The organism is Ruegeria sp. CDSB117 (genome assembly GCF_059611005.1).
On sequence record NZ_JBXWOS010000016.1, the window covers coordinates 57672 to 115342 of the forward strand.

Sequence of the window (57671 nt, forward strand, 5' to 3'; positions counted from 1 at the left end):
TGAATTCCTCGACGGACATGGCAACGGTTTGGAACTTCTGTTTGGTGAACCCGCGCCCATTATACTGGGTGTTTTCGCCCTGCATTGTTGCAGCCACATCCGACACAACATGCAATTCCGTAGTCATACCGGGCATTGCATAAATCTGGCCTGCCAAAGCAGGGATCATGAAGGACTGCATCACAGTATCGGTCGTCAGTGTCATTGCGACCTGCTGTTTGACGGGGATGCCAAGCTCTCCGACGCTGGCGATGCCAAGATCGGGGTAGATGAACAGCCATTTCCAATCCAATCCGACGACCTGAACGTTCAGCGCGGGCATTTCGCCAAAGCGATCCGAATATGGGTCCAATCGGTGGGTCGCCTTCCACAGATAGAAAGATAGCAGCACGACAATCAGAACCGGCACGCCCCACATAACGAACTCCAACGGACCGGAGAAATCCCACTTGGGCCGGTATATGGCTCCGCCTTCTTTGCGCCGCCGATACCGAAAGGCAATCAGCGGCACCAGAACAAGAACCGGAACAACCGCCAACAGGATCAGGACAGTTGCGCGGAAAAGATGCACTTTTTGGACAGCGGCAATCGGACCTTGTGGGTCCATGAAACTGTCACTTGCACCGGCAGCTTGCGCCGTAGCAGAGAGAGCCGCAGCGACAATCACAACCTGCATCGCCTTTGGTGACATTCGGAATAGGGCCACGCCTGATTGTCCTCCTAAAGCAATCTCTCGCGCCAACTATCGGCAGACAAATGAAATTTCTCAAGGCTTTTTCCCAAATAGGTCGGCGCTCGGCCGCCGACCCTGATCAACGGTGGGAATAGGCGCAGACAAAACCACGGGAAAACCGCTGTTGACTTGCGGCTTTGACCAAGCCAGACCTTAAGCGATGCGATGGATCATGTTCGTCCTGGGTCTTTGGTGCCTGTCCACAAGTGCAACCGCGCAAGATCGTGCTGCGGTTGAAAGACAATTCCAGTCTTGGCTGCAAGACACCATCTGGCCAAAGGCCAGAGCCAAGGGTGTTTCCAGGCGCACGATGCAACAGGCCTTTGACGGTGTGACGCTGAACTGGAAATTGCCGGATCTGGTGCCTCCGGGGCAACCGAACAAAACCCCGAAACGGCAAAAACAGGCTGAATTTGGCTCCCCGGGTCGATACTTCAACGCGGGCTCCGTTCAGGGCGCGACATCCGTCGGGCGGCAGATGGCCCGGCGACACGCCGCAACCTTGGCGCGCGTCGAGGCCGAAACAGGCGTGCCCGCCCGCATCATTCTGGCCATCTGGGGTCGTGAGAGCGGCTATGGGCAAGTTCCCATTCGACACAACACCTTCCAGGTGCTGGGCACCAAAGGGTTCATGAGTACCCGCGCTGACTATTTTACCAAAGAGCTGATCGCGGCGCTGCAAATCGCCGAAGCGGGCGATGCACCGCCGGGCACAATGAAAAGCAGCTGGGCGGGCGCTTTGGGCCAACCGCAATTCATGCCCTCCAATTTCCTGACCTATGCGGCCGACGGGAACGCGGACGGGAAAGCTGACATTTGGACCTCAGCCGAAGATACAATTGCCTCTATCGGGAACTATCTGGCGCAGCATAGCTGGAGGGCCGGGCTCGATTGGGGGTTCGAAGTCGTTGTTCCTGACACCATATCCTGCGCGCTGGAAGGTCCTGACCAAGGCAGACCCATTCGGGACTGGGCCGCAATGGGAATTGCGCGCGTGTCAGGCAAGCCGTTTCCAAAACATGAACTGGCCGGAGATGGGTATTTGATGATGCCCGCCGGGCGGAACGGCCCTGCCTTTGTCGTCACGCCGAACTTCTATGTCCTCAAGGAATACAACAAAAGCGATCTGTATGCCTTGTTCGTTGGACACGTCGGAGACCGCATTCAATATGGCGTTGGCAATTTTTCTGGTCGCTGGGGCAAGATCGACGCCATGTACCGATCCGATATCGCTGCCATGCAGCGCAAACTGGAACAACAAGGGCACGACGTCGGAGGGGCGGATGGCCTACCCGGGTTCAAAACCCGTCGTTCGATCGGACGCTGGCAAGAATCGATCGGCCAAGCTCCTACCTGCTTTCCTGATGCGGGAATGAAGGCCAGCCTGAAACAGTAGCGATTCGCCCTGATCCAGATACCCCTCAGCTGTTTGACCCGACGGAAACAACCAAACGAAAATCGGCACCCTTCACGAAAATGTCACGAAGCCTCCGAGTTTCAACATAAAATTTCCACTGCACCCCCGTTTCCATTCACATTCCACCTCTGGTTGCCCAATTTTAAGGCAAAGGCTTTAACCTTTTTTGAAATAATGCCACGTTCGACATCAGTGAAAGGCGACTTTTGCAAACACGTTCCCGACTGCAAACCGAAAGACTGCGACGCGGTGTTCATTGCGATCTGAAAAAGCAAAATTCGAACCAGTCCCGGTCTCTTTCTGGGTCGGACAAACATGGTGGCCCTCAGCCATCCTGAAGGGATGCGCGTGGGTTGCTTAATAAAAAACGGGAGTTGAAAAACATGAACAAGTATATTCGTACATCTCTTGCGGGGCTATTGACCTCGACCATGATAACCGGTGCTGCATTTGCCGCCGGAACCCATCCGACTACCGGCGAAGCGTTGGCGGATGACCAGACCTTTACCTATCGTATTCTGGACGAACACAGCTCGGTCGATCCTCAAGTTGTTGAGGATGTTTCCGGCGCCGAGATCGTGCGTGACCTGTTCGAAGGCCTGATGAACCAGGACGAAGACGGCAATCTGGTCCCCGGTGTTGCCACCGGTTACACCACCAACGACTCCAAAGACGTTTACACCTTTACCCTGCGCGACGATGCGAAGTGGTCGAATGGTGATCCGGTAACCGCCAGCGATTTTGTTTTTGCCTGGAAACGTGCCGTCGATCCCGCCCTGTCCTCGCCCTATGCATGGTTCATGGAACTGATGTCGATCGAGAACGCATCTGAAATCATCGCAGGTGACAAGTCGGTTGACGACTTGGGCGTTAAAGCCATCGACGACCACACGCTTGAAGTGACGCTCAGCGCACCGCTGCCGTACTTCCCGCAAATGACCACGCATTCGACCACTTTCCCTGCCCCGCAGAAAGTTATCGAAGAGTTTGGCGACGCCTGGACCAAGCCTGAAAACATCGTATCGAACGGTGCATACGTCCTGACCGAGCATCTGCCGCAGGAACGTTCGGTTCGTGAGCGGAACGAAAACTACTGGGATAACGACAACACGATCATCGAAAAAGTCGTGGCACTGGTCATCAACGACGAAAACGTCGCGCTGACCCGTTACCTGGCAGGTGAGCTGGACCGCACAGAAGTTCCCGCAGGTCAGTTCCCACGCTTGCAAAAAGAGCACCCGGAAGAAGCAATCAGCTTCCCGCGCCTGTGTAACTATTATTACACGTTCAACCTGTCCGATGGTGGCCCCGAAGCCTTCAAGGACCCGAACGTCCGTCAGGCGCTGTCCCTGGCAGTTGATCGTAAGATCATCACCGAGAACATCATGGCAGGTGGGCAGCCGCAGGCTTATACCTTTGCCCCGGCAGCAACCGCAGGCTTTGACGTTCCGGACGTAGAAATGGCGTCGATGTCTCAGGCAGAGCGTGACGAACTGGCCAAGGAACTGCTGGCCGCGGCTGGTTATGGTCCTGACAACCCGCTGAGCTTTGAGATGGTGTACAACACCTCTGAAGCACACAAGAAGGTCGCCGTGGCGCTGAGCCAAATGTGGAAGCAAAAGCTGGGCGTCAACGCAGAGTTGGCTAACATGGAATGGAAGATCTTCCTGGAAGAACGCGGAAATCAGAACTTCGATCTGGCCCGTGGCGCATGGTGTGGCGACTATAACGAAGCATCGACCTTCCTCGACCTGCTGCAGTCGGATTCTGGTTATAACGACGGTAAGTACAACAACGCCCGCGTTGATGAACTGCTGTCCGAAGCCAAAACCTCTGACGATGCGGCACCTCTGTACACCGAGGTCGAGCGCATTATCGCGCAAGAGACCCCCGTTATCCCGATCTATCACTATGCTGGCGTCTACATGATGGACAGCGATGTCGGTAACTGGCCGGTCAACAACGTAGAGCAGAACTGGTATTCCAAGAACCTCTACAAAACCGCCGAATAATCATCCTTAGACCACGCATTGCCCCGGAGTTTTCTTCGGGGCAATGCCAATAATTGGGGGCATGAAATGCTTGCCTATATCGTCCGGCGGTTGTTAATGGCCGTCCCAACGATCCTATTGCTGATCGTTGCAAGTTTCTTTTTGATGCACTTCGCGCCAGGTGGGCCCTTCACCTCGGAACGGCCTCTGCCGCCCGCGGTCCTGGCCAATATCGAGGCGCGGTACGGATTGGACCAGCCGCTGTGGAAACAGCTTTGGGACTATCTCTACAACATCGTCGTGCATTTTGATTTCGGCCCGTCCTTCAAATTCAAGGACAGGGACGTGAACGACATCATCGCGCAGGGTTTCCCGATCTCGCTGACCTACGGTTCGCTGTCCTTCCTGGTCGCAACAACCGTCGGAGTCGCGCTTGGGATTGCCGCTGCGATCAAGCACAACAGCTGGATCGACTACTTCGCTGTTGGTCTGGGCATCGCGGCGCAGGCGCTGCCGAACTTCATCATGGGCCCGATCCTGATCCTGACCTTCACTCTGTGGCTCGGATGGCTGCCGGGCGGCGGCTGGAATGGCGGCCAGTGGCCGTATCTGATCATGCCGGTTATCGCGCTTGCCACCTCGTATATGGGATCCATTGCGCGGATCACGCGATCATCGATGCTGGAAGTTCTGAACTCGAACTTCATCCGCACGGCCCGCGCCAAGGGTTTGCCAACCAGAACCGTGATCTGGCGCCATGCGCTGAAACCAACATTGCTGCCAGTGGTGTCCTATCTGGGCCCGGTTTTCGTCTACGTACTGACCGGTTCTGTCTTTGTAGACATCTATTTCTCTACCGGCGGATTGGGGCAAGCCTATGTGGGGTCCGCGCTGTCGCGTGACTACGCGGTGCTGTTGGGGGTCACGATCCTTTATGGCGTCCTGACCGTTCTGGTGAACCTGCTGACCGACCTGGCCTATGCCTGGTTCGATCCGAAAATCCGTTACTGAGGGGCTGGCAATGCTTGGTAAATCACAAAAAGCCGCCCACTTGGCCGAAGACATCACAGATTACACGGTCATTCAGGGGCGATCACTTTGGCAGGACGCACGGATGCGTTTTGTTCGCAACAAGGCGGCCATGGCTAGCCTGTTCATTCTGGTAATGATCGTGTTGTTCACAATCATTGGTCCTTACTTTGCCGTATGGAGCAACGAGGAAATCGACTGGAATGTCATGGGCGATGTTCGCGGCATGGGAATGCCGTCCGCAGAGACCGGACATTTCTTCGGTGTCGACGATCTGGGTCGTGATCTGTACAGCCGTGTCATTCAGGCGACGACAACGTCATTGCTTGTGGGTCTGATCGGTGCCGCGACGGCCCTGATCGTTGGGACCTGCTACGGTATTGCCGCGGGCTATATCGGAGGCCGCACCGATGGTGTGATGATGCGCTTCGTCGATATCCTGCTGGCCATTCCGGCAACTCTGGTCATCATCCTGTTGCTGGTTGTCGCGGGTCGATCATTCGTCATGCTGTTCATCGCACTTGGTGCGGTTGGTTGGCTGACGATGGCACGAATTGTCCGGGGGCAAACCCTGACCCTGAAGAACCGAGAGTTTATCGAGGCCGCACGTGCGGCTGGGGTCAGCGAATTCACCATCATGTATCGCCATATCCTGCCCAACCTTCTTGGCGTGGTGATTGTGTATGCTTCGCTTCTGGTGCCAGAAATGATCCTGACCGAAAGTTTCATCTCGTTCCTCGGCCTTGGGATTTCCGAACCCTATACCTCACTGGGTCGATTGATCGCCGAAGGGGCCGGGACGATGGGCTATGGCACGCTGTGGCAGTTGTTGTTCCCACTGACATTCTACGTCGCAATCATCATCACCATGTTCTTCATAGGTGATGGCTTGCGCGACGCTCTGGACCCGAAGGATCGCTGATATGAGCCTGTTTTCCGTAAAAGACCTGAGCGTCCAGTTCAACACCGCCGACGGCGTTGTTGAGGCCGTCAAAGGCATCAGTTTTGACATCAATCCCGGTGAATGCCTGGGTATCGTGGGTGAAAGCGGGTCCGGCAAAAGCCAGACATTCATGGCCGCGATGGGCCTGCTGCCCCCTGCCGGGCAGGCAACCGGTTCCGCCTTGCTGAACGGTCAGGAAATTCTGAACCTGCCGGTGAACAAGCTGAACCAGATCCGTGGCGACGATGTCGGCATGATCTTCCAGGATCCCCTGACCGCCCTGACCCCACACCTGCGGATTGGCCAACAAATGCGCGAAGTTCTGCAGGTTCACGAAGGGCTGCAAGGTTCGGCTGCTCGGGCGCGATGCCTGGAATGGCTGGACCGTGTACGCATCCCCGAGGCCAAACGGCGCCTGGACCAGTATCCCCACGAACTGTCAGGCGGTATGCGCCAGCGCGTGATGATCGCAATGTCCATGCTGTGTAACCCGAAGCTGTTGATTGCGGATGAACCCACAACCGCGCTGGATGTGACCGTTCAGGCAGACATTTTGGACCTGATGGTACGCCTGCAAAAGGACGAAGGCACGGCGATTGCCCTGATCACACATGACATGGGCGTCGTCGCGCGTATGTGCGACCGCGTTCAGGTCATGCGTCTGGGTCAATTCGTCGAAGCCGGTGAGACGCGCGAAATCTTCCGTGCACCCAAGCATGAGTACACACGAACATTGCTGGAAGCGATGCCCCGTATTGATGCCGGCGACGCGCCCAAGGCTCTTGATAAAGTTGATGACCCTTTGCTGAAAGTCGACGATGTCAAAGTGCACTTTCCAATCCATGTCTCGGGCGGATTGTTCGGGCACAAAGTCCCGCTGAAAGCCGTTGATGGAGTTAGTTTTGACATCCGCAAGGGTGAAACATTGGGCGTTGTAGGCGAATCGGGTTGCGGCAAGTCAACGCTGGCGCGGGCTGTTCTGCAGTTGATCGAACCCAGCGCGGGTAATGTCAGCTGGCTGGGCCATCCTATTGTCGGGTTGAAACGGCGCGAACTGAACAAGTACCGCAAGGACTTGCAGATCGTGTTTCAGGACCCTCTGGCCAGCCTCGATCCGCGGATGACCATCTCGGCCTCAATTGCGGAACCGCTGAAGACCTATCGCCCTGACCTGACCGAGCGGGAACGCAAGAAGCTGGTCGCCGAAATGATGGAGCGGGTTGGCCTGAAAGCCAACATGATCAACCGCTATCCGCACGAGCTTTCGGGCGGTCAGAACCAGCGCGTCGGCATTGCGCGGGCGATGATCAACAAACCCAAGCTGATCATCTGTGACGAAGCCGTGTCGGCATTGGACGTGTCAATTCAGGCGCAGATCGTGGAACTATTGCGCGAGTTGCAGCAGGAATTTGGTCTGTCGATGATCTTCATCAGTCATGACCTTTCCGTGGTACGCGCTGTGTCGAACCGGATCATGGTCTTATATCTGGGCCGGATCGTGGAGTTGGGTGACGGAGAAGTGATCTGCTCCGATCCGATCCACCCATACACGAAATCGCTGATCTCGGCCGTGCCAATTCCGGACCCGGACGTAGAGCGCAGTCGCACACGCCTGAAATTGCCCGGCGAACTGCCCTCACCGATGGATCCGAAAGCCGCGTTGCGTTTCCTGCCCAGTCGTTTGGCGGCTGGTGAGAATGACTATGTTCCGCAACTTAGCGAAGTAAAGCCCAATCATTTTGTGGCCGAGCACGACTCGCTCGAAGCGATCATGGCAAAGGCATAACTTTCCTGCCCCGAAGCAAGTCCTTGCATTCGGGGCAGGTTCTTCCTGGCAATATCAAGGACGCCACATTGTTTCCTTTTTGAAGCCAATACATGCCGATAAGCGCGCTTTATACTAATTTAGCGCCGCAACCGAGGCTATGATTTGGCCGCCTTGAACAAGGCATTTTGACTTCCCAATTCAACGGTGGCACGATTTCTCCAACTTGGCTGGCATTGCCTATTTGCGTTGATTGTTCTAGCCGCGCGCACTATGAGGTGGCGTCAACAAAACGCATTCATTCGGACAAAACTATTTGCTGAGAGGTAGCATGGCACGTAAGGTCACAAAGGCGATTTTTCCGGTTGCGGGTCTTGGTACTCGCTTTCTGCCCGCGACAAAATCGGTACCTAAGGAAATCATGACCCTGGTCGATCGCCCGCTGGTTCAATACGCAATCGACGAAGCCCGTGCGGCCGGGATTACCGAATTCATTTTTGTAACGTCCCGCGGAAAGTCGGCGCTAGAGGACTATTTTGACCACAACCAAATCCTTGAACAAACGCTTAAGGAAAAGGGCAAAGACGACCTGTTGGAAACGCTACATGCGACCAACATGGAAAGCGGGGCAATCGCCTATATCCGGCAACACAAGGCTTTGGGTTTAGGTCACGCCGTATGGTGCGCACGCCGCCTGATCGGAGACGAACCATTCGCGGTAATGCTGCCCGACGACGTCATCGCGGGGGAAAAGCCCTGCTTGCAGCAGATGATAGAAGCCTATGAAGAAACCGGCGGCAATATGGTTGCCACCATGGAAGTTCCAGCAGAAAAGACAAGCTCTTACGGCGTTCTGGATGTAGGCGATAACATCGGGACAGTTGTCCGCGCGCGCGGCATGGTCGAGAAACCGAAACCCGAGGAAGCACCGTCCAATCTGGCGGTTATCGGTCGTTACATTCTGCGCCCATCGGTGCTGTACAACCTCAATCAGAACAAGCAAGGCAGTGGCGGCGAGATTCAACTGACGGACGCAATCGCCGAAGACATCAGAAACGGTGTCCCGGTCTTTGGGTACAAATTTGATGGACAGCGGTTTGACTGCGGGTCCAAAGCGGGTTTCCTGCAGGCGACCGTCGCCTTTGCGCTGGCGCGCGATGATCTTCGAGAGGATTTGCAGAAATACCTGCACGACGTTGTCGCTACGGGTCAGGCAGCTCAGTAACCAAGGATGACGGCCTCGAAGACGAGGTAAACGGTATCGTTTAAAGGGCAAACTGCGGGCATTGCAGTTTGCCTTTTTCTTTCGGCGTGGATGAAATGCCCAAGGGGCGATTGGAGCGCTTCACTCAGACAAAGTATTGGCACGACATTAACCGAGCGTTCGTACCGGTCAGGTGGGATTCATGTGAGGCACGGCAGTCTGGCGCGCAACGCAATTGTCGATCCGACAACCAACGGAGAATGCCCTTTGTCCCAAAAATCGCCCAAATTGAACCTGCCATTCCTGCAACCTTCGCAAGCGCAAAAGCACGTCACACATAACGAAGCCCTGAGACGCCTTGATCTGATCGTCCAGCTGAGTGTTGCGTCTACCAATGCCTCAACCCCGCCCGCAGTTCCGGCACAGGGTGAGCTTTATGCCCTTGGATCAACACCCATCGGCGATTGGTCGGATCATGCCGGAGACCTTGCGGCCTGGTTGGACAATGGTTGGCATTTTATAGCCCCCCAATCGGGCTGGCGCGCGTGGGACCAAGAGAATAACCGTCTGACAATTTGGGACGGGTCAGCATGGATCGACCCCCCGACTACGACGCAGAACCTGCCAGGCATCGGAATCGCCACTGGGCACGACACGACCAACCGTCTGTCGGTGCGCGCTCCGGCAACCTTGCTAAGCCACGAAGGTGCCGGGCATCAACTGAAGATCAACAAGGCAAATGCCGATGAGACCGCATCCCTGTTGTTTCAATCCAATTGGACCGGTCATGCAGAAATGGGTCTGTCCGGTAGCACGGGCTTTTCCATCAAGGTCTCGCCGGATGGGAACAATTGGTTTGAGGCGTTGAGCTTTGATCCAGCGTCCGGGGTGGCCTCAGGCACGGCCGTGCAAAATAGCGCAGACGACACAACAGCGGGCCGCCTGATGCGGGCCGACTATGGGTATGGGCCCGGAAATCTCTTGGGGGCGGTCACGCAAAGTGGCGGAACCCCGACCGGCGCTGTGATTGAGCGAGGAGCCACACCAGGTGGTGATTTCGTCCGGTTTGCTGATGGTACCCAGATTTGCACCGCTTCACTGGATGCAACGACCTGCACAAACACCGAAGGCGCACTGTATACGAGCTCGTCTGCAACATGGGTTTTCCCGGCTGCCTTTGCTACTGGCACCAACCCGGCAATCAGCGGCAGTGGGGGCGCGATCAACAGGTTCATGGGCTTTGATGAACCGTCCGAAACTCAGGTCGTGTACAAAGTTCTTTCGTCTGCTTCTGACGCGACGGTTTTACTACCAACCGCCAAAGCTATTGGCCGCTGGTTCTGATCCGCCAGACTGCCCGGGTCTTTGTCCGGGCGGTCACTTCGCGCGAAGTTCTGCCTCGGCTTGCTCCAGAAACCAGGTATAGGTTTCGCGAATCCCGTCTTCGATCCCGATAGTCGCGCGCCATCCCATGTCGGCCAGCCGGGAAACATCCATCAGCTTCCGCATAGTACCGTCCGGCTTGCTGACGTCTTGCGTAATCCGCCCGGTGAACCCGGTGATCTTTGCCACCATCGCCGCCAGTTCCGCGATCGAGATATCTTCGCCACATCCCACGTTGATATGGCTCAGCATGGGTTGGGTATTTGCCTCATACGCAGCACGGGGCAGGTCCATTACGAACAAAGACGCCTCAGCCATGTCGTCAACATGCAGAAACTCGCGCCGGGGCTTACCTGTGCCCCAGATGACAACTTCGTCCAGCCCATCCCGGCGTGCCTCATGAAATCGGCGGATCAGGGCGGGCAGGACATGGCTGTTTTCAGGGTGAAAATTGTCACCAGGTCCGTACAGGTTTGTCGGCATCACGGAACGATAGTCCACGTCGTGCTGCCGATTGTAGCTTTCACACAGCTTGATTCCGGCAATCTTTGCCACGGCGTAAGGTTCGTTTGTCGGCTCTAGCACACCGGTCAGCAGGGCATCTTCGCGCATTGGCTGCGGCACAGCGCGCGGATAGATGCAGGAACTGCCCAATTGCAGCAGGTTTTTGACCCCCGCGGCAAACGCCTGATGGATCACGTTACACTCAATCATCAGGTTTTTGTAAATGAAATCCGCTGGGTAGGTGTTGTTGGCGTGGATACCGCCGACTTTGGCCGCTGCAAGAATGACAACGTCCGGCCGCTCGGCCTGCATGAAATCGGCGACAGCGGCCTGATTGGTTAGATCAAGTTCCGCATGAGTCCGTGTCACAAGCTCCAGTGACTCACCTGATGCTTGGCGGTCTTGCAAGCGACGCAGGATTGCGCCTCCGACCATGCCGCGATGCCCGGCGACGTAAATCTTGCGCATGCCTCCGGCCTCAGCCATTTTCCAGTGTGACCGGCAATTCGTAACCATGCTGTTTCAGCAAGGCATGACGCTTGGCTGTCTTCAGGTCCTCGGTGATCATTTCAGCGCACATCTGCTGAACCGTCAGTTCCGGCTCCCAGCCCAGTTTGTTTTTGGCGTTCGATGGATCGCCAAGCAATGTTTCGACTTCGGCCGGGCGGAAATATTGCGGGTCGATGCGCATGATCACGTCACCAGGTTTCAATGCAGGTGCACTATCGCCTTTGACGGACTTGACAGTGGCAACTTCATCGACACCTGTGCCTGAGAATTCAAGCGTCACACCCAGTTCAGCGGCGGACCATTCGATGAACTGACGCACCGAATACTGTACACCCGTTGCAATAACGAAATCCTCGGGGGCGTCCTGTTGCAGCATCAACCATTGCATCCGGACATAATCCTTGGCGTGCCCCCAGTCGCGCAGGCTGTCGATGTTGCCCATATACAGGCAGCTTTCCAGACCCTGGGCAATGTTGGACAAACCACGGGTGATCTTGCGCGTCACAAAGGTTTCGCCCCGGCGCGGGCTTTCATGATTGAACAGGATGCCGTTGCAAGCATACATGCCATACGCTTCGCGGTAGTTCACTGTAATCCAATAGGAATACAGCTTGGCCACCGCATAAGGGGAACGCGGATAAAACGGCGTTGTCTCGCGTTGCGGTGTTTCTTGGACCAATCCGTACAGTTCGGACGTGGACGCCTGATAAAAGCGTGTCTTTTTCTCAAGACCCAGAAAGCGGATCGCCTCGAGCAGGCGCAACGTACCGATCGCGTCGACATCAGCGGTATACTCGGGCGATTCAAAACTGACCGCCACGTGGGACTGAGCGCCAAGGTTATACACCTCGTCCGGCTGAACCTCTTGAATGATGCGCGTCAGGTTCGATGTATCGCTTAGGTCACCGTAATGCAGGTGCAGGCGCGGATTGGGCACATGCGGGTCCTGATAAATGTGGTCAATGCGCTGTGTGTTGAACGAAGATGCACGGCGCTTGATCCCATGGACTTCATACCCTTTTTCCAGCAATAGCTCAGCAAGATAAGATCCGTCCTGCCCTGTAATACCAGTCACCAATGCTGTTTTTGTCATAGCCGCGATCCGAGAATATCTGATTTGCTTTTCGCCGCCTCAGAAACAGCAATATACCCCTGAATGCAACCCTGCGCCACGATCGGGCTTTGATTCAACTGCAGTTGACCATCGTTTGCGCAAGCGCTTCAGGACGACGCATATAACGGTACTGAGCCTTTTGCACCTTCTGCCAGCGCTGCGCTTTGATCGCTGCGAACCCTGTCGTACAGCGCAAGCGCATCAGCAGAAAACAACTCGGTTGGTGGCTCGACATGAACAAAATTGCTTTGGCCGTCCTGACCGCGCGCCAGCATGGCATAGTCTCGCTCGGCAACCAGTTGCTTGGCATTCGGGTTAAGATAGCGGATCGCAAGACCAATACGCCGGTCACCCGATTGATTGGGCCCCGAACCGTGGATTGTCAGCCCATGATGCAGAGACATCTGCCCTGGTGCCAATTCGATGTGGGTCTTGTCTTTCTCGGCGACATCCACAGCAACCTCTTGTCCGCGCGACAGAAGATTGGTGTCTGAATACGTGTCCTTATGGGGAAGGATCGGGTTCTTGTGGCTGCCGCGCACAAAATCCATACACCCACTTTCAACCGTTGCCGGCGACAACGCAATCCAGGCGGTGACCTGATCCGGGGTTTCACCCATCCCCCAATAGGTCAAGTCCTGGTGCATCCCAACGGTGTGGGCGGTGTGGGGCTCTTTGATGAAGAACTCGGCGGACCAGACCATGATATCCGGCCCCAGAACACCTTCGACCACATCCAGAACACGAGGATTCATCGCGACCTGTGCCGCCAGCGGCATCACCAGATGCGCATTGACCCGTTTGTAAGTGTTCAGCGGCAAGGGCAGGTCTGCGCCAAGCCAGTCCTGTTCTATCCGCTCAAGCTCAGCACGGGTTGCGGCGGCCTCGTTTTCGGAAAAGATGGTTAGCGGGAAAAGAAACCCATCCTCCCAATATTTGTCGGATTGCGCCTGGCTAAGTGCGACATAGCGCGTTGGGGTGCTTTCTGACATCTGGCATACCTTTTTGATAACTTGCTTTCCCAGAGTTTTTACCCTGCGCTGCTCGCAGGGCGCTTATCCTACTTGCGACGATAAGTTCAGCTTTGCCTTTGGGGCAAGTCACCTCGCGTTTCATTTCTGACACGCTTTCGTGCTTTCAATGCTCCGGCCTGATCCATGCTGATCCGACCCCGTGATTGGATCGAGGGCACCGCCTGCCCCCCGGATCAAAGGAGTCGCACGTACGCCAAATACCGAAGTTCCCATTTCAGCATCCCAGCTGTGCAAAGACACCTGTGCTGCCTGCATTCACCAGCCCGCCGCCATCGCCGCAGCGGATAACACGGGTGTTCGGGTCTATCATTTCGGGCTGATCGCTATAGGCGATCAAACCGCTTCCCAGCACCGTATACAGCCCGCTGGGCTGAGGTTCCGAGAAATAACCTTGGACCTGAACAATGCCGACCGCACCGGCGAACAGTCCGACTTCCAGACGCTCGGCCTCGATCCCTTCGCGTGTTGGCTGCCCGACGACCCGGACAAGATCACCCGCCGACAGATGTTGCGGCTCAAGCCCACTGACAACGCTTGCCCCGATCACAGTCCGGTCCTGGGTGTCAGACCCAAGATATGTGCCGGACAACCGCGCCTGATGCCCATTGCTTGTCAGTTTTTCAATGTGTGAAGCGCGCACTGACTGACCTTGCCACAATCCGCTGATAGCGACCCAATCGCCGACCTGAATGTCTGCCCGCCGTTCAAACGCAACGTCGGTCCCAAGAACCGATATCGTGCCGTCCTGCACGCTAGACACTGGTCCGACCAGCGGCAGGACCTGACGGATGTGTTTGGCGTGCCACCCACCATTTTCCTGAGTTACAACAACCGCAACGGTATGACCCGGCTTCAACTCGCCAGCAGTGATCAGAGGAACCGAGTCGGCAACCGGCATGTGGCCATCGAACAATATATGCTGCCCATTTACATGGATGCTGCCCAGATGGGTGATCGTGCCCACTATACCGGTGCCGATAATGCCACCTTCACGATCAGTTTCACCTTTGTCTTCGGCCTGAATCGGAGCAGGCAGCCAAGACACCATAAAAAACGCCGCGAGCACACGAAGAAACACACCCATGCCTACTCATCCTCTTTCGTGTTTTTACTTGGCACCCTTTGCGGAGAGGGCAGGACAAAGGCGCCCATTGCAAACCGACCGCTGTGATCGCCGTCACTGTCCTTTTCCTGTAACGCGCGAGCGAGGGCATTGATTTCTAGCAACAATGATTGCGCCCGATCTGACGAAAATTGGCGCAACTCTTCAATTGATTCAGGCGACATATGAGAATACCGAACCGCGCGGTCGAAATTTCGCGGTGCATCCGGCTCGGCCAGCAGGTTCTGTGTTGCCGCCGCAAGGTGCGCAGACAGTGTCGCCTCGTAGGCCGCCACCTGTTCAGCGCTGCCAGCAGAAGGAAGAAAGGCTTGGGACAATAGGCGAAGATTGCCTTTTTCGACCTGTTCCACGTTCTTTTGGTCGATCAAGGTTTCCAGAACGGTACCTGGGGCCATGTCCACACGCGCGCGCCGCACCAAATCATCAAATCCCGGGCCAGTTTCGTCGCCTTTGCGGCTCAGCAGCCGTGGCGCGCCCAAGTCGTCCAGAAATTCGGGCGTCGTCGACCAAAAGCTGATGACAAGTGCCGCCGCATTACAACTGCGTTTCAAAGGGGCATCATCGTCGGTGTTGCGCAGCCTTTTGACATCCTTGCGATGCAGGCCCGTCAACAGGCTGGCGCGGCTGTCGCTTAGCTTTCCGTCTGTGCTTTGCTCAGCTGCCGTCAGCAGGGCTTGTTTGAGCGCTTCGGTCGCGGTGCCAAGCGTGACCCCATGCGCAACCATTGCCTGCGCCAGTGGGACCAGCAACGCAGACAGGGCGGTTTCAAGAGGAGGTTTGGGATCATTCGACATTTGGGAACTCGTCACGGATTGGTAGTTGATAACATTTTCCTAGAATTAACGAATTCAACGCTTTCGTGTTCAAAATGTGATCGAATGTGATCTTTAATGGGAATTTTTCCCATTATCACTAAGGTGTGACCCCTTCTTGAACTGGAGAATGCCATGCACCTTATCGCAACCGATCCCCAGACAAACTACCCCCCCCTATCTCAAACCGATTTAACCCGCACAAAAAAGCCGGGTGCGTTGGACGCGCTCAGCCCCGAAGATCAAGAGCTGTTTCTATCCTTTGGTTGGGGCCCGCAGGTTCCGCCACGCTATGCCACCATCGCCGACGCGCTGCGCCAGTCGTTGCGAGATCAACCCGATGCCACCGCGGTGGAATGCGCGGACCATAACCTTAGCTACCGGGCGCTGGACGAGGCCTCGAACCGATTGGCAAATGTCATGCGCGCCCATGGCGTGAAACGCGGCGACGCGGTGTGCCTGTTCCTGCATCGTTCGGTCGAAATGGTCGTAGGTATCGTCGCCGCCATAAAGCTTGGGGCCGCTTATATTCCGCAGCATGTCGGTGTCGCGCCGACGGAAACCTTACGCCATGTTGCGAATGTAACTGGTGCAAAAATCATACTCAGCCTGAGCAAACTGGCAGATCAAATCCTCGTTGGACTAGACCAGACCCTGATCACAATTGATACGACGATGTTCGACCCGATACTGGACGCCCCGGCCCCCGGCCCTGCTTATCGGGCCAGCCCCGACGATTTGGCGATGATATTGTTCACGTCCGGCACTACCGGCGTTCCAAACGGCGTACAGGTCAGCCATCAGAACCTGGCCAACATCCTGCTGACCGCCCCCGGGGATCTGGGGATGCGACCGGGCTTGCGGGTCGGACAGATCCTGTCGATCTCATTCGACATGGCAGCGTGGGAGATCCTTGGCGCTTTGTCCAATGGCGCAACTTTGGTGATCCGTGGCAAATCGATTCAGGAAACGGCCGAGAAGGTGGATGTTCTGATCGCCACGCCGTCGATCCTGAACGCACTGGACGACACCCGTTGCGCGCAGGTCAAAACAGCTGCCGTGGCAGGTGAGCCCTGTCCGCGCCCGCTGGCCGATCGCTGGTCTTCCTTTTGCACCTTCTACAATTCCTGTGGTCCGACCGAGACCACCATCATCAATACGGCGGAACCGCATCACCCCGACAAACCGGTTCTGTCGATCGGGCGCCCGACACCGAACAACACGGTCTATGTTCTGGACGACAACCTGCGCCCTTTGCCCATCGGCGAAAAGGGCGAGATGTGGGCTGGCGGCGATTGCGTCACAGCCGGTTACCTCGCCAACCCCAAACTGACGGCCGAGCGTTACCGACCCGACCCATTTCGACCGGGAAATATGATGTTCCGCACCCGTGATCTGGGACGCTGGACGAAGACCGGTGAGTTAGAACATTTCGGGCGCGTTGACGACCTAGTCAAAGTACGGGGCTTTCGGGTTGAGCTGGACGGCGTTACATCTGCGCTTGAGGCCTCGCCCTGCTGTCAGCAGGCGGTGACCTTGCAATATGACAGCCGCAATCTGGTCAGCTTTATCTCACCGTCGTCGGCCTGCCCCAAGCAGGCGGCGCAATCCGTCTCGGATCGCCTGCCATACTACTGCAGCCCCGCCGTTGTGGTCCCGATGGACGCGCTGCCCCGCACTCCGCGCGGCAAGTTGGACAAGCGTCTTTTGCTGGATTTGGCGCGCAACCATATCGCGAAAACTGGTGCGGAGTTGAACTGATGACGACGCAGACGACAAATCTAGACACAGGCGGCCTGAATTGGCGACGGGTGACCCGCCACCCGGCCCTGATGGAATACCGCCGCCTGGTGATGCTTGTTGCATTGGTGAATCTGGCCGCCTTTGGGTTTGGATTGCGCGATGGGACTTGGTTCGCAGATAACGCGTTCACGCTCGGCCCGATTGCGGATATGGCGCTGATCAACCTCAGCCTCGGCATCCTGATCCGGCAACAACGAGTGGTCAACGCCCTGTTCTGGCTGGCCACACGCATTCCCACATCATGGCCACTTTGGATCCGTTGGGGGGCCGGCAAGGTGTTCCACTTTGGCGGGTTGCATTCCGGCGGCACCGTCACTGGGACCATCTGGTTCGGCTTTCTTCTGTTTGCGATAATTTGGAATCGCGCCAACGGAGCCACCCTACCCTCAAACCTGACACTGGGCCTGAGCGCGACAATGGTTGTCTTGATGACATTGATGGTGATTTCGGCCCTCGGCCCTATCCGCGCGCGGTTTCACAATGCGTTCGAGAAAACGCACCGCTTTGTCGGCTGGGCGGTTTTAGGATTGTTTTGGGCGCAGACGATCTCGATCACAAATGACATGGGGGGCATGTTGTTGCACAGCCCAGCCTTCTGGATGCTCTGCCTGATCACCGTGTCGATCCTGTCGCCGTGGCTGACACTGAAACGCGTCGATATCAGGATTGAAAAGCCGTCAAACCATGCGGTAGTTGCGCATTTCGACTATGGGGATACTCCGTTCCCCGGCAGCTCGAACGCGATCAGCCACACCCCGTTTGGCGAGTATCACTCATTCGCCAATATCCCCGCTCCGGACCGTTCAGGCTATCGATTGGCCATCAGCCGCGCCGGGGACTGGACCGGGCGTTTTATCGACAATCCGCCCAAGAAGGTTTGGGTCAAGGGCATCACCACATCCGGTGTCGCGCGGATCGAAGTGCTGTTCAAAAAGGTGGTGTATGTGGGCACCGGTTCAGGCATAGGACCAATCCTGCCGCATCTGCTGGCTAAAGAGGTGCCAAACCGCCTGATCTGGTCCACCCGCAGCCCGCGCAAAACCTATGGTGACGCACTGGTGGATGAGATCGAGGCCAACACCGAGCAGCCCTTGATCTGGGACACGGACAAAGACGGCAAACCCATTCTGTCGGCCCTAGCCATGCAAGCCGTTCGCGAAAGTGGGGCTGAGGCAGTCATCGTGATCTCGAACCAAAAGCTGACCCGCAAGGTTGTGCATGACATGGAAAGCCTGGGCATTCCCGCCTATGGCGCAATTTGGGATAGCTGAGCATGTTTGAGACTATCGAAACCGAAACACGGGGGCGGGTCGCAACGATCCGCTTCAACCGTCCCGATCAGCTAAACGCGCTGAACACGCAACTCATGAACGAAGTCCTGACCGCCGCCACCGACTTCGATAAGGACTCCGGCATCGGCTGCCTGATCCTAACAGGTAGTGACCGGGCCTTTGCTGCCGGAGCAGATATTGGCGAGCTTGCGGTGCAAAACTACGCGACAATGCAGGCAAGTGACTACTTTGCCGAATGGGATAGGTTTGCGGCGCTTCGCCTGCCCAAGGTGGCAGCGGTCAGTGGCTATGCCCTGGGCGGTGGATGTGAAGTTGCCCTGATGTGTGACGTCATTCTGGCCGCGGACACCGCGAAATTCGGCCAGCCCGAAATCAAAATCGGCTGCATTCCCGGCATTGGTGGCACGCAGCGGCTTACACGGCTGATCGGCCGTGCCAGAGCTATGGACATGATCCTGACCGGGCGCATGATCGACGCGTCAGAGGCCCTGCAGATGGGCCTGATCAGTCGGGTTGTCCCACAGGACTCCCTTTTGAACACCGCGCAAGAGGTGGCCGAAACCATTGCGGACTATGCTGACGATATCGTCAGTATGGCGCGCACCTGCGTAAACATGGCCGACCAGAGCACACTTGAATCGGGTGTGCGGTTCGAGCGGCAGATGTATCACGCGCTTTATGGATTGCCGGCCCAACAAGAAGGCATGAATGCCTTTCTGGAAAAGCGAAAACCGCAGTTCAGGCGCAGGACCCAGTGATCTTATCCCGCATCGTCAATCACCGCTCGGAAAACGAGCGGTGATATGACCAGTCATATCGCTTTAGTGCGTTTTCTCAGCCGTGCCATACTCAAAGTCGGAAACTTTGCGGGACATGGATTCAGAATCCACAACCAGGTTCGCAAAAATCGTTTCGACCCATGACAAAGCGCCCGAAGTCAGCAAGAACGTCTCTGGGATGACGATCCATTCGCCGATCCACATACCACCCGAACGTTCGTGTTGATGGGTGGTGAATTCGCCGATCTGTTCGGCCCGCTGTCGGCCAAGCCGGGCGACGGCCTCTCCGAATTCTGACGCGCGCTGGTTCTGTTTGTGCGCCATGGCCGACGACGCACCCTTACCGGCTTCATGTACCTCGGACCATTCGGAAATTTCCGATGAGGACAACAGATTGACGTTATGCGAGATCTTGCACAGCGTCGCACACAACCCTCCCAACGCAGTTACAACATCGGCAAGTCCGTCACGGGCGTTTTGCCAATGGGGTTCGACTACATTCAGACCCAAAGTGGCCGCAACGCCTTCCTTGATGCGATGTCCTGTCCCGTTTTCATAACCGCGCAGATCGCCAACGGGGCCACCAATCTGGGCATTCAAACCGCGAACGCCCGCTTCTTCCAACGCTTGTGCACGCCGCTGCAGTTCAACTTTCCAGACGGTCAGTTTGGTTTCAGCCCGAATAGGCAAGGCATGCTGTCCATTCGTGCGACCGATCATGATAGTATCACCAAGCTGATCGATGTGTTGCTCAATAGCGGTGGTCAGTCTTTGCAGTCCGGTCTGGATGTGCTCCAGACCGATCTTCATTTGCAGGGCCAGAGCGGTGTCCATAATGTCCTGCGTTGTCGCCCTGTAGTGCACCTGTGTCGCGTGCTCACCGACCTGCCTTCGCAATTGTTCGACAAGACCAACGATCGGGCGCCCGACAAGCATCATGTCTTCGTGCAAACGCTCGGTGTCCAGATTGCAGACTGACACCGCATCCAACGCATCTGCAGCCTCTTGCGGGATCAGGCTTTCCAACGCCTGGTGACGGGCCAGTGTCTGTTCAACCTTCAACCAGGCCGAGATCGTGGCGTGTTCCGACCAGACGGACCGCATATCGGCGCTGGAAAAGCAGTCGCGATAGAGGGAGTGCTCAAGCATCTTCTAATGCTCCCTTCGCGATCTTGCGCTCTTTCATGATCCCGCGGATACGGTAGGCAATTGCCCCTGCGCCGATGACCAGGAAGGCCAAAGCGATCGGACGTTCAACGAAGATCAGGGCGCCACCCTCCGACATCAGCAACGACTGACGGAATGTCTCTTCAGCACCTTTGGCCAGCACGAACGAAATGACAAATGCCGCAACGTTGAAGTCGTATTTCCGCATCAGCCATCCGGCAAAGCCCGCGCAAGTCATGACTGTGACGTCAAACATTGATCCACGTGCAGAATAAGCTGCGACAAACGCGGTCAGGAAGATCAGCGGGTACAGGACATTGGTCGGGATCTTCAGGATAATTCGCGCAACCTGAGTGGCACCGAAGTAACCGATCAGACCATAGGCCACGATACCCAACATCCCGCAGGCGAACAGTTTGTAGACCAGCTCTTTGTCGGTCAGGAACAGGGTTGGTCCGACCTGGATGCCGTGGATCAGGAAAACACCCAAAAGGATCGCACCAATTGTCGAACCCGGGATGCCCAGCGTCAGCAGCGGGGCCATCGACGGACCGGACACCGCGTTGTTTGCAGCTTCGGGTGCTGCGACACCTTCCAGCGCGCCCTTGCCCCACTTCTCGGGGTTTTTGGCGCGGCGTTTGCCTTCACCGTACGAAATGAACGCCGCAATAGCCGAACCCAGACCTGGCAGCACACCGATACCTGCACCGATGAAGCCTCCACGGAACGCATGAGGCAAGCAAGGTTTGTACTCTTCCCATGTCAGGCTGTTGCCGTCTTCCGTGCTTTCATTTTCTTTGGTTTCACCGGTTGCCTTGCGGCGCGTTTCCAACTGGGCAAAGACCTCTCCCAAAACGAATACACCGATCATCAGGGGCACAAGGCCAATCCCGTTGGACAGGTCGAACGAGCCAAACGTATAGCGCTCTTCGCTTGAGATTGGGTCCAATCCGACCATGGCGATCAAAATACCCATCAGGGCAGATGCCAATCCTTTGACGATTGAGCTGCCGATGACCGAACCGATGACCACGAAGGCTGCAAAGTAGATCGCAAAGGTTTCTGGCGGGCCAAGCTTAAGGGCAATAGCCGCAATGAAACCGACACCGACGACCAGCAGGATATCCCCCATGAGGTCACCGATGACTGATGATATGGTCGCGACCTTCATCGCCTTTCCAGCCTGCCCAGCGCGCGCAAGGGGATAACCGTCAATCTGTGTCGCGGCACTGGCTGCAGTGCCCGGCGTGTTGAACAGAATTGCCGCGATCGATCCGCCATAGCGACCGGATTTACCGATCACATACAGGAAGGCGAGCGCGAATAGTGGCGACATGTAAAAGGTGATGGGCAGCAGCATGGCAATCGCTGCCGATGCGGTCAGACCGGGCGTGGCCCCAACGACCATGCCCACAGCTGCGGCCAGCACGATGGCAAACAGCAAACTGGGGTCGGTTATGACCGAAAGAAGTGCGGGGAAAATTTCCATGACGATTTACCCCTGTATCCAGCTGAGCAGGTCAAAGACCTCGCCATAAGGCGGGTACACACCAAGCAGCACAAAAAAGATGAGGTGGAAGATCAACGGGCACAGAACGACGGAAACCGCCAGACCGATCCAGCTGCGAACTCCGAAGAAGTACAAAACGACCGGCGCAGCGATCGCTGTTGGCAAAAGATAACCAAACCAGCGGAATGACTGCTGATAGATTAGGGCAATGATGAACAGGCCGATGATCTGCAGGGTTGCGCCGTTATCCTGTTCTTGACCGGTATCGCCAGCCGGTTGACGGACGGCGCCTAACAGTAACAGGCCGGACAGAAACAGCAGTGCGATGGATGCTGAAAATGGTACGATGCCAGCCCAGGTATCCCCCGGCGAAGCTGCTGGCACTTGCCAGGCGCCCCAAATGGCAACGATGGAAATAAGGGCAAGCACAAGGCCTTCTGCATAGGCGCGCATATCGTTCCTCCCTGATTGCGTTAGATACAAAAAGGCCGGGGGAAGAATATCCACCCGGCCCCGAGGACTTTAGTTGGTCAGACTTTCGACCAGGGGAGCGGCGTCCTCTTTCATGGCGGACAGCGTTGTTTTTGCGTCCGCACCATTCTGATAGACCGGGCCTGTTCCGCGCGAGGCCAGCAGTTCGGCAAATTCAGGTTTCGCGGCGATCTGCTCCAGCGCGGTTTCCATCGCGGCAACGACCTCGGCCGGTGTGCCCTTCGGAGCGAAAACGATTACCGGCGAAGATACAGCGGCAAACGGGATGCCCAGCTCGCCAAATGCAGGCACATCTTTCATGATGCCATCGCGTTCCTGGCTGTTGACGGCCAAGGCGCGAAGCTGCTCTTCAAACCCTGCCAGCTGCTGAACACCCAGGAAACCAAAGTCGGCCTGTTCACCGATCAGTGCAGCACGGGTTGGTCCGCCACCTTTGAACGGGACGTCCTGTGCTTCGATGCCGTTACTGGCCAGGAAGCCCATGCCACCAACGTGGTGGAAGCCTCCGCGACCCGAATGGGCCCAACGCAATTGACCGGGGTTGGCTTTGGCCGCGTCGATCACGTCCTGAACGGACTCGAACGGGCTGTTCAGCGGCACCATCAGCGACGTTTGCAGCTGACCGACCTGAGCAACAAACTCAAAGCTGTCCAGTGCATCGATATCGGTGTCACGTGTCATGGTCGACAACAGGAACGAACCGCCCGAAGTCATCATCAATGTATAGCCGTCAGGGCGTGCACCCACGACCGAGTTCGCACCATTCAGACCGCCCGAGCCGGGTTTGTTCACGACGACAACTGGAACATCCAGAATGCCTTCGGCTGCTGCCGAAATAGCGCGGGCATAAGCGTCTGTACCACCGCCGGCTTTGTAAGGAACAACCAGGTTGATCGGACGTTTCGGCCAGTCGGCTGCGAAACTTGCCGTTGCCGTTGCAGTCACGGTTACTGCCGCAAGAACAGCAGTGAGAATTGTTCTACGCTTCATAGCATCCTCCCTAAGATGCGATCAAAATTAGCTTAAATTCAGTGTTAATAAAAATGCAAAGATGTTATCTTATCTTGCAAATTAGTAAAGAGTCCACCTGATGAATATCAAAGCCCTTCGCGCCTTTCGTGCCACCCTTTCCGAAGGAACGCTGGTTGCTGCATCTGAAATTCTGCACCTGAGTCAGCCTGCAATCAGCCGACTGATTTCCGGGCTTGAGGCAGAATTGGGCCTGACCCTGTTTGACCGCAGCGGCCGCAACTTGACTCCGACACGCGAAGGGATGGCATTCTACCGCGAAGCCGGGCGTATCTTGGACAACCTTGATGAAGTGCCCCGCATCGCTGCAGAGATTAAAGCCGGACGTACGGAAACACTGCGCGTGGTCACGATGCCGCGTATCGCACGGGCAATTTCGGCGCCTGCACTTGCGATGTTTTTGCAAGCCCACCCTGATACAAACGTAACTCTGGACATCCGGGCACGACGTGAGGCCAGCAAATGGCTTGCCGGACGTGAATATGACATCGGCATCGGAGCATTGCCGGTCGAGCATCCGGGCGTCAGGACAAAACCCCTGCTGCGGGTCCGGGCGCAGGCTGTTTTGCCTGTTGCGCATGCATTGTCTGATCGCAAGTCGGTAACCGCCACTGATCTCGCCCGCGAGCCGGTCATTCGACTGATGAACGGGCTTCTATTACGCGAACAGCTTGATGACATCTTCCGGTCTGCGGGCGTCAATCCCAGACATACCTGCGAAGTCGCGGCGTCCCAGCTTGCCTGTTCGCTTGTCGCGGAAGGCGCCGGTATAACCATTGCTGACGAGTTGGTCGCAGCACAGGAAACAAAAGAACGTCTGGCCCTGGTTCCAATCGCACCAGAGCGCTGGATGACCTTTGGTTTGTTGTACCCCGCAACGCAGGAGAAATCTCAGGCGCTTCAGGATTTTGAGGACGTCCTGTTTTGGCAGGCGTCCGAGCTATGCAAGAACAGCCCAACTTTGTCTCTTGCCTGACAGTCGTTGTCAGGCAGATTCAGGCCCATGTTCCATGCCATGCATAGGCCAAAGCAACGATTGCAACAGAGCCGATGCTCAAGCATCTTGAAACCCCCGATCCACGATCATTCATGGGCTGCGCGAATTGCGTGGCGCAGCTGACGGACACCAAAATGAAAAAGTTGAGCGCAATCGTCGCAGACTGCCGGGTCATCAATTTACCCGATAACAATAGCAGACGGCTTCATATGACCAACTTGATGAACAGGCACGACATCAGTTTTTCATTTTCAGAAGGCAGCGCCGGACAAAGCCATGCCTTAAACTGCGCCCGCGCCCACCTTGCAGCGCTTGAGACAATCAAAACGCTCCCGGCATTGGTTCTGGAGGATGATGTCTCCGCGTCGACCGAAGACCTGACCATTCCTGAAATTCCAAAAGATGCGGACGTTGTTTATTTGGGGGTTTCGCCCTTCGGCTGCTTTCCCTGGACACGTCGCTATGTTCAACGTTTCAGCCACCGCGCGTATTACAACCTTGCACTCGCTTCGACTGAGAACAGTAATTGGCTGAGGCTGCATTCTATGGCCGGCGCAGTAGCTATTCTCTATGTGTCACCAGCAGGTTTGGATGCGTGGCGGTATTCCATGCGGGCGGCCATAAAACAGAGTAAGCCGTTTGATGTGTTCACTGCCTACAAGATGACGTCCCTGAACGTTTATGCACCTCACCGCCCCGTTTTTTACGAAGAACCCAGCCTGCAGCGCCCTCTTAAACATGTTACCCCTGAACAAAGACTGCGATGGACGACAACACCCTTGTCACCAGTCAAAGCAGGCACAATCGTCACTGTGCCCACCAAAAGCGGGGCAATGCGCGTTCGGGCTGAAGTGTGCGGAGATAACCGTCTTGAATGGTCACTGCTTCAATGAGGTCGGGAAAGGGGTATTCTCAGGTTGCTGGCCACGCAATGTCAGGGTCTTTAAGTGCGATGCGCCTGCCTAAACCCCTTCGATACAGCGTCTGGATCTACAGATTGCAACCAAGTCCGAGTGCCAAAGCCCTGGCATGCCCCTTTGCAAGGAACCCAACGTCTTTTCAGCGCAGCGTTGCAACCGATTGCAAACCTGACGCAATAAGGCGTAGTATTTTCCCATGAATTTAACTGAAAGCCACCCCCGAACCTATCGGTGCCAGCCATGAGTGTGACCCTCAAAGAAGTGGCCGCACTGGCCGGTGTATCTCGCTCTGCCGTATCGCGGACCTTTACCGAAGGCGCATCCGTCTCACCAAAGACACGTAGCAAGGTGGAAAAGGCTGCGGCCGAACTGGGGTACAGCCCGAATGCCTTGGCTTCTTCGCTGACAACCGGACGCACCAAATTGATCGGGCTGATTTCCAACAACTTCCACAACCCCATTTTTCTTGAAGTCTTTGACCAGTTCACCCGCGCCCTGCAGGAACGCGGCCTGCGTCCGCTGATCGTGAACCTGACCGATGAAACCGAGCCGACAAACTCGGTCCGGATGCTGCGGCAGTATTCTGTGGATGCTGCCATCGTCGCCTCATCTACCTTGCCGCCCAGCTTTGCCAAGGCGTTCCACGATGCAGGTGTTCCGGTTGTGCACACTTTCGGTCGATCAGCGACGTCGCCAGAGGTGCATGTTGTAGGCATAGACAACGTTGAATGCGGGCGCATGGCCGCGCGCGAGCTGTCGTCGCGGGGGTATCGTCGAATCGGCTATCTGGGCGGCCCAAAAGATGCGACATCGGCGATGGATCGGTATCGCGGTTTCATGGAAGAAGTAGAAAGGCACCCGGGACTCGAAGTGACGCATTGCTTCGCAGGCGCCTATTCATTTGAAGCCGGGCGAGAAGAAATGCTTCAACAATTGGCGGAAGGCCCTGCAGAGGGATACTTTTGCGGCGACGATATTTTGTCCATAGGCGCCCTGTCCGCATTGTCCGATCACGGGCTGAAACCGGGTAAAGATATCGGCATCATCGGCCTGAACGACATGGAGATGTCGCGCTGGGAAAGCGTGGACCTGACGACGATTCATCAGCCGATCAAGCAAATCATTACCGCATCCGTCGATCTGGTCGAAGAGATGTTGAAAGACCCCGAGCGTTACCCCGAGGCCCGTATTTTCCCCTGCCGTGTGATCGAGCGGGGCACACTGCGACCCCGATCCTGATCAGCGAAACATTGGCGGGCGCGCGTCCGTCCATGCCCCGTCATTTTTCGCCGAAGTCACTGCGGCATGCACGGCTGCAATCGACCGCACTCCGTCGGCAGGTGTCGGCAGACCATCACGCGCCTCTCCGCGAATAGCATCGGCAAGATCGCAATAGATGTTGGCGACGGCCAGCGGGAACCCTTCGGGATGGGCGATCGCCACACGGGACAATCTTTGCGCATCATCGTGAAGACCGCCTTCGCCTTTTTCGATGATCTGCGTGCGGCCACCTACAGGCGTATAGATCAATTGATTGGGCTGCTCGGACGTCCAGCGAAGACCTCCGGTTTCGCCAAAGACCTGAATGTCAAACCCGTGCTGACGCCCAATTGCCACCGATGAGGTCCACAACCGCCCGACAGCACCGCCTTCGGTCCGGAAATTGACCATGGCGTCGTCCTCAAGTTCGCGGCTTGAAATCGTAGACGCCATATCTGCAGACAAGGTTTTGACTTCATCGTCACTGATGAAGCTGGCCATGTGCAGCGCATGGATACCGCAATCTGCGAACTGGCCAGACACGCCGGCCATCGCTGGATCATAGCGCCACCGCACCCGAGGGTTATCGGCGTCAGTCGCGTCGCCATGGTGGCCATGGCTGAAATTCGTCACAACTAGGCGAACCTTGCCAATATCCCCGGCGCGAACCATCGCGCGCGCCTGGCGCACCATCGGATAAGCGGAATAGCAATAGTTCACGGCACAAATCTTGCCCGAGGCCTCTGCGACGCGAACGATCTCTTGGCCCTCTTCCACGGTCATTGTCATTGGCTTTTCGCAAAGCACATTGAACCCGGCTTCAAGGAACGTTTTGGCAATCTCAAAGTGGGTGGAGTTCGGAGTGGCGATTGTCACCAGATCAACCCGGTCGGGACGGTCCTTTTCCCCGGCCAGCATTTCCTGCCAGTCGCCATAGGCGCGATCCGTCGCCACGCCAAGTCTTTGCGCATATTCCCGCCCAACATCGGGTCGGTGATCCAAAGCACCCGCAGCGAATTCAAACATCCCATCCGCCAACGCTCCTAACCGGTGTGCGGGTCCGATCTGACTGCCTTCACCACCACCAATCATGCCCCATTTCAGCTTTGCCATGGTTCTCGTCTCTCTTAGATGATCTCTTAGTTTTTGTGTTCAGACAGTGCTGACGTCCTGCCACTGCCGCTGCTCTGACGACTTTAGCGCCGCAGCAAGGACGCAGTTGACCTCATGCCCATCTCGGAATGTGGGCCAGATTGATTTGCCAGTGTGAATGGCCTCAAGAAAATCTTTGGCCTCAATGATGATCTGGTCCTGATAACCTGTTCCATGACCGGGGCCCTGACAGAAAGGCTCATAATCGGGGTGCGCCGGGCCCGTCAGGATCTTAGTGAAACCCCTTTCTTCCTCTGGTCCTTCGCGCCGATAGAGCCACAGGGCGTTCTGATCTTCCTGATCGAACCGGATTGCGCCTTTGGTGCCTGTAATTTCATAGGCATAGCCCATCTTTCGCCCCGTCGCGATGCGGCTGACATAGATATTACCCATCGCACCACCGGCAAACCGGCACATTATCTGGGCGTGGTCATCATTGGTAACGGTGCCGCCTGGGCGTTCACTATGAACCGTTTCCACTTCGGCCATAACCTCGACAATCGGACCGATCAGGGCCAAAGCACCGTTGACCATATGTGGGGCAAGATCCCCAATTGTGCCGTTGGCCATTCCGGACGTTCGCCATGTAGCCGGAGCGTCGGGGTCGGCATAGAAGTCCTCAGTATGCTCGCCGCGAAACCAGGTTATGTCCCCCAATTCACCGTTGGCTATCAACTGACGGGCAAACTGTGTTGCGGGCGTTCTGACGTAGTTGAACCCGACCATATTGGTGACGCCCTTGGCCTCGGCCATGGCAACCATTGCGCGCCCATCATCCAAAGAAGATCCGAGGGGTTTTTCACACAACACAGGCTTGCCCAAGGCTAATGCGGCCTCTGCAATCTGTCTGTGCGTTGTTTGAGGCGAGGCAATCACGACGGCATCAACTGCCGGATCATTGACCAGCATAGACCAATCCGAGGTCGCGCGACGAAAGCCGTAAGCCGCGCGGTATCGCTCGGCGCTTTCGGGCGTGGACGCACAAATCATCTCAAGTCGTGGCCGCAAGGCGGTGTTGAACACTGCGCCAACGGCTGACATCGCGACTGAATGAGCTTTGCCCATATAGCCGCCGCCAATAATTCCAATTCCGATTTCAGGCATCTGCAACGGCTCCGAACAATGTATTTGCAACCGGTTGCAAAATCAGTATCGTGTGAATCGATTCAACGCAAGGACCAACGATCCTCGCCAGCCCATTTTTGCCGGAGGACATGACGTGAGCGCTTTGATAGACGGTATCAAAGGAAACCGGTTCGCGGTCTTTGGACGCGCGGGCATGGACCTGTATGCCAATCCCGTTGGTGTTAAAAGCGAAGACGCCGACACGTTTCACGCCGATCTGGGCGGTTCATCGGCAAATATCTGCGCGGGGCTGGTCAAACTGGGCAGCCAGGCATCCTTGATCACTTCGGTCTCAGATGATGCGGTTGGCCGCTTCTGCCTGAATAAACTTGCTCATTACGGTGTAGACACGTCCTATATCCGCGTCGTCGGCGGTGAATACCGCATGTCTCTGGCCGTTTACGAAAGCCGGATCGAAGAATTTCAAAATGTCATCTACCGCAACGGCGCAGTCGACTTTCAGGTGACCGAGGATGACATGGACAAGGTCGACTACGGCAAATTTTCAGCCGTGATATCTGCCGGAACGGTGTTTGCCGCTGAACCCTCGCGCAGCGCCACGTTTCGCGCGTTCGAAAACGCCCGCAATGCGGGTTTGCCGTTAATTTTTGACATAGACTACCGTCCCTACAGTTGGCCATCACCTGAGGTTGCCGCCGAAGTCCTGTCGCGCGCGGGCGAAGCAAGCGATCTAATCGTCGGCAATGACGAAGAATTTGGTTTCATGGCAGGCGGCATCGACAAAGGCTTCGCCAAAGCCAAGGAGTTGGCGGCGAAACCGGGCCGGATCGTGATCTACAAGATGGGCGAAAAAGGCGCGGTAACTCTGGTGGATGGGCAGGAAATCGAAACCGGCATATATCCGGTAGAGGCTGTCAAACCCAACGGTGCTGGCGACAGTTTCATGGCCGGCTTGCTGGCCTCGATCGCTGCTGGAAGCGAGCCTAAAGAAGCGGTTATGCGCGGCTCAGCCTGCGCCTCAATCGTCGTGTCCAAGCCCGGCTGCGCCCCGGCCATGCCAACAACTCTGGAACTGGACGCATTTCTTGCGGCCAATCCCGGCCCAACGACATAGGAACCCCTCATGCACATCGCTCCCTATGACAATCAGAACAAACCGATCGTCGACGCCGATGATCCAACGGTTCCGCTGAACTACTTCAACATCGTCAAACTGAAAAAGGGCGAAGCGTTTGAATATCAGGTGCCCGGTTATGAGACCTGTATCGTGCCCGCCACGGGCAGTGTCGATGTCGATGTAGAAGGCGAGCAGTTCGCCAAGCTGGGCAAGCGGGGCGAAGACGTCTGGGATGGGGATCCGGAAGGCGTTTATGTGCCGGTCGGCGCTAAGGTCCAACTGGTCTGCGTGTCGGATGAAACCGAAATCTTCATAGCGGGCGCCAAGTACGACAAGGTACTGGTTCCATTCGATGTGCGTGAACACGACCTTGTGCAATACGGCAGCGACGACACGAAAACGCATCGCAAAATCAAACACATCCTCGGCCAGAAACAGCACGACAAAGTGGGTCGCCTGCTGATCAGTGAGCTGTTCACCGTGGGTCAGGGCGGCTGGTCCGGCTTCCCCAGCCACAAGCATGACACGAACCGTCTGCCGGACGAGACGCGGCACGACGAGACCTACAATTTCCGTTTCAAACCCAACTGGGGATCGGGCCTTCAGATGTTGCAGCGTGAGGATAACGAACCGGGCGACGCCTATCACATCGTCGACGGCTCAACGATCTGCATCGACAAGGGTTATCACCCCTGCTGTGTTCTGCCGGGATACGAGATGTACTATTTCACCATCCTTGGCGGTCTGACTCAGCGTTCGCTGGTCCAGTACTTCCAACCAACCCATGCCTATCAGGTCGAGACCATTCCAGGCATCAAAGACATGATTGCCAAATTCAAATGACCCTCGCCACACTCAAAGACGTCCTCACCCCTGCATACGAAAACGGCTACGCTGTTGGCGGGCTTGTTACGCTGGGATGGGAGGATATGCGCGCCTATGTAGCCGCAGCCGAGGCGGAAAATGCGCCGGTGATCCTTCAGGCTGGTCCAAGCTGCCGCGAACACACACCCCTGCCTGTTCTGGGCAAGATGTTTCGATTCTTGGCCGAGAGTGCTTCGGTTCCAGTCGTGGCCCATCTGGATCACGGTTATACATTCGAGGACTGCAAGATCGCATTGGACAGCGGGTTCACATCGCTCATGTTTGACGGGTCACGCAAGCCGCTGCAGCAAAACATCGACGAAACTGCTGCTATCGCCGAAATGGCCCATGCGGCAGGTATTTCCTGCGAAGGTGAAATCGGCTTTGTCGGCTATTCCGGCGGCGAAGGATCGAACGGGACAGACCCAAACGAGGCCGCGCAGTTCGCTCGTGAAAGCGGCGTGGACGCGATGGCCATCTCAGTCGGAAACGTTCATCTGCAACAGAACAAAGAAGGCGGATTAGACGAGGCTCGCATCGCCAAAATCGACGCTGCGACAAGTGTTCCGTTGGTCATTCATGGCGGCTCTGGCGTGCCTGTGGAACAACGCAGCAGGTTGGCGCGGGAAACGTCGATCTGCAAGTTCAATATCGGTACCGAACTGCGCATGGCATTTGGTAACGCGCTGCGCGAGGCAGTCAACCGAGACCCTGACAGATTTGACCGCGTGACGATCCTGAAAGAGACCCACGACCCGGTTGCGGCGGCAGCCCGCATGGTCATTCGGGCCTTTGGTGCGCCCGCGCAAAGGTAGGCGTGGGCGTTATGCGTCGCGCTCCATGATCCATTCAACTTCGGGGGCCGGAACAAAGCGCCATTTGCGCAGCGGTCCGGCCATAACGTTCAGATAATACATCTCGAACCCATAAGGTGCGCCGCATGGGTGATGACCGCGGGGCACGCAAACAACATCGCCATCGGATACAGCCATAGTCTCATCTAACTGCCCATCATCGGTATAGACACGCTGAATCCCGAACCCATTCGCCGGGTTCAGACGGTGGTAGTAGGTCTCTTCCAGATAGGTGATCCGCGGAAAATCATCTTCATCGTGTCGATGGCTGGGGTACGATGACCAATGCCCGTTTGGCGTAAACACTTCGGTCACCAGCAAGCTATCAGCATAGTCCTCATTCTCCATCGCTATGTTGTTGATATAGCGCGCATTTACGCCCTTGCCGCGCTCGGTCAGAGTAATGCCTTCGGGGCCGATGCGTCGCGCAGAGTGGCCACTCTTGCCCGGGGCTGTACACACCGCAATAACGCAATCCGTTTCGGCTGCGGCCGTCCATTCTGTGCCGTTCGGCAGATAAAGACAGTGCGGCGGCGTCTTCTCGAAAACGTTCATCCGATCGCCCAGAACACCCCAGTCCCGCTCAGCTCCGGCGATGCGGGCCTTGCCCTCGACCATGACCAGAATGACCTCGCGATCACCCGTTGCCTCGGCCACTGTATCGCCTGCCCGAAGGTGGTAAAGCCCAAACCCCACATAGCGCCACCCGGCGCTGGCCGGAGTTATGTCATGAACTTTTCCTCGACGCCCAAAGGGCTTTTTGAGCAGGTCAGCCATGTTTTCTTCTCCGTATTGGGCGGGTTTGACTAACCCGCCCTTATTGTCTCAGGCGGCTTGCCTTGATTGCAGTGCCGAGAACGTCTCGGCCAATTGTGGTTCGGTCCAGCCTTCAGACACAGCACGACGCAGTATATCGGCCTGACTTTCCGGTGCGTTGCCTCCTACGGGCGGGTCCGTATCCAGATTGGTTGGGAAAGGATACCCCTCGGCTGTGGCGGCAATGGCCGCGTCCAATTCGGAAGCGACCAACGCGCCGCGTTGTTTCAACGCAATAAGCGAAGGATACACCGCCTCAGACATGGACCGCCGGTCAACGGTTTCCATCGCGCGGCCAAATGCAGATGAGATTTGCAACAAGTTCGCCATCCGGTCGATATCCGCACTGCGATTTTCACCAGCCGCATGGAACAGTGCCGGGTTGAAGAACACAGCATCCCCCTTGTCCAGCGCCAGCTGGATATAGCTGTCTTCGAAATGCGCGCGGTGGCCCTCGTCATGAAACGCCAGGTAGCCCGGCGGATAAAGCTGCGAGAACGGCAGCAGCTTGGTTGGCCCGCTTTCGACCGGCATATCGCAATGGGCGACCGCCCCTTGCAACGTCAGTGATGCCGTGACCAGATGTGCATGTGCGGGATAGCGCGCAGCGCTATCCGCACTTTGAAACCCAAGGTGATAATCCCTGTGCGCCTGCTGCGCCTGACCACCTGGACGCACCTGATTGATCTGTGCCGTGACCTGATAGTTTGGCCCCAACCACGCCTCGCAGGCTGCAGCAACAGCCGTGTTCCCGAAATAGAGGGCAAAACCCTCGGGGTCGCGCAGGCATTGCTTTTGCAGGGCGTTCCAGATCCGATCATTGGCCCCGGACGCCGCAAAGTGGTCACCCTCTCCCGCGCCGCTTTGTCTTTCGTCAACTATTATCTGACGAAAGACATCGGTTGCGCGGTCAATCACGGACGTATCAGCGAACGCACGTTTCAGAACGATCACGCCTGACGATTTGTCCAACACATGGCCCCACTCGGCCAGCAGAGCCTTACGCTTACCTACGTTTTCCAGCGCAGGGCGCAGCTCGTCCATGTCATAGACTGGAACGTTCTTTTCGATCGTGGCGGAGTACGGGACGACATCGGCTGTAAGGTTCTGCGAGGTCAACACCTTGAATTCATCCAGATCACAGGATTCCCGGTCGAAATAGCCGACAAAACCTAGCTGTTGATCTACCATGATCTTCTCCTTTTTCATGGCTTCGGTGTTAACCCCGAAGGGAGAGTTGTTACGCCTGGACCTCCAATCCTGCCTGTCCACAAACGTCGAGAATGTGCTCGTAGCCTTTCTTGGAGTATTCATATGGCGGAGCCTTGGCCGGGTCCTGTTCGGCCTCGACAACGATCCATCCGTTGTAATCCATGGACTTGAGGGTATTCGCCACGGCCTGAAAATCGATACAACCATCGCCCGGCACGGTGAAAGCTCCGGCAACGACCGCGTCCAGGAAACTGCGGTCATTTTCTTTTACGTCCTGCACAATGGCCGGGCGGATGTCCTTGAAATGCACATGATGCACGCGATCACCCCAGCGGTTCAGCGTTGCCATCACATCGCCACCACCGAATAGCAGGTGACCAGTGTCAAAGCACAACTTTACTTCGGGTCCAGACCCTTCCATCAACCAGTTCACGTCATCCTCTGTCTCGATGACCGTGCCCATGTGATGATGATAGGCCATCGGCATACCCTGGTCGGCCATCCATTTAGCCAGCTCAGTGATCTTGGCGGCATAGGCCAACACTTCATCTTTAGTCAGCCTGGGTCGGTTGTTCACCGGCGTACCCGCTTGACCCTGCACGGTGTTCGAGCATTCCGCATAGACGATGCACGGGCTGTTTAGGGCCACAAATTGTTCAACCTGTTCCCGCACAGCCTCACGTTCTGCAGCGAAGTCATTGACCAGCGAGGCACCCGAGCACCACCCGCCACAGAGCGCGATGTCACTGCCTTCCAGATAGGCACGCAGCCCTTCAGTATCGCCGGGCATCCGCTGGCCACGCTCGACACCGGTGTACCCGATCTCACGCGCCTCTTTCAGGGCCTGTTCCATAGTGTACGCCGCCGTCAGGTCCGGCAAATCGTCATTTTGCCAGGCGATCGGAGAAATCCCGATTTTCACGCTCATTTCGTGTTTCTTTCCTTAATCGCCAGCTCATAAGCCGCGCGTTTTTCGTTCACTTCAGGACGGATGCTGACCTCAGGCACCGCCACTTCCCACCATGTGCCGCCGAACTCGGTCGACGGATACGGATCAGTGTCGATGACCACCACGTAAGGCCCTTTGACTTCGCCACGTTTGGCCAGCGCGTCTTCCAGCTCGGCAATCGAAGTGACCTTGATCGAAGTCGCCCCCATCGCCGCCGCATGGGCCGCGAAATCGATAGCAGAGGGGGTCTCATGCACGGCATGATCCAGCAGGTTGTTAAACTCGGCACCACCTGTGCCCATTTGCAGACGGTTGATGCAGCCAAAGCCGCGATTGTCGGTAATGACGACGGTAAACGAAACGCCCATCATCGCCGCCGTCGCCATTTCTGAATTCGCCATCATATAGGTGCCGTCGCCGGTAAAACAGATCACATCGCGATCCGGTTGCGCCATCTTGATGCCCATCGCACCGGCAATCTCATACCCCATGCAGCTAAAACCATATTCCATGTGATAGGCACCGGGACGTGGCGCTTTCCATAGTTTGTGTAGCTCTCCGGGCATGGTGCCCGCCGCGCACATGACGACAGTGTCATTGTTCGAGGCACGCTGGACCGCACCAACAACCTGCATATCTGTCGGCAATGCATTCCCGTCGCCGGGGGTATCGGTCAACTTGTCGACCTTGCCAAACCAATCCGCTTTGACCGTATCCGCAACCGGATCGGCGCGGTATCCCTGCAAGGCCGCTCCCAGCTCCTCTAGCCCAACGCGCGCATCGGATTGCAATGGCATCGCACCGTGCTTTTCCGCGTCATAAGCCGCAGTATTCAGGCAGATCATCTCGCGCTGAGGGTTTGAGAACAGGCCCCACGATCCGGTAGTGAAATCCTGCATGCGAGAGCCAACGGCCAGCACCAGATCCGCTTCAGCGCAAACAGAATTGGCCGGTTCGCCGCCAGTCACCCCTACAGGCCCGAGGTTCAACGGGTGATCCCATGCAAGCGCAGACTTACCTGCTTGTGTCTCGGTGATCGGGATATTGTGCGTTTCCACGAAACTCTGCAGCGCATCCGTCGCGCCCGAATAGTGAACTCCGCCACCCGCCACGATGACCGGGCGCTTTGCCGCTTTGATGGCAGCGACGGCGCGGGCCAGTTCACCTTCGTCGGGGCGAATGCGGCGCTGATACCAGACGCGCGGCTCAAAAAAGCTTTCGGGATAGTCATAGGCTTCAGCCTGCACATCCTGACAAAAGGCCAGAGTCGCCGGGCCACAATCGGCAGGATCCGTCATGGTGCGGAAAGCCCTTGGCAGTGCGGTTAGCAGATGCTCTGGCCTTGAGATTCGGTCGAAGTAACGGCTGACAGGTTTGAAACAGTCGTTCGCGCTGACCGTTCCGTCCCCAAAGTTCTCGATCTGCTGCAACACAGGATCAGGACCACGCGTTGCGAAGATATCCCCGGGGATGATCAGCACCGGCAACCGGTTTACGTGCGCCAAAGCGGCCGCTGTCACCATGTTGGTCGCGCCCGGCCCGATGGACGACGTCACCGCCATCGCGCGCGTGCGCCGCATCTGCTTCGCATACGCGATAGCGCAATGCGCCATCGTCTGTTCGTTATGGCCGCGATAGGTCGGCAGACTGTCTTTCACAGCATGCAGTGCCTCACCCAGGCCAGCCACGTTACCGTGGCCGAAAATAGCCCAGACACCTGCGATAAACGGCTCTCCTGCCTCATTCATCTGCGCGCCCAGGTAGCGAACCAGAGCTTGCGCTGCGGTCAGTCTGATAGTTTTGCCCATATTGATCCCTTTCAACTCAAGGCCACCCGGCCAGTCTGTTGAATACCAGTTTTTCGAAAGCTGGGTCTGCGCGGGACCGCGTCAGACCGTTCCGCCCAAAGACCCTTCCAGCTGGGCCAGCTCCTGACCACCTGCCATCAGGTCCTGTAGTTCTTCGGGCGAAATCTCACCCCGTTTGGCAGTGCCCAGAGTTTTACCCCGGTTCAACACTGTAAACCGATCGCCGACCGCCAGCGCGTGACGAACATTGTGGCTGATGAACACCACACCCACACCCTGACTGCGCACTTTGTCGATGGTCGCCAAAACGTTCGAAGTCTGGCGCACGCCGAGAGCCGATGTCGGTTCGTCCAAAATCAAGATTTTCGCGCCAAAATGCACGGCCCGTGCAATCGCAACCGTCTGACGCTCACCACCTGACAACGTACCCACAGCCTGATCGGGACCACGCAAGTTGATACCCATTTTGCGCATCTCTTCCATGGTGATTTCGTCGGCCAACTTCTTGTCAAAAAAACTGATCCCGGCGACTTTGCGCGTGGGTTCATTGCCCATGAAGAAGTTGCGGCTGACGCTCATCAGCGGGATCATAGCCAGATGTTGGTGCACTGTTGCGATCCCAGCTTCGATGGCATCACGCGGGTCCTCAAAATGCATGGGTTTGTCTTCAAAGATGATCTCGCCAGCTGTCGGCTTATGGACCCCGGACATCGTCTTGATGAAGGTCGATTTACCCGCGCCATTGTCGCCCAGAAGGCAGTGACACTCACCCGGCTTCAGATCAAAGCTGACCCCGGCCAGAGCAATCACAGAGCCAAAGTGCTTTTCAATGTCGATCATCCGGATGATCGGATCCTGACCCTGCACATCACCGTGATGGAAATTGGTATCTTCGGTCATCTCAGCGTTCTCCTGTGATGATGCGACGAATGTAAGTATTCAGGATCACGGCACCCAACAGGATCACGCCCAGGAACACCCGGAACAGAGAGCTTTCGACCCCGGCAAAAAACAGCCCCTGCTGCACCACACCAAATATCAGGGCCCCAAGTGCCGCCCCAAGGACCGAGCCATAACCGCCGGTCAGCAACGCACCGCCGATCACCACGGCGATAATCGCCTCGAATTCCTTCAACAACCCGCGATCCGCTCCGGCGGAACCGAATTCCATCACCTGACAGGTCGCAAAAACCGTCGCGCAGAAGGCGGTGAACATGAACATCAGAACTTTGACTCTGTTCACCGGAACACCCGAGTTTCGCGCAGCCTCAGCGTCACCCCCCGAGGCAAAGATCCAGTTGCCGAATTTTGTTTTGGTCAGAAGCACATGGCCAAAGATGATAAGCGCGATGGCCCAAATAATCAGCATGGGGATACCGTCAACCACCGGCTGACCCTCGCGCGTGCCGCGTTCAAAAGTTCCGATTAGGTCATTATCACCCAACCAAACGAAAAAGCCCTGCCCTATCTTGCCGCCAAACACCGATGCCAGCCAATCGCCCTCGGCTACATCCCGAATGCCGCCAATGATTGTTTTCCGCTCGATTGTTTGCGGCAGAAAAATGGTAAAACCACGCAGAATAAACAGGAAGGCCAGTGTCACGATAAAGCTAGGCAATCCGGTGCGCACGACGATAAAGCCGTTCAGCGCCCCAATCGAGACGCAAAGTACAAAGGTCACCATGATGGCAATCCAGACCGGCCAGCTAAGATTGACCGAGAAAATCGCGATCATCATGCCCGCGAATCCGATCATTGAGCCGACGGAAAGGTCAAACTCACCCGCGATCATAAGCAAACAGGCTCCAACAGCAATGATCATGAACTGCGCGGAGACCACGGACCAGTTCATCACGCCCTGACTGGTGAACATGCCGCTGTCAAAAGCAAACAGCAGGAAAAACGTGAATACCGCGACTGTGCCGACCATTCCGCCCAATTCGGGGCGTATCAGGGCCTGGCGTAGAGGTGATATCTCTTTTACCCGCTCGTCACCACCGACTGCGGATTGCGCTGACTCTGCCATTGTTGCCTCCTTGGCGCGTTCGTCTGAATGCTTGCATCAGGTGGTGCGGACACACGTCATGCGTCCGCACCGTCTTGAAGATCAGCGGTATTCGCCCGCGAACTCTTCGATCTTTTCCAACCCGTCAGCGGTCACGAAACCGGGGCCTGAGTTGATGTTGTTGCCCGGCAGAACGCCGTAGCGGTGGTAGTTCGTCATCACGACGACTGGCAGGTAGGCCTGCAGGAAGGGCTGCTGGTCGATGCCCCACTGGATCACACCACTTTTGATGCCTTTGACGATTTCACCACCCAGATCGAAGGTGCCGAAGTAGATGTCACCGGCCATGCCGTTTTCTTCCAGCGCCAGAATGGTCGGGTCAGCCGAAGTCGGGCCAAGTGTCAAAACGGCGTCAGTGTCGGGGTTTGCCGACAGGTATGCCAGAACGCGGTTCTTGATCTCGGCCGGATCTTGTCCCGCGTCGATCATCTGCTCGCCCAATTCGATGCCCAGACCGTCTGCAAAGCCCTGACAGCGTTCTTGGCTGGATGGCTGCACGATGTAGTGGTTCACGCACAGGAACGAGCTGATGCCATCGCCTTTGGCGCGCTGGCCAGCAGCCAATCCAGCGTCATATTCCGGCTGGCCGACATACATCAGCGCACCAACTTCGCGCGCCTTTTCCGGCGTGCCGGTGTTCATGATGATGACGTCGATACCGGAATCCACGGCGGCTTTGATCGGACCTTCCAGAATGTCCGGGTCGGCCAGCGTGGTGATGATACCATTGGGTCCCGAAGCGGCGGCTTGATCGATGATCCGCGCCATGTCAGCAAGGTCACCGGTGGGCGGGTTGCGATATTCAACCTCGACACCCATCTGATCGCCCGCCAGGGCAATACCGTTCTTGATGGTGTTCCACCAGCTGTCACTGTCCGGAGCATGGCTGACCAGAATATACTTCTCGCCTTCTGCCGCAACGCCTGTGGCGCCGGCAAATGCGACTGCGCTGGCCATCAGCACACCTTTTACGATTTTTTTCATTTCCATTCCTCCCAATAGAAAATTCAATCTTGGTGCCGGGTCCGCCCGGCCATTCGGCTAAACCGAATCTCGTCTGCTCCGATCGGTGATCGAGCTTCCTTCAGTTTCCGGATATCCGATCATTTTGCAACCGGTTTCAAAAAACTTCCTCCATCGCAACGGGCCTTCCGGACTTCGCCGAGCGCGTTGCGGCTTCGGCCATCGCCAACGCCGCCACACCATCCTCAAGTGTTACCGGCACGTCCGAGCCGGACTGAATGGCGCGCGTAAACGCATCCCATTCGGCGCGGTAGGCGGCCATGTAGCGTTCAAGAAAGAAGTATGTTGGCTTCGCTCCGGTCACGCCGTCGGCCGTTGATTTAACAATTGAATTCTCAAGGACATTATGCGCCTGCAAAAGGCCCCTTGAGCCTAGTAGTTCGACCCGTTGATCATACCCGTATGCCGCCCGCCGCGAGTTTTTGATAACAGCGAGGCTACCATCCGGGTAAGTCATTGTTACCACGGCCGTATCCACGTCACCGGCCTGCCCTATTTCCGGATCGACGACAGAAGTTCCCACGGCTGAAATGGTGACAGGCATCTGCGCCATCAGGTAGTTGGCCATGTCAAAATCATGGATCATCATGTCCCGGAACAACCCACCCGATACCTTGACATAACTTACCGGAGGCGGCGCCGGATCAAACGACGTAATGGACAATAGTTCAGCTTTACCGACCTCCCCACCATCATAGGCAGCTTTTAGCGCCTGGAAATTGGGATCGAAGCGACGGTTGAAGCCAAGCATGACCGGTTGACCAGTCGCGCCTGCAGCTTTTTGGCAAATCTTCGCTCGCTCAAGGTCCAGATCGACGGGTTTTTCGCACAGGACCGCTTTGCCGGCCTGCGTTGCCGCTTCGATCAAGTCGGAATGCGTATCGGTAGGCGTTGCGATCAGAACCGCATCAATCGTTGAATCACCGATAATCTCGTCAGAGCTTTGCACCCTGGCGCCGTACTCAGCAGCCAGACCGACAGCGGCATTATTCACCGCGTCTGAAATAGCCGTCAATTCGGTTTGGGGGTGTGCCGAAATCGCTTCCGCATGCACGCGACCAATACGTCCGGCCCCCAGCAATCCGATCTTCAACATACGGTCCCCCGAATCAATTCTCAGGTGACACAATCAATATTTTTGCAACCGGTTGCAACATTTAATTTCAACCGCCCTATTCTGCCTTGAAAGGCTCCAGGCTGTCTCGAAACTGTTCGATGAATTCCAGGGTCACCAGTGACGGTTGTTTCAAAATCGGGCGAACAAGAGAAAGAGTATGCGGCAGAAATGGCTTAAACGGTCGATAGCTTAATCCGTGGGCTGCGTATTGGACGGCGTCCAGTTCGCTCACGACGGAAACGCCAACGCCTTTCACAGCCAATTCACATGCCGCCGTGAACTGCCTGACTTCAATATGGGAATTCAATTCCACGTTGGCACTTTGAAACGCTTTTGAGAGCCGTCCGAAAAAGTCGCTGTCGCGTCGTGTGTGGATAATTTTGCTGTTTACGAGGTCCGTCGGTGTAACCACAGAGAGGTTTTCCAATTCACTTCCGGTGGGGAACACACAAACCGTCCGAACCTCGATATCCCAGCTTTCGACGGCGGGGTGACCGTTAAAGCTGTCGGTGATGCCGAAATCATACTGCTCGCCGATCATCCATTCAAGAATGCGCTCAGGTCTGTCAGGTTCGATCGTCAGGGTGACGCCGGGCCGATCCTTCAAGAATCTGGCGACAACATCGGGCAAATGGCTGGTGGCGAACCCGGGCAGGCATGCAACACGGATATGACCCGCTTTGCGCTGTGTGATGTCCTGGCTGACGTCAGATATTTGCCTCATCAGTTCCAGAACACGCTCGACGCTGGGCAAAAGATACCGAACCTCCTGCGTCGGCACCAACCGGCCTTCGCGGCGATCGAAAAGCTGAAACCCAAGTGACTTTTCAAGATCCGAAAGCAACCTGCTAACGGCTGGCTGGCTCACCCCCAGGTCGGTTGCTGCCGCCGTGACAGAGCCGTTGGTTGTTACAGCCATAAGAGCTTCTAACTGCCGGACCCTAAGAATTTGACTCATTACCGATCCCAATCTGCCGCCCTCGCCTCATAACACTATGTTATTTTTTTATCCAGTAAATTGGGCTTGAATTATATTTCTGTAACGTTAACGTCGTGAAATCGTCATGTGTGCCGTTTACCCGTTGCGGTCGGTATTCAACGAAGCATCGAACCTGATGCATGGGAGGAATCATGAAAAAGAATTTTCTCGGCGCTCTTGCCGTTACAACTGCCTTGTCCCCAGTGGCGGCAATGGCACAAACCGAGGTTCAGTTCTGGCACGCCTTTACCGGCCGCCTTGGTGAGCTTGTCAAAGCCCAAGTGGAAGAATTCAACGCCAGCCAGGACGAGTATGTCGTGGTTGAAAGCCATAAGGGCAACTACTCGGAAACCCTGAACGCGGGGATCGCTGCCTTCCGCGCCGGTGAGCAGCCGCAAATCCTGATGGTATTCGAGGTCGGCACGGCAACGATGATGTCAGCCGAAGGTGCGATCCGGCCCGTCTACGAAGTGATGGCTGAAAGTGGCGCGTCTTTTGATCCCGACGCGTATATCGGTGCCGTCAAAGGATACTATACAACCACTGACGGGGACATGCTTTCGCTGCCCTTCAACTCATCCACGCCAGTTCTTTGGGTCAACCGAGACGCGTTCGAAGCCGCCGGTGTTGATCCAGATACGGATCTGTCCACGTGGGAAAAGGTTGGAGACGTACTTGAACAGCTCAAGGCCGGGGGCGAAGACTGCCCACTGGTCACCGCATGGCAAAGCTGGATCCATCTTGAAAACATGTCGGCCTATCACGACGTTCCGTTTGCATCGCAGGATAACGGTTTTGCCGGTCTGGATACCGAACTGATGCTGAACGGTCCGGCGCAGGTGGCACACCTGACCGCGATGGGTGACTGGGCCAAGGATGGCAAGTTCATCTATACCGGTCGCAGAAACGAAGGTGGCGCGAACTTCCGGTCAGGCGAATGCGCATTGTTCACTGAAAGTTCGGCAGGTTACGCGGGCATCAAGGCAGAGGCCGAGTTCGATTTCGACGTCCGTCCGCTGCCCTACTGGGAAGCCGTCACAAGTGAGCCGCAGAACACCATAATCGGTGGCGCATCCCTTTGGGTAATGGAAGGTCATGACCCTGAAGAGTACAAGGGCGTCGGAGAGTTCCTGAGCTTCCTGTCATCGTCCGACGTGCAGTCGGCCTGGCACCAGAACACCGGCTACCTTCCAATCACAGCCGAAGCGGGTGATGCGACACGTGCGGCAGGTTTTTATGACGAAAACCCCGGCACCGACATCGCTGTGATCCAGATGACCGCGAAGGAGCCGACCGCAAATTCCAAAGGTCTGCGTCTGGGATCATTCGACCAGATCCGCGGTATCATCGACGAAGAGCTTGAGGCCGTCTGGGCCGGTGAGAAAACTGCTCAGGAAGCGATGGATAGCGCGAAAGAACGTGGTGACGCGCTGCTGCGCCGCTTCGAATCCGCCAATCAATAAGTCATAACTTCATGCGGGCCCTTTTCGGGCCCGCATTATCTTTCTTCGGTGGAAATTCAGGATGGAAAAACGCGTCACCTTTCGCGGCTGGCTATTGCCATTGGCGCTTATCGCCCCTCAGGTCATCATTTCCGCCGTCTTCTTCTTCTATCCCGCCGGTCAGGCGGTGTGGCAGTCCCTGTTCATTCCCGACCCGTTCGGTCTGTCGTCGCAGTTTGTGGGGCTCGGCAACTTTGAGTTCCTGCTGAGCGACAAGTATTATCGCGCATCTTTCGTCACAACCGCCGTGTTTTCGACGCTTGTGACGCTCTGTTCAATGATCCCGGCGCTATTTCTGGCAGTTATCGCGGACAGGCTCATTAAAGGTTCGGGTGTTTATCGCACATTGCTGATCTGGCCCTATGCCGTGGCCCCCGCTGTGGCCGGTGTGCTTTGGCTGTTCATGTTCAATACACGCGTCGGTGTGGTGGCGTGGTATCTCAGCCAGCTTGGCTATGACTGGAACCATGTCCTGAACGACACCGAAGCTATGGGGTTGGTTGTTGTCGCCTCGGCCTGGGGCCGCATCAGCTATAACTTCCTGTTCTTCTTTGCAGCGCTGCAATCCGTTCCCCGCTCGGTCATCGAAGCGGCGGCAATTGACGGCGCGCATTTCTGGCGCCGGTTCTTCACGATTGTGCTGCCGCTGCTGTCTCCGACTGCATTCTTCTTGCTGGTGGTGAATGTTGTCTATGCCTTCTTTGAGACCTTCGGAGTGATCCACACGATCACTGGCGGAGGCCCACAACAGGCGACGACGATCCTAGTCTACAAGGTCTTCTCAGATGGGTTTGTTGGTCAGGATCTTGGGTCATCATCGGCACAATCTGTCATCCTGCTGATTGTTGTCGGCCTGCTGACCGTCATTCAGTTCAAATACGTGGAAAAGAGGGTGCATTACTGATGGCAGCCCAACAACACGGAATGGTCGAAAAACGCGGCGTAGGCATCTGGTTTACCCATGCATTCATGATCCTAGGCGTTTTGGTCATCTTTTTCCCGATCTGGCTGGCCTTTGTGGCTTCGACCGTGACCCAGGCAGACATCGTCTCGCCACCTATGCCCGTAGTGCCGGGTGATCAGTTCTGGGTGAACTACAAGGCGGCGCTGTTCTCGGGTGTAAACGTGCCCGTTGCAACGATGCTGTTCAACAGCCTGGTGATGGCAATTGGCATCGCGGTGGGCAAAATCATCATCTCGCTGCTGTCCGCTTTTGCGATCGTCTACTTCAAGTTTCCCGGCCGTACGACGTTCTTCTGGCTGATCTTCCTGACCCTGATGCTGCCGGTCGAGGTGCGGATTGTTCCAACCTTCGAGGTTGTTGCCGGGTTTGGCATGCTCAACAGTTACTACGGTCTGATCTTTCCCCTGATTGCCTCGGCAACAGCGACCTTCCTGTTCCGTCAATTCTTCCTAACGATCCCTGATGAACTGGCCGAAGCTGCCCGCGTGGATGGAGCCCGCCCGATGCGGTTCTTCATCGACATCGTGGTGCCCATGAGCCGGACCAATATCGCGGCGCTATTTGTGATCCTGTTTATCTACGGCTGGAACCAATACCTGTGGCCGCTGCTGATCACGACCGATCCCGAAATGAACACCATCGTGATGGGCATCAAACAGATGTTCCCATCGGGTGACGATTTTGCGCATTGGCCCACAATCATGGCGACCTCAATTCTGGCGATGATCCCGCCAGTCATCGTGGTGGTGTCGATGCAAAAGCTCTTTGTCCGCGGCCTTGTCGATAGCGAGAAGTAAGAAATGGCAACAGTAACACTTGAAAATGTCAAAAAGAGCTTTGGCCCGACGGATGTGATCCACGGTATTGATGTCAATATCGCAGACGGAGAGTTCATCGTGATCGTCGGCCCCTCGGGCTGCGGTAAATCCACGCTGCTGCGGATGGTGGCAGGGTTGGAAACGGTTACGTCCGGGGAAATCCGGATCGGCGAGGAACGGGCCAACGACAAAGAGCCAATGGATCGGGACATCGCGATGGTGTTCCAGAACTATGCGCTCTACCCGCATATGTCCGTGCGTCAGAACATGGGTTATGGCCTGAAGATTGCCGGACTTCCCAAAGATCAGATCGATCAAAAGGTGACTGACGCAGCTAAGCTATTGCAGTTGGAACCTTTGCTGGATCGCAAGCCCAGACAGCTGTCGGGCGGTCAACGCCAAAGGGTGGCCATGGGCCGTGCCATTGTTCGAGAACCAGCGGTCTTCCTGTTTGATGAGCCGCTCTCGAACCTCGATGCCAAGCTGCGTGTTCAGATGCGCCTGGAGATCCGAGAGCTTCAGGAAAAGCTTGGAGTCACCTCCCTCTACGTTACGCACGACCAGGTCGAGGCCATGACAATGGCGGACAGGATGATCGTGATGAATGGCGGTATCGCCGAGCAGATCGGGACACCACTGGAAGTATACGAAACACCCAGAACTCTGTTCGCAGCGCAGTTTATTGGCAGCCCTGCGATGAATGTGTTTGATGCCCGACGTGAAAACGGGATGGTCAAGATCGGAGAAATTGAGATCGGTGCATCCCAGGGGCCTGATATCGAGGTAAAATTGGGCATACGGCCAGAGCATCTGTTGTTGGATGAAAACGGTCCGCTGGAAGCTACGATTCAGATTGCGGAACCGTTGGGGGCAAACACACTATTGCATGGCCAACTCATAGGCTCTGGCGGCGCGATTACGATAAGCCTTCCGGGTGTTCACCCAATCGAAGGCCAGCATCCGAACATGCGGTTTTCGGTCGCCTCAGAGAATATGCACCTGTTTGACCATTCCACCGGTGAAAGGCTGCAAGGCTGATGATGTTTCCACAGGTTGAAGCCTTTCGTGGCGGTGAAAACCTGATCCGGGTTGTGGGTCATCGCGGCGCACGCGGCGTTCTTCCTGAAAACAGCATGATCGGCTTTGACTTTTCGCTGTCAATCGGCGTCCCGCTCCTTGAGTTTGACGTCGTTCTGACGGCAGATGACGTGCCGGTTATTACCCATAACCATCGACTGCATGCGCCGACCTTTCGTGATGCCACCGGTCATTTTTTGGTGGGAAAAGAGCCAAAAGTCTCTTCCCTGACCGTCGAACAGGTTCAGCAATTCGACATTGGACGGTTGGACGGTCACTCCGCCTATGGTCGCCGCTTTCCGGATCAGGCCCAAATGGATGGTGTTCGTGTTCCAACGCTGATGAACCTGCTGGATTTGGTCGATAATCCGAAGTACGGCGACGCCTGTCTGATGCTCGAACTTAAATCCGACCCTGATTTGGCCCATGATGCGCTCTACAGAGAGAATTTTGTCGGGCGGGTTCTTCAAGACGTTCGCGCCAAGAATTTGTCGTCGCGTGCGGTTCTGCACAGTTTTGATTGGAGTCTATTGGAAGAATGTCAGCGAATGGCCCCTGATATGCCGTCTTCGTACCTGACGCAGCTTCCAGATAACGCGGACGATGTGGGCGAGGACTCATCAAAAGCAGTTTGTCCGGACTTTCGCGGTCGTCGCGATGAAATTCCAAAGTTGGTCAAAGAAGCAGGCGGTGCGCTTTGGTGCCCATACTTTGCGGATGTGACCGCAGAAAATGTTGATCATGCAAAATCGTTGGGCCTGTGTGTTGCAGTGTGGACCCTCAACGAACCCGACGACATAGACAGGATGATCGATCTTGGTGTGGATGCAATCGTGTCGGATTATCCCGGACGAGTTCAAAGACATCTTTCGGATTTCGGCATCAGGTGGAATACCGCGCCATAGGACAGCCAGAATTTGCATGAATGCAAAGGGCACTGTCCTGTCCGGACTTTAAAAACCGGGTGTCCAATCCTCTCCCCAGACCTCACGCCATAGGAAAGATCGGGGCGAGCTCGATTTGACATGCCCCACATTCCAAAGGGCCCATTTCGGATCCGAATATGGCCCCCACTGCTGATCCAACCGAGCACAAAGCTCTTTCACAACAGACGCATATTCCGGATCATCTGCCATGTTCACACGTTCATCAGGGTCATTCGCCAAATCAAAGAGCGTATGTCCAAATCCAAAAGAGGTGGGCTAAAAGCGGCGCATGAAGTTCCATCGGTGGGTTCGGGTCGAGCGAATTTCCTCCTGCTCCATGAAAATCTCATCGGCCCAATCCGCCGTATCCTGTTCAAGCAGAGGCCGCATCGTACGCGCGTGGCTTTCTCTCGCTCCAATGGTTTAGCGCCTGTGTAATCAAGCATCGTGGCAATGATGTCCGTTGCCCCAACCAGATGATCGCAAACCTGTCCACGGCGCGGCGCGTGCTGTGATTTGATGATCATCGGGATGTGGTTGGCCTCGCAATGCGTATTTGACCGCCGGCTATCTTCGCCATGACCCCAAAAGCCATGTTCGCCTGAAGCCATGCCATGATCGGACATATAGATCACCACGTATCGTCGGTTTGGCTATGCACCTCAGACGGACCTGTTCGGGTGCCTTTGACGTATAGCAAGGAAGATTTCAGACCCGAGACCTAAAGGAATAGCTCATATGCGCATATGGCCCGCAAAGGTCGCTCAAATGCTTCTCAACAGATCCGTCATTGTTCCGAACGCAACCGCATCTTGTGATGGGCGGCAATGCGGCGGGATACATCTGTCGGATTGCCACAGGGATCAATTGCGCCAACTCTTGCGAAGTAACCGCGATCCACATCCGCAAGCGTATCGCAATACACCCGTAGCGATGAAGGCCGTTCAGAAAACGCCAACACCTGTTCGATACGTCCAAGCAGGTTCTTCCGGTCCGTCGCAGGTTCAGCCGGGTTCGCGGCACCGCATTTGAAATGTACCGAGGCTTGCAGACACCGTGCCGATGTAACCGCATTGATCTCGGCCAAGCCCGACGGCACATCCTGATCAGAACCAAGCCGGAAAACAGCCCCCGATATCCCCTTGTCCCGATGGGCGGCCAATGTGTCCAGCATACCGGTATCAGATGCGGAAAAACCGTGATTGATCACATGGTAGTACACTGATCCAGCTGCCAGATCATCTTTGGACCTCATCCGGGACAGATAAATCGGCAGCCCTGTGAACGCCTGCGCAACCGAAATTGCAGGTAGACAGTCTTCATACTTATCCCAATCGATGGTGATCTCCCAACCCGTAAGGACTCCGTACAACGATTGGGCCAACCCAACATCGGCCTCCGTCGGGGCACCAAAGCTGAACAAGGTCGGGCGAATACCCAAACCGTGCAGCGCCCGCAGCCTGTCGACGCGATCGGGGCGTCGGATGTCGGACATGGGTACTCTGATATCGCGGACACCCATCTCAATCAGGGCCAGCAGCGGATAGTCATTTCGGGCCAGTTTGCGGTCAAACTCATCCAATCCGCCGGACGGGGCGATTTCGCTGATTTCAGCCCAGTTGGCCCGCAGGTCGAAACCGATGGATGGACGCATTTTTTCCAATGGGGTTGGCCCTGCCGGACATGCCAGTGCAGCCTCTTGTTCGGCCCCCTGCTCTGCCCCCTGCGTTCTGACGATCTGAACCGTATGCCCATTTTCGTAGATATTGACGACAAAGTAGCCAAGCTTTCCCCGGTCATCCCGGCCATACTCGGTACCTTCCGGCGGCGCAGCGCGCAGCATTTCACTGTAGTCCTGCCGCACGAAACTGGTTGCGGGGGCAAGGTAATAGTCAGTCCCCAACACGCGGTCATACCAGAAGTTATGCGCATGACCGCAGAACATCAGATCCACTTTGTGTGTCTTGAGCAATCCAAGCAGCCACTCTCGGCCCGGAGGATCTGTGTTGTCGTAATGCGGAGCCTCATCTGGCGTGCAGATATAGGCCGGGTGATGATAGGCTAAGACAATGCGCCCAGTTGTCTGTTTCAACGTGGTCTCAACCCATTGGCGCTGCTCTGCTTCCTCGGGTAGGCCCGAATTGAGCAGTTGGGCATTGAACATCACAAATGTGATGCCCTTATGGACAATGCTTTGGTATTGCGGCCCGAACTCCTGCGTCCAGGCCGCGATCATCGGCGGCGTGGTCGGGGCGGCAGGGGCACCCGATACGGGTGTATCCCCGATATCGTGGTTTCCCGGTGTGAAATAAATCGGCACCGAAAGGTCCGAGGCTATCCTGCGAAATGCCTCGGCGGCCTGACTGTATATCGGTCCGGATTCGGGAACGGGGTGCACCAGATCACCCAGATGCAGAACAAAGTCGATGTCACGCTGGTTGAGGTCGGACACCACGTGCCGGAACCTGCGATTTGCGCGCGCGTTTACTGGGAAGGGTGAATTGCAGCTGTCTTCATCGACATTGACATGTGTATCAGAGATCACGGCGAACGAAAAAATCCGCTCGCCGAGATGTGTTTTTTGTGGAATGGCCATCGCTCAGCCGCCCGTGGTCAAGACTGACGCCTTGCCAGTGCGTGCCGCCTCGATCCGACTGCGGATCAGGACAAATACCGACAGTGCAGTCAGACCCCAGAAGACAATACAGATCGCATTGCGGAAGAAGATCGTCGGATCACCATCAGAGATCAAAAGCGATTGTCGGAAGTTGTCTTCAAGCAACGGCCCCAGCACAAAGGCGATGAGGAAGGGTGCCACTGGAACATCCAGCTTAAGCATCAAATAACCGACCAGCCCCATCGACAGCATGATGAAGACATCAAACAGTGTGTTGTTCACCGCATAGGCACCGTAGACGCACAATACGAAAACGATGGGGTACAGGATTCTGTTCGGCACCGTAGCGACCCGGCTGAAAAACTTGATCGCGACCTTGCCGACCACAAACAGGTAGGCTGAGCTGAGCAGGATACCCATGAACAAGGCGTAAATCATCGGCAGGTTCTGGTCGAACATCAGCGGACCAGGGCGCAAGCCGTGGATCATGAACGCACCCAGAATAACCGCCGTAATCACATCGCCCGGGACACCCAGAGCAAGCAACGGGATCATGGTTGCACCGGCAACCCCGTTGTTGCCCGCCTCAGCGGCGGCAATGCCCTCGATTTCACCCTTACCGAAGTTTTCCGGGTTTTTCGAGTTCCGGCGCGCCTCGGAATAGGACAGGAACGCTGCTGGCGCACCCCCGATCCCGGGAATTGCACCCAGGATAACGCCAAAGATACTGCCGCGCACAACGGACTTCAGAACGCGCTTAAACTCGGCAAAAGTCGCGCCTGTGCCCAATTCCTGCTTGGACGCTCCGGGCGGTCGGGCACGTCGCGTCGCACGGTCAATGATTTCGGGCAAGGCAAAGAGCCCGATCAGAACCGGTATAAAACTTAGGCCGCTCATCAGGCGATAGTCGCCAAAGACAAAGCGTTCCGTGCCATAGATCAGATCCAGACCGACTGTCGCCAAGATCAGGCCAAGCGAAGCGGATACGATGCCTTTTGACAGGCTGGGACCAGATACACCGGCGATGATGGTCAGCGAGAAGACAATCAGCGTGAAGAATTCTGGCGGACCAAACCGCAGCGCGAAGCTGGCCAGAACGCCAGCAAACAGGATCAGCGCAATGTTCGAGATCAGATCCGCCACACAGGACGAATACAGGGCAATGTCCAGTGCCTTACGTGCTTGCCCTTTCTGTGTCAGCGGATAGCCATCCAAAACGGTACAGGATGCCGCCGGCGTCCCCGGCGTCTTGATCAGGATCGCAGTCAGTGAGCCTCCGTAAAGGCCGCCTTTATAAACACCCAGCAACAGCAAGATGCCCGCCACCGGAGGCATGCTGAACGTAAAAGGCAGCGCCAGCGCCACGCCCATCGGCGTGGTCATTCCAGGGATTGCACCAATCACCGTCCCAATCGCGACACCGATGCCTACGACAAGAATGTTTTGAAGGCTAAAGAAAATCGAAAAGGCTTCGAGAATGATATCCATAGGTTACGACTCCTTTTCACCCAAACATGCCAAGCGGAATTGGAACGTTGGCGACATAGCGAAAGAACAAATACAGCAACACCGGCACCCCGATGCTCAGACAGGCGATCATCACGTATTTACGTTCGCCAAAAAACAGCATCATCGCGGCAATCAAAATGACCGATGTCACCACCATGCCAAGGGTTGTCAGGCTGAAATAGAAGCCGAACAGGACGACAATCAAAACAAGTGTGCGCAACACCGCCGGAAGTGTAGCCAACTTGTATTGTGCTGCTGCCTCGGCATCTTCTTCATCATCAGCTGGGGGTTGTTGCAGAAAAATGCTCTCCAAAATCAGGGCCACTGATGCGAGCACTGCCCCCCATGCGATTATCCTTGGCCAGAAGTCTGGAGACAACGCCGATATCTTCACGCTTCCCGGCACCGCAACGCCTTTTGGAATAAGCAAGAATATCGCCGCAAGTCCCACCGCACAAAAAATGACCCCGGCCAAAAGGTCTCTGCTTTTGGTGAATTGCATTTCGTTTCCTCCCTGGATGGCCGTCATCTGCACAGTCCGCAAAGACACACCACCTTTGACTTTCGCCTCCGCGTTAACATCCAGAAACGCGCCTTACCCAAGTCCTCCGGCGATATGATGCGCTTCACTAAATAGTTGCCAACGGTAAGTAAATAACATATGGTTTTGATAAGGGCAATAAAAAAAACACGTCCAAACAAACCTAGTTAAGGGAGGTAACCTTATGGTTTTTTTTAACAAAATAGCTGCCGCTGCCGGATTCGCTGTGGCGCTTACGGCATCTGCAGCGGTGGCGGAATATCCGTCCAAACCGGTCACGTTAGTTGTTCCATACGGCCCAGGCGGCGCAGCTGATCTGGCGGCCCGCATCATCGGCGCCGAGGCCCCGGAATACCTGGGCGGCAATGTGCTTGTGGTTAACCAGGCCGGCGCCGGTGGCGTCACCGGCTCGACCATGGTGGCCAAGGGAAACCCTGACGGGCACACCCTACTGATGTCACGTGTTGGTTCGCAGGCGACGGTGCCCGCCATGAATAGCACTATTCCCTATACATGGGACGAGTTCACCTTTCTGGGACTTGTTGAAACCAACCCGTTTGTGGTCGCGGTTGGCGCTGATTCCGAATACCAGACCTTCGAAGAACTGGCCAACGCGATCAAAGGCGGTGAACGCCTGACCTATTCATCCGCCGGCGTCGGAACATTGCTGCACATGGCTGTTCTGATCATGCTGGATGATCTGGGCGTCGATCCCGAAGCGCTGATCCACGTGCCCTTCAAAGGGGGCGGCGCTGCCACCACAGGCGTTGTCAGCGGAAATGCCGACTTCATCTTCCACAATCTCTCAGGTCTGATCGGTCCGATCGAAAGTGGTCAGCTTCGCCCCCTGCTGACCAGCACGACCGAACGCGTACCATCTCTGCCCGACACGCCGACCGCCGCAGAAGCCGGTCACCCGGCGCTTGAAGCGGTGGTAGGCTGGTCCGGCGTCTGGGGTCCGAAAGACATGCCGCAGGAAGCTGCGGACAAGTGGGTCGCAGTTCTGGAAAACCTGTCCACCGATGAAAGCTGGATCGCATCCACAGAAAAGCTGGGCTCAATCCCGCAGGTCATGTCACCCGAGGACACCAAGATCTTTGTCGAAGCCCAGTATAACAAATTCCGCGAAGTGGCGGATAAATTGGGAATGGTTGTGCGCTAACGGCACCCGGTAACCGATGAAGACAAAATGGGCCTCTCGGTTAAGCCGGGAGGCCTTTTTTCTCGTAGAGTTTTCACTCGGGGGTACGCCGAATGACGGCCACAATCATTCAGGCAATTTTGCCGTTGTGGGGCTATCTGATCGTCGGCTACCTGCTGCGTCGGGCCATCCCACGATCACAGGTTTTCTGGCGCTGGCTGAATCAGATAAGTTATCTGGTGCTGTTGCCGCTGACCATCTTCGCCCTGCTTGTCGGGGCTGGAGCGCTGGCCGCCCTATCGCTCAAGCTGGGCTTGGTTCTGTTTGCTGCCTATCTGATCCTGTTCGCAGCGCTTGCCCTGTCTTACTTGGGCATTTCCGCTCTGCGCCAACATACCGATGCCTATAGCAGCATGGTGCAGACTGCCACCCGCCTGAACGTACCTGCTGGGGTGTTGCTCACTACCTCTCTGGTCGGAGCATCAGCGGATGCGGCCGTGGGAACGATCATTATCGCAACCGTACCTCTGATCAATTTCGCTAATGTTCTGATTAATGTGATCTGCCATCGGCCGCCACATTCCTCGGTCCTGACCATCGCGCGCATGACCGCGTTCAACCCGCTGGTCATCGCCTGCACCGCGGGGCTCGGGTGTCTTTTATTCGGCGTTGACCTTCCGGCAGCCCCGGCCGAGCTACTAACCATCGTCGCCGAGATCGGACCCCCAGCAATGCTAGTGGGGATCGGGGCATCACTGGACGGGCTACGAATGCAAGGGCATATGCGCTTTGTTGTGGCCGCAAATATAGCCAAGCTGCTCGCACTGCCGATGTTGGTTCTGGCATTGGGGTGGATGGTGGCGTTGGGACCACTGCACTTGTTAATTGCCGTGATCTTTGCTGCCCTGCCAACCGCACCCAACGGCCTTGTGCTGGCGCTGCAGTTTGGCGGGGACATCCGGACCTATTCCGCGGCCCTGCTGTGGCAGACAGTGGCGGCAATCGCAACGCTACCAATCTGGATCTGGCTTGCCGCTGCTGCCTGAAGACAAAAAAGCGGCCCGCGCAAACGGGCCGCAGACACAAAGCCTAGATAGGATCAGACCAGATCAGGCTTTGCCGGAGGAACATAAGGAAGCCGCGCCTTGGCTTTGGTATCAGCGGCACCCGCGTTTCGGATATAACGGTTGTCATCGTCGGCGCGAACGATGTTGACCCAGGTCGGACTGCCACCGGTGGCGCGATGAATCATCAGGCGGCGCTGCTGATCCAGTGCGATTTCCTTGGACAGTGCCTCTGGGTCCCAATTGTGCATTGCGATTTCACGCAGCTCGGCCAAGGTTTCGGCACGGGCAGGATCGTCGATCAGATTGTTCAACTCATTGGGGTCGGCATCGATATCATAAAGCAGCTCATCCACACCTTCGAGATACATGTATTTCAGCGGCCCTTTCTTCACCATACGACTGACACCAGTCGACCCATCGGCAGCGAATTCAGAGATACAGATGTCATCCATCCCGGAGGTATCGCCGTTCAGCGCGGGCACCAGCGATTCACCGTCGATACCGCCACCTGCATAGTCATCGAACGGTTTGCCTGCAGCCAGATCCAGCAACGTGGGCATCAGATCGATCAGCGAGGCATTCTGCTTTACACGCCCCGGCTTGAAACGGTTGGGCGCATGGACAACGAACGGTATTTTTGCCGCCCACTCAAAGAAATGCTGTTTGTACCACATGCCACGCTCACCCATCATGTCGCCGTGATCTGCGGTCAGGATAATGATCGTGTTGTCGGCCAGCCCACATTTCTCAATCGTTTCACGCAGCTGAGCCACCTTGTCGTCGACATATGAAATCATGCCATAATAGCCATGCCGCGCGATCCGGCGGTTTTCGGGGGTTACCGTGAATTCGTGGCGGCCCTGACAATAATGAAGGTTCCGGCTTAGGTGATCTTTCTCATCCAACGGGATCTCATCGACCGCCGGATATTCGATCTCATCATGATCGTAACGGTCCCAATAATCCTGTGAGATGACGTAAGGAGAATGCGGTTCCGTAAAGGAAACCGTCAGATACCAAGGCTTGCCGTCACCTTTGCGTGCCAGATCGTAAATCGCCTGCACGCCATTATAGGCGACCTCGTCATCGTAATCCATCTGCATGGTTCGAATGGCCGGGCCACTTTCCAGGATCGGCGCCATGGTCAGATTGGTCGGGCGATACTCGCGCCCCTTTGTCCAGTCGACTGTCCAGGCAAAATTTGCAGGGTAAATCTCGGTCGTGTGCCGCTTTTCATAGCCATGAAATTGATCGGCGCCGACAAAATGCATCTTGCCGCTCATCTCGACATGATAGCCAAGCGACCGCAAGTAATGCGCAAATGTGGGGATCGATGACTGGAACTCGCTGGCATTGTCATACATGCGGATGTTGAACGGCAATCGTCCCGCATGCATCGATGCGCGTGACGGCCCACACATGGGCAAGTTGCAGTAAAAGTTTTCGAAAACAACGCCCTCTTCAGCCAGACGCGCCATATGCGGGGCCTTAACGGTTTTGTTTCCCTGAAAAGGCATGGCCGGCCCGGCCATCTGATCCGCCTGGATAAACAAAATGTTCGGTTGTTCAGTTGCCATTGTCTTGCCTCGTTCAGCTTTCAGTCCCGAAATTCGCCCCAGCCCAATCCGCAGGAGGCATATCGCCGCGAATTGCACCGGGTCAGGCCGGCACTATTCGCGGGTATTAAGTACCTGGGCAGCAATAAATTCGAACCGCAAGCAGGGTAACTTGCTGTGTTCCCCGAAGAAAATGACGCTTTTGCCGCCTCAAGTCATTGCCACCAAAGGTCAATCTTAAGAAACAGATTATCTCTGCGCTTACGTGTAGTCAATATTTAATTACCGTCTTTAATTAATTACAACACGGTTAGAATACATTTGAAGAAGTGAATTGTAGGAGAGTGGCTGTGCAGGATAGCAAGCCCCAAGAACACGGTCAGCCCGAAAAGGGTACAGCGGCCTTGCGGCGACATAACAGGGAATGGCTGGTCAGCCTCATTGCCCGCAGCGGGCCGGTGACGCGTGGTACCCTCGCAGGTCTGACCGGTCTGACTGGCGCGGCAATTTCCCGAATTACGCGCGAACTGATCGACGCCAAACTGGTCAGAGAAGGAGACCCCATCGCCGTACCCGGCCGGGTGGGCCGACGGGAATACAACCTGTCGATCAATCCCACAGGGGCATTTTTTCTGGGAATTTCGCTGACCGCCAACCGTCGCAGTGTAAGCCTGGCAAACGCTGATGGTGAAGTTTTGCGGGCAGCGGATTGCAGCGACATACCCATAGATGATCCGCTAGCCTTTCTTACTGAATTGGGAAACCGGGCCAAGACGTTGGCCTTTGACGAAGCGATGGAACGTGATCGCCTTTTGGGTGTCGGGGTTTCTTTTGCCATGTCAGCCGGTCCCGACAGCAGCTCGGGTAACGGCCTCGTCAGTTCAGAACCTTTGGGCTGGAAAGACATCCCCGTGCGCGACACGCTTTCGCAGTCCCTGAATTTGCCTGTGCAGGTGGAACATCGCGCTAGTGCAATCCTGTGCGGTGAACTTCTTGGGGGGCAAGAGTTAAAAAGCGTCTATCTGATAAATGCAGCTCTTGGCCTGGGCAACAGCGCCTATTTCGATGGTAGATTTCTGACCACCTCGGATCGCGGGTTTGGGGATCTGTCGCACTATTCGGCATCGCATTCGGACAAACTTTGCACATGTGGTCGCACTGGGTGTATGGAGGTTGCCGCCTCGGGGAAAGCCATCCTGAACGCGCTCGGTTCCGAGTTTGCGCCTTCGGAACGCGTTGCGACGCGCTTGGCAAAAGCGATAGAAGCCGCGAACGCCGGTGACCCGAGTGTTCGAACCCACTTTCGCGATGCCGGCACGCAGCTGTCTTATGGCGTTGATGCGATCCTCTCTCTTTTCGATCCCGAAAGTGTCATCGTCGCCGGTGAAGTGGGGCGTCAGGCTGATTACTACCAGGGCCTTGTTGACGGACTTGAAAAAGTCGGACGACCCAATGCCCGCGACATCATCATGCAAAGCTCGATAACCTCGGAAGAGGCCGCTGTCAGCGTGGCACTGCAGAATTTCCTCTATTCAGGAAGCCTGATTGGTACGTTGACGCATGCTCTGTAAGCGACCAATTGGCTTGAACCTCAGAAGAACAGGTTCAGCGCCGCGATCGAAACGATCAGGAACAGGATGGTCATGACGCCGCCAGCGCGTACAAAATCAACGACACGGTAACCGCCCGGTCCCATCAAAAGCGCATTGACCTGATGGGTCGGGATCAGGAACGAATTCGAGGTGGCAATCGCCACAGTCAGCGCAAAAATTGCCGGATCAGCCCCGGCGCCCAGCGCGATATTGACGGCCAATGGCACCAACAGGACCGTGGCACCGACATTTGACATCACCAGCGTGAAAAAGGTCGCAAGCGCCGCCACGCTGGCCTGAATGACCCAGACCGGCATCCCGTCCAGAACCACAAGCACCTGATTAGCGATCCAAGCTGCCGTCCCCGAGGATTGCACTGCCTGTCCTAGTGGAATGAGACTGGCTAACAGAAAAACTGTCGTCCAACTGACCGCGTTATAGGCCTCATCCATAGACAAAACACGGCTTACGACCATGCCCATCGCTCCGACCAGAAGGCACAGCGAGA

At 56.1% G+C, this 57671-nt stretch carries 50 protein-coding genes and 1 pseudogene (2 of these 51 cut by a window edge); 24 read left to right on the forward strand and 27 right to left on the reverse strand.

Going from position 1 to position 57671, the window contains the following annotated elements; genetic code table 11:
- On the reverse strand, positions 1–706 hold the 5' portion of the coding sequence (locus AC2FJC_RS16755; protein ID WP_496740342.1) for a cytochrome ubiquinol oxidase subunit II family protein. Its footprint begins 257 nt before the window's first position; the window shows 706 of its 963 coding nt (coding positions 1–706); the start codon lies at positions 704–706; its stop codon lies beyond the left edge, outside the window.
- A 199-nt stretch (positions 707–905) separates the two neighbouring features.
- Between AC2FJC_RS16755 and AC2FJC_RS16760 the strand changes: the two genes are divergently transcribed.
- The 7 genes from AC2FJC_RS16760 to AC2FJC_RS16790 all read left to right on the forward strand — a co-directional run bounded on the left by AC2FJC_RS16760 (position 906) and on the right by AC2FJC_RS16790 (position 10426).
- Positions 906–2129, forward strand: coding sequence for a lytic murein transglycosylase (locus tag AC2FJC_RS16760; protein ID WP_496740343.1), 1224 nt, complete (start codon positions 906–908; stop codon positions 2127–2129).
- Between the two features lie 404 nt (positions 2130–2533).
- A complete protein-coding gene (locus AC2FJC_RS16765) occupies positions 2534–4162 on the forward strand; it encodes a peptide ABC transporter substrate-binding protein (RefSeq protein ID WP_496740344.1) in 1629 nt (542 codons plus the stop codon).
- A gap of 66 nt (positions 4163–4228) precedes the next feature.
- The gene (gene oppB / locus AC2FJC_RS16770) at positions 4229–5152 is read left to right on the forward strand and encodes an oligopeptide ABC transporter permease OppB (protein WP_480793855.1); all 924 of its coding nucleotides are present in this window, start codon (positions 4229–4231) and stop codon (positions 5150–5152) included.
- Between the two features lie 10 nt (positions 5153–5162).
- On the forward strand, positions 5163–6092 hold the full coding sequence (locus tag AC2FJC_RS16775; RefSeq protein ID WP_496706597.1) for an ABC transporter permease subunit: 930 nt from the start codon (positions 5163–5165) through the stop codon (positions 6090–6092).
- A gap of 1 nt (position 6093) precedes the next feature.
- Entirely contained in the window at positions 6094–7899 is a 1806-nt protein-coding gene (locus tag AC2FJC_RS16780; protein WP_496740345.1) for an ABC transporter ATP-binding protein, read from the forward strand.
- Positions 7900–8209: 310 nt separating this feature from the next.
- Positions 8210–9103, forward strand: a complete 894-nt coding sequence (galU, locus tag AC2FJC_RS16785) for a UTP--glucose-1-phosphate uridylyltransferase GalU (protein ID WP_496740346.1) — start codon at positions 8210–8212, stop codon at positions 9101–9103.
- Between the two features lie 246 nt (positions 9104–9349).
- The gene (locus AC2FJC_RS16790; protein WP_496740347.1) at positions 9350–10426 is read left to right on the forward strand and encodes a DUF2793 domain-containing protein; all 1077 of its coding nucleotides are present in this window, start codon (positions 9350–9352) and stop codon (positions 10424–10426) included.
- Between the two features lie 33 nt (positions 10427–10459).
- Here the strand turns inward: AC2FJC_RS16790 and fcl are convergent, their stop codons facing one another.
- From fcl to AC2FJC_RS16815, 5 genes are all read right to left on the reverse strand, one after another.
- Positions 10460–11437 (reverse strand): GDP-L-fucose synthase, encoded by a 978-nt coding sequence (gene fcl, locus AC2FJC_RS16795; RefSeq protein ID WP_496740348.1) that lies wholly within the window; start codon positions 11435–11437, stop codon positions 10460–10462.
- Between the two features lie 10 nt (positions 11438–11447).
- Positions 11448–12572, reverse strand: a complete 1125-nt coding sequence (gene gmd / locus AC2FJC_RS16800) for a GDP-mannose 4,6-dehydratase (RefSeq protein WP_496740349.1) — start codon at positions 12570–12572, stop codon at positions 11448–11450.
- 128 nt (positions 12573–12700) lie between these two features.
- Complete coding sequence (locus AC2FJC_RS16805) at positions 12701–13585, reverse strand: phytanoyl-CoA dioxygenase family protein (RefSeq protein WP_496740350.1); 885 nt, start codon at positions 13583–13585, stop codon at positions 12701–12703.
- A 256-nt stretch (positions 13586–13841) separates the two neighbouring features.
- A complete protein-coding gene (locus tag AC2FJC_RS16810; protein WP_496740351.1) occupies positions 13842–14711 on the reverse strand; it encodes a DUF5666 domain-containing protein in 870 nt (289 codons plus the stop codon).
- Between the two features lie 2 nt (positions 14712–14713).
- Entirely contained in the window at positions 14714–15544 is an 831-nt protein-coding gene (locus AC2FJC_RS16815; RefSeq protein WP_496740352.1) for a DUF6502 family protein, read from the reverse strand.
- Positions 15545–15697: 153 nt separating this feature from the next.
- Here AC2FJC_RS16815 and AC2FJC_RS16820 point away from each other — a divergent pair, with 153 nt between their 5' ends.
- Genes AC2FJC_RS16820 through AC2FJC_RS16830 form a run of 3 tightly spaced genes read left to right on the forward strand, consistent with a single transcriptional unit; the run spans position 15698 to position 19415 of the window.
- On the forward strand, positions 15698–17323 hold the full coding sequence (locus AC2FJC_RS16820) for an amino acid adenylation domain-containing protein (RefSeq protein WP_496740353.1): 1626 nt from the start codon (positions 15698–15700) through the stop codon (positions 17321–17323).
- Entirely contained in the window at positions 17323–18636 is a 1314-nt protein-coding gene (locus AC2FJC_RS16825; protein ID WP_496740354.1) for a ferric reductase-like transmembrane domain-containing protein, read from the forward strand. The genes AC2FJC_RS16820 and AC2FJC_RS16825 overlap by 1 nt, the downstream gene beginning before the upstream one ends.
- Positions 18637–18638: 2 nt before the next feature.
- Entirely contained in the window at positions 18639–19415 is a 777-nt protein-coding gene (locus AC2FJC_RS16830) for an enoyl-CoA hydratase-related protein (protein ID WP_496740355.1), read from the forward strand.
- A 63-nt stretch (positions 19416–19478) separates the two neighbouring features.
- On the opposite strand, the gene AC2FJC_RS16835 is transcribed toward AC2FJC_RS16830, so the two are convergent.
- From AC2FJC_RS16835 to AC2FJC_RS16850, 4 genes are all read right to left on the reverse strand, one after another.
- Complete coding sequence (locus AC2FJC_RS16835; protein WP_496740356.1) at positions 19479–20585, reverse strand: lyase family protein; 1107 nt, start codon at positions 20583–20585, stop codon at positions 19479–19481.
- On the reverse strand, positions 20578–22092 hold the full coding sequence (locus tag AC2FJC_RS16840; protein WP_496740357.1) for a tripartite tricarboxylate transporter permease: 1515 nt from the start codon (positions 22090–22092) through the stop codon (positions 20578–20580). Before AC2FJC_RS16840 ends, AC2FJC_RS16835 begins: the two co-directional genes overlap by 8 nt.
- A 6-nt stretch (positions 22093–22098) precedes the next feature.
- On the reverse strand, positions 22099–22566 hold the full coding sequence (locus tag AC2FJC_RS16845) for a tripartite tricarboxylate transporter TctB family protein (protein WP_109310957.1): 468 nt from the start codon (positions 22564–22566) through the stop codon (positions 22099–22101).
- A gap of 69 nt (positions 22567–22635) precedes the next feature.
- Positions 22636–23595: a tripartite tricarboxylate transporter substrate binding protein gene (locus AC2FJC_RS16850; protein WP_282119494.1), complete on the reverse strand. Its 960-nt coding sequence runs from the start codon at positions 23593–23595 to the stop codon at positions 22636–22638.
- A gap of 100 nt (positions 23596–23695) precedes the next feature.
- Here AC2FJC_RS16850 and AC2FJC_RS16855 point away from each other — a divergent pair, with 100 nt between their 5' ends.
- From AC2FJC_RS16855 to AC2FJC_RS16865, 3 genes are all read left to right on the forward strand, one after another.
- Positions 23696–24610, forward strand: a complete 915-nt coding sequence (locus AC2FJC_RS16855) for a LysR family transcriptional regulator (protein WP_496740358.1) — start codon at positions 23696–23698, stop codon at positions 24608–24610.
- A gap of 155 nt (positions 24611–24765) precedes the next feature.
- A complete protein-coding gene (locus tag AC2FJC_RS16860) occupies positions 24766–25524 on the forward strand; it encodes a hypothetical protein (RefSeq protein WP_496740359.1) in 759 nt (252 codons plus the stop codon).
- A gap of 267 nt (positions 25525–25791) precedes the next feature.
- Positions 25792–26790 carry a LacI family DNA-binding transcriptional regulator gene (locus tag AC2FJC_RS16865; protein WP_496740360.1) on the forward strand — a complete coding sequence of 333 codons (999 nt, stop codon included), beginning with the start codon at positions 25792–25794 and terminating at the stop codon, positions 26788–26790.
- Here AC2FJC_RS16865 and AC2FJC_RS16870 read toward each other — a convergent pair whose 3' ends face one another.
- Positions 26791–27924 carry a Gfo/Idh/MocA family protein gene (locus AC2FJC_RS16870; protein WP_496740361.1) on the reverse strand — a complete coding sequence of 378 codons (1134 nt, stop codon included), beginning with the start codon at positions 27922–27924 and terminating at the stop codon, positions 26791–26793.
- 39 nt (positions 27925–27963) lie between these two features.
- Positions 27964–29067, reverse strand: a complete 1104-nt coding sequence (locus AC2FJC_RS16875; RefSeq protein ID WP_496740362.1) for a Gfo/Idh/MocA family protein — start codon at positions 29065–29067, stop codon at positions 27964–27966.
- 115 nt (positions 29068–29182) lie between these two features.
- Here AC2FJC_RS16875 and iolC point away from each other — a divergent pair, with 115 nt between their 5' ends.
- Genes iolC through AC2FJC_RS16890 form a run of 3 tightly spaced genes read left to right on the forward strand, consistent with a single transcriptional unit; the run spans position 29183 to position 31845 of the window.
- Complete coding sequence (gene iolC, locus AC2FJC_RS16880; RefSeq protein ID WP_496740363.1) at positions 29183–30163, forward strand: 5-dehydro-2-deoxygluconokinase; 981 nt, start codon at positions 29183–29185, stop codon at positions 30161–30163.
- 9 nt (positions 30164–30172) lie between these two features.
- Positions 30173–31009 (forward strand): 5-deoxy-glucuronate isomerase, encoded by an 837-nt coding sequence (locus AC2FJC_RS16885; RefSeq protein ID WP_496740364.1) that lies wholly within the window; start codon positions 30173–30175, stop codon positions 31007–31009.
- Positions 31006–31845, forward strand: a complete 840-nt coding sequence (locus AC2FJC_RS16890; protein ID WP_496740365.1) for a class II fructose-bisphosphate aldolase — start codon at positions 31006–31008, stop codon at positions 31843–31845. The genes AC2FJC_RS16885 and AC2FJC_RS16890 overlap by 4 nt, the downstream gene beginning before the upstream one ends.
- A gap of 9 nt (positions 31846–31854) precedes the next feature.
- On the opposite strand, the gene iolB is transcribed toward AC2FJC_RS16890, so the two are convergent.
- The 9 genes from iolB to AC2FJC_RS16935 all read right to left on the reverse strand — a co-directional run bounded on the left by iolB (position 31855) and on the right by AC2FJC_RS16935 (position 41832).
- Positions 31855–32661 carry a 5-deoxy-glucuronate isomerase gene (iolB, locus tag AC2FJC_RS16895; RefSeq protein WP_496740366.1) on the reverse strand — a complete coding sequence of 269 codons (807 nt, stop codon included), beginning with the start codon at positions 32659–32661 and terminating at the stop codon, positions 31855–31857.
- 48 nt (positions 32662–32709) lie between these two features.
- The gene (locus AC2FJC_RS16900; protein WP_496740367.1) at positions 32710–33891 is read right to left on the reverse strand and encodes a phytanoyl-CoA dioxygenase family protein; all 1182 of its coding nucleotides are present in this window, start codon (positions 33889–33891) and stop codon (positions 32710–32712) included.
- A 49-nt stretch (positions 33892–33940) separates the two neighbouring features.
- Complete coding sequence (gene iolE, locus AC2FJC_RS16905; protein WP_496740368.1) at positions 33941–34840, reverse strand: myo-inosose-2 dehydratase; 900 nt, start codon at positions 34838–34840, stop codon at positions 33941–33943.
- The gene (gene iolD, locus AC2FJC_RS16910) at positions 34837–36669 is read right to left on the reverse strand and encodes a 3D-(3,5/4)-trihydroxycyclohexane-1,2-dione acylhydrolase (decyclizing) (protein ID WP_496740369.1); all 1833 of its coding nucleotides are present in this window, start codon (positions 36667–36669) and stop codon (positions 34837–34839) included. The genes iolE and iolD overlap by 4 nt, the downstream gene beginning before the upstream one ends.
- Before the next feature lie 81 nt (positions 36670–36750).
- Positions 36751–37569, reverse strand: coding sequence for an ATP-binding cassette domain-containing protein (locus AC2FJC_RS16915; RefSeq protein ID WP_058274555.1), 819 nt, complete (start codon positions 37567–37569; stop codon positions 36751–36753).
- A 1-nt stretch (position 37570) separates the two neighbouring features.
- Positions 37571–38695 carry an ABC transporter permease gene (locus AC2FJC_RS16920; protein WP_496740370.1) on the reverse strand — a complete coding sequence of 375 codons (1125 nt, stop codon included), beginning with the start codon at positions 38693–38695 and terminating at the stop codon, positions 37571–37573.
- Between the two features lie 81 nt (positions 38696–38776).
- Positions 38777–39718: a sugar ABC transporter substrate-binding protein gene (locus tag AC2FJC_RS16925; protein ID WP_058277254.1), complete on the reverse strand. Its 942-nt coding sequence runs from the start codon at positions 39716–39718 to the stop codon at positions 38777–38779.
- Positions 39719–39854: 136 nt separating this feature from the next.
- Positions 39855–40853, reverse strand: coding sequence for an inositol 2-dehydrogenase (gene iolG, locus AC2FJC_RS16930; RefSeq protein ID WP_496740371.1), 999 nt, complete (start codon positions 40851–40853; stop codon positions 39855–39857).
- Positions 40854–40929: 76 nt separating this feature from the next.
- Entirely contained in the window at positions 40930–41832 is a 903-nt protein-coding gene (locus tag AC2FJC_RS16935; protein WP_496740372.1) for a LysR substrate-binding domain-containing protein, read from the reverse strand.
- A 173-nt stretch (positions 41833–42005) separates the two neighbouring features.
- On the opposite strand from AC2FJC_RS16935, the gene ugpB reads away from it, so the two are divergent.
- The 5 genes from ugpB (at position 42006) to AC2FJC_RS16960 (ending at position 47119) form a co-directional block, all read left to right on the forward strand.
- Positions 42006–43316: a sn-glycerol-3-phosphate ABC transporter substrate-binding protein UgpB gene (gene ugpB / locus AC2FJC_RS16940; protein WP_058277255.1), complete on the forward strand. Its 1311-nt coding sequence runs from the start codon at positions 42006–42008 to the stop codon at positions 43314–43316.
- Positions 43317–43377: 61 nt separating this feature from the next.
- Positions 43378–44259 carry a sn-glycerol-3-phosphate ABC transporter permease UgpA gene (gene ugpA, locus AC2FJC_RS16945; protein WP_058274560.1) on the forward strand — a complete coding sequence of 294 codons (882 nt, stop codon included), beginning with the start codon at positions 43378–43380 and terminating at the stop codon, positions 44257–44259.
- Between the two features lie 20 nt (positions 44260–44279).
- Positions 44280–45116, forward strand: a complete 837-nt coding sequence (gene ugpE, locus AC2FJC_RS16950) for a sn-glycerol-3-phosphate ABC transporter permease UgpE (protein WP_496740390.1) — start codon at positions 44280–44282, stop codon at positions 45114–45116.
- A gap of 3 nt (positions 45117–45119) precedes the next feature.
- The gene (gene ugpC, locus AC2FJC_RS16955) at positions 45120–46175 is read left to right on the forward strand and encodes a sn-glycerol-3-phosphate ABC transporter ATP-binding protein UgpC (RefSeq protein WP_496740373.1); all 1056 of its coding nucleotides are present in this window, start codon (positions 45120–45122) and stop codon (positions 46173–46175) included.
- Positions 46175–47119: a glycerophosphodiester phosphodiesterase family protein gene (locus AC2FJC_RS16960; RefSeq protein WP_496740374.1), complete on the forward strand. Its 945-nt coding sequence runs from the start codon at positions 46175–46177 to the stop codon at positions 47117–47119. Before ugpC ends, AC2FJC_RS16960 begins: the two co-directional genes overlap by 1 nt.
- Positions 47120–47577: 458 nt before the next feature.
- Here the strand turns inward: AC2FJC_RS16960 and AC2FJC_RS16965 are convergent.
- From AC2FJC_RS16965 to AC2FJC_RS16980, 4 genes and pseudogenes are all read right to left on the reverse strand, one after another.
- Positions 47578–47778: pseudogene (locus AC2FJC_RS16965) on the reverse strand (sulfatase-like hydrolase/transferase); the annotation flags it as partial.
- Positions 47779–47927: 149 nt separating this feature from the next.
- Positions 47928–49736 (reverse strand): metallophosphoesterase family protein, encoded by a 1809-nt coding sequence (locus AC2FJC_RS16970; RefSeq protein WP_496740375.1) that lies wholly within the window; start codon positions 49734–49736, stop codon positions 47928–47930.
- 3 nt (positions 49737–49739) lie between these two features.
- Positions 49740–51245, reverse strand: coding sequence for a tripartite tricarboxylate transporter permease (locus AC2FJC_RS16975; protein WP_496723089.1), 1506 nt, complete (start codon positions 51243–51245; stop codon positions 49740–49742).
- A gap of 16 nt (positions 51246–51261) precedes the next feature.
- Positions 51262–51795: a tripartite tricarboxylate transporter TctB family protein gene (locus tag AC2FJC_RS16980; RefSeq protein ID WP_496740376.1), complete on the reverse strand. Its 534-nt coding sequence runs from the start codon at positions 51793–51795 to the stop codon at positions 51262–51264.
- A 196-nt stretch (positions 51796–51991) separates the two neighbouring features.
- Between AC2FJC_RS16980 and AC2FJC_RS16985 the strand changes: the two genes are divergently transcribed.
- Together AC2FJC_RS16985 and AC2FJC_RS16990 are read left to right on the forward strand one after the other, a co-directional pair.
- Positions 51992–52969 (forward strand): Bug family tripartite tricarboxylate transporter substrate binding protein, encoded by a 978-nt coding sequence (locus tag AC2FJC_RS16985; RefSeq protein ID WP_496740377.1) that lies wholly within the window; start codon positions 51992–51994, stop codon positions 52967–52969.
- Positions 52970–53061: 92 nt separating this feature from the next.
- Positions 53062–53994, forward strand: coding sequence for an AEC family transporter (locus AC2FJC_RS16990; RefSeq protein WP_496740378.1), 933 nt, complete (start codon positions 53062–53064; stop codon positions 53992–53994).
- 53 nt (positions 53995–54047) lie between these two features.
- Here AC2FJC_RS16990 and betC read toward each other — a convergent pair whose 3' ends face one another.
- Complete coding sequence (gene betC / locus AC2FJC_RS16995; RefSeq protein WP_496740379.1) at positions 54048–55592, reverse strand: choline-sulfatase; 1545 nt, start codon at positions 55590–55592, stop codon at positions 54048–54050.
- Between the two features lie 329 nt (positions 55593–55921).
- Between betC and AC2FJC_RS17000 the strand changes: the two genes are divergently transcribed.
- Positions 55922–57142, forward strand: coding sequence for an ROK family protein (locus tag AC2FJC_RS17000; RefSeq protein WP_496740380.1), 1221 nt, complete (start codon positions 55922–55924; stop codon positions 57140–57142).
- 20 nt (positions 57143–57162) lie between these two features.
- Here AC2FJC_RS17000 and AC2FJC_RS17005 read toward each other — a convergent pair whose 3' ends face one another.
- On the reverse strand, positions 57163–57671 hold the 3' portion of the coding sequence (locus tag AC2FJC_RS17005) for an SLC13 family permease (protein ID WP_496740381.1). It continues 1354 nt past the right edge of the window; only the last 509 of its 1863 coding nucleotides appear in the window; its start codon lies beyond the right edge, outside the window; it ends in the stop codon at positions 57163–57165.

Excerpts from the sequence above, each read along its gene's own strand:
- AC2FJC_RS16900 (WP_496740367.1), bottom strand. The coding sequence starts at position 33,891 with ATGGTAGATCAACAGCTAGGTTTTGTCGGCTATTTCGACCGGGAATCC.
- AC2FJC_RS16830 (WP_496740355.1), top strand. The coding sequence starts at position 18,639 with ATGTTTGAGACTATCGAAACCGAAACACGGGGGCGGGTCGCAACGATC.
- AC2FJC_RS16810 (WP_496740351.1), bottom strand. The coding sequence starts at position 14,711 with ATGGGTGTGTTTCTTCGTGTGCTCGCGGCGTTTTTTATGGTGTCTTGG.
- ugpE (WP_496740390.1), top strand. The coding sequence starts at position 44,280 with ATGGTCGAAAAACGCGGCGTAGGCATCTGGTTTACCCATGCATTCATG.
- gmd (WP_496740349.1), bottom strand. The coding sequence starts at position 12,572 with ATGACAAAAACAGCATTGGTGACTGGTATTACAGGGCAGGACGGATCT.
- AC2FJC_RS16820 (WP_496740353.1), top strand. The coding sequence starts at position 15,698 with ATGCACCTTATCGCAACCGATCCCCAGACAAACTACCCCCCCCTATCT.
- AC2FJC_RS16825 (WP_496740354.1), top strand. The coding sequence starts at position 17,323 with ATGACGACGCAGACGACAAATCTAGACACAGGCGGCCTGAATTGGCGA.
- AC2FJC_RS16925 (WP_058277254.1), bottom strand. The coding sequence starts at position 39,718 with ATGAAAAAAATCGTAAAAGGTGTGCTGATGGCCAGCGCAGTCGCATTT.
- ugpC (WP_496740373.1), top strand. The coding sequence starts at position 45,120 with ATGGCAACAGTAACACTTGAAAATGTCAAAAAGAGCTTTGGCCCGACG.
- AC2FJC_RS16920 (WP_496740370.1), bottom strand. The coding sequence starts at position 38,695 with ATGGCAGAGTCAGCGCAATCCGCAGTCGGTGGTGACGAGCGGGTAAAA.
- AC2FJC_RS16855 (WP_496740358.1), top strand. The coding sequence starts at position 23,696 with ATGAATATCAAAGCCCTTCGCGCCTTTCGTGCCACCCTTTCCGAAGGA.
- AC2FJC_RS16885 (WP_496740364.1), top strand. The coding sequence starts at position 30,173 with ATGCACATCGCTCCCTATGACAATCAGAACAAACCGATCGTCGACGCC.
- AC2FJC_RS16860 (WP_496740359.1), top strand. The coding sequence starts at position 24,766 with ATGAAAAAGTTGAGCGCAATCGTCGCAGACTGCCGGGTCATCAATTTA.
- iolB (WP_496740366.1), bottom strand. The coding sequence starts at position 32,661 with ATGGCTGACCTGCTCAAAAAGCCCTTTGGGCGTCGAGGAAAAGTTCAT.
- AC2FJC_RS16775 (WP_496706597.1), top strand. The coding sequence starts at position 5,163 with ATGCTTGGTAAATCACAAAAAGCCGCCCACTTGGCCGAAGACATCACA.
- fcl (WP_496740348.1), bottom strand. The coding sequence starts at position 11,437 with ATGCGCAAGATTTACGTCGCCGGGCATCGCGGCATGGTCGGAGGCGCA.
- AC2FJC_RS16805 (WP_496740350.1), bottom strand. The coding sequence starts at position 13,585 with ATGTCAGAAAGCACCCCAACGCGCTATGTCGCACTTAGCCAGGCGCAA.
- AC2FJC_RS16815 (WP_496740352.1), bottom strand. The coding sequence starts at position 15,544 with ATGTCGAATGATCCCAAACCTCCTCTTGAAACCGCCCTGTCTGCGTTG.
- AC2FJC_RS16975 (WP_496723089.1), bottom strand. The coding sequence starts at position 51,245 with ATGGATATCATTCTCGAAGCCTTTTCGATTTTCTTTAGCCTTCAAAAC.
- AC2FJC_RS16985 (WP_496740377.1), top strand. The coding sequence starts at position 51,992 with ATGGTTTTTTTTAACAAAATAGCTGCCGCTGCCGGATTCGCTGTGGCG.
- AC2FJC_RS16865 (WP_496740360.1), top strand. The coding sequence starts at position 25,792 with ATGAGTGTGACCCTCAAAGAAGTGGCCGCACTGGCCGGTGTATCTCGC.
- iolG (WP_496740371.1), bottom strand. The coding sequence starts at position 40,853 with ATGTTGAAGATCGGATTGCTGGGGGCCGGACGTATTGGTCGCGTGCAT.
- iolD (WP_496740369.1), bottom strand. The coding sequence starts at position 36,669 with ATGGGCAAAACTATCAGACTGACCGCAGCGCAAGCTCTGGTTCGCTAC.
- oppB (WP_480793855.1), top strand. The coding sequence starts at position 4,229 with ATGCTTGCCTATATCGTCCGGCGGTTGTTAATGGCCGTCCCAACGATC.
- AC2FJC_RS16765 (WP_496740344.1), top strand. The coding sequence starts at position 2,534 with ATGAACAAGTATATTCGTACATCTCTTGCGGGGCTATTGACCTCGACC.
- AC2FJC_RS16870 (WP_496740361.1), bottom strand. The coding sequence starts at position 27,924 with ATGGCAAAGCTGAAATGGGGCATGATTGGTGGTGGTGAAGGCAGTCAG.
- ugpA (WP_058274560.1), top strand. The coding sequence starts at position 43,378 with ATGGAAAAACGCGTCACCTTTCGCGGCTGGCTATTGCCATTGGCGCTT.
- AC2FJC_RS16935 (WP_496740372.1), bottom strand. The coding sequence starts at position 41,832 with ATGAGTCAAATTCTTAGGGTCCGGCAGTTAGAAGCTCTTATGGCTGTA.
- AC2FJC_RS16970 (WP_496740375.1), bottom strand. The coding sequence starts at position 49,736 with ATGGCCATTCCACAAAAAACACATCTCGGCGAGCGGATTTTTTCGTTC.
- betC (WP_496740379.1), bottom strand. The coding sequence starts at position 55,592 with ATGGCAACTGAACAACCGAACATTTTGTTTATCCAGGCGGATCAGATG.
- AC2FJC_RS16845 (WP_109310957.1), bottom strand. The coding sequence starts at position 22,566 with ATGCGCGCCTATGCAGAAGGCCTTGTGCTTGCCCTTATTTCCATCGTT.
- AC2FJC_RS16835 (WP_496740356.1), bottom strand. The coding sequence starts at position 20,585 with ATGCTTGAGCACTCCCTCTATCGCGACTGCTTTTCCAGCGCCGATATG.
- ugpB (WP_058277255.1), top strand. The coding sequence starts at position 42,006 with ATGAAAAAGAATTTTCTCGGCGCTCTTGCCGTTACAACTGCCTTGTCC.
- AC2FJC_RS16915 (WP_058274555.1), bottom strand. The coding sequence starts at position 37,569 with ATGACCGAAGATACCAATTTCCATCACGGTGATGTGCAGGGTCAGGAT.
- galU (WP_496740346.1), top strand. The coding sequence starts at position 8,210 with ATGGCACGTAAGGTCACAAAGGCGATTTTTCCGGTTGCGGGTCTTGGT.
- AC2FJC_RS16780 (WP_496740345.1), top strand. The coding sequence starts at position 6,094 with ATGAGCCTGTTTTCCGTAAAAGACCTGAGCGTCCAGTTCAACACCGCC.
- AC2FJC_RS16760 (WP_496740343.1), top strand. The coding sequence starts at position 906 with ATGTTCGTCCTGGGTCTTTGGTGCCTGTCCACAAGTGCAACCGCGCAA.
- AC2FJC_RS16850 (WP_282119494.1), bottom strand. The coding sequence starts at position 23,595 with ATGAAGCGTAGAACAATTCTCACTGCTGTTCTTGCGGCAGTAACCGTG.
- AC2FJC_RS16990 (WP_496740378.1), top strand. The coding sequence starts at position 53,062 with ATGACGGCCACAATCATTCAGGCAATTTTGCCGTTGTGGGGCTATCTG.
- AC2FJC_RS16840 (WP_496740357.1), bottom strand. The coding sequence starts at position 22,092 with ATGGAAATTTTCCCCGCACTTCTTTCGGTCATAACCGACCCCAGTTTG.
- iolE (WP_496740368.1), bottom strand. The coding sequence starts at position 34,840 with ATGAGCGTGAAAATCGGGATTTCTCCGATCGCCTGGCAAAATGACGAT.
- AC2FJC_RS16875 (WP_496740362.1), bottom strand. The coding sequence starts at position 29,067 with ATGCCTGAAATCGGAATTGGAATTATTGGCGGCGGCTATATGGGCAAA.
- AC2FJC_RS16960 (WP_496740374.1), top strand. The coding sequence starts at position 46,175 with ATGATGTTTCCACAGGTTGAAGCCTTTCGTGGCGGTGAAAACCTGATC.
- AC2FJC_RS16980 (WP_496740376.1), bottom strand. The coding sequence starts at position 51,795 with ATGACGGCCATCCAGGGAGGAAACGAAATGCAATTCACCAAAAGCAGA.
- AC2FJC_RS16890 (WP_496740365.1), top strand. The coding sequence starts at position 31,006 with ATGACCCTCGCCACACTCAAAGACGTCCTCACCCCTGCATACGAAAAC.